At 72.9% G+C, this 55,273-nt stretch carries 51 protein-coding genes and 6 pseudogenes; 33 read left to right on the plus strand and 24 right to left on the minus strand.

Annotated elements, in window-relative coordinates; all coding sequences use genetic code 11:
* Window positions 1-841 precede the first annotated feature (841 nt).
* From AAT21_RS20080 to AAT21_RS20090, 3 genes are read left to right on the plus strand one after another with little or no spacing between them, the layout of a single operon-like run.
* Window positions 842-2,518, plus strand: coding sequence for an NAD(P)/FAD-dependent oxidoreductase (locus AAT21_RS20080; RefSeq protein ID WP_046778161.1), 1,677 nt, complete (start codon window positions 842-844; stop codon window positions 2,516-2,518).
* Window positions 2,515-4,044 carry an ATP-binding protein gene (locus AAT21_RS20085; RefSeq protein ID WP_046778162.1) on the plus strand — a complete coding sequence of 510 codons (1,530 nt, stop codon included), beginning with the start codon at window positions 2,515-2,517 and terminating at the stop codon, window positions 4,042-4,044. Before AAT21_RS20080 ends, AAT21_RS20085 begins: the two co-directional genes overlap by 4 nt.
* On the plus strand, window positions 4,041-4,394 hold the full coding sequence (locus tag AAT21_RS20090; protein WP_046778163.1) for a UBP-type zinc finger domain-containing protein: 354 nt from the start codon (window positions 4,041-4,043) through the stop codon (window positions 4,392-4,394). Before AAT21_RS20085 ends, AAT21_RS20090 begins: the two co-directional genes overlap by 4 nt.
* A 143-nt stretch (window positions 4,395-4,537) precedes the next feature.
* Here the strand turns inward: AAT21_RS20090 and AAT21_RS34575 are convergent, their stop codons facing one another.
* Window positions 4,538-5,653 carry an AraC family transcriptional regulator gene (locus AAT21_RS34575; protein ID WP_052757890.1) on the minus strand — a complete coding sequence of 372 codons (1,116 nt, stop codon included), beginning with the start codon at window positions 5,651-5,653 and terminating at the stop codon, window positions 4,538-4,540.
* A gap of 342 nt (window positions 5,654-5,995) precedes the next feature.
* Window positions 5,996-7,237, minus strand: coding sequence for an acyltransferase family protein (locus AAT21_RS20100; protein WP_157879740.1), 1,242 nt, complete (start codon window positions 7,235-7,237; stop codon window positions 5,996-5,998).
* A gap of 238 nt (window positions 7,238-7,475) precedes the next feature.
* On the opposite strand from AAT21_RS20100, the gene AAT21_RS20105 reads away from it, so the two are divergent.
* From AAT21_RS20105 to AAT21_RS20115, 4 genes and pseudogenes are all read left to right on the plus strand, one after another.
* Complete coding sequence (locus AAT21_RS20105) at window positions 7,476-8,516, plus strand: NUDIX domain-containing protein (RefSeq protein ID WP_235438950.1); 1,041 nt, start codon at window positions 7,476-7,478, stop codon at window positions 8,514-8,516.
* 78 nt (window positions 8,517-8,594) lie between these two features.
* On the plus strand, window positions 8,595-9,080 hold the full coding sequence (locus AAT21_RS20110; protein WP_046778165.1) for an SRPBCC domain-containing protein: 486 nt from the start codon (window positions 8,595-8,597) through the stop codon (window positions 9,078-9,080).
* A gap of 95 nt (window positions 9,081-9,175) precedes the next feature.
* Window positions 9,176-9,265 (plus strand): annotated as a pseudogene (locus AAT21_RS36920) (SDR family NAD(P)-dependent oxidoreductase); the annotation flags it as partial.
* 228 nt (window positions 9,266-9,493) lie between these two features.
* The gene (locus AAT21_RS20115) at window positions 9,494-9,982 is read left to right on the plus strand and encodes a hypothetical protein (protein ID WP_046778166.1); all 489 of its coding nucleotides are present in this window, start codon (window positions 9,494-9,496) and stop codon (window positions 9,980-9,982) included.
* Between the two features lie 104 nt (window positions 9,983-10,086).
* Here AAT21_RS20115 and AAT21_RS20120 read toward each other — a convergent pair whose 3' ends face one another.
* Window positions 10,087-11,574 carry a DEAD/DEAH box helicase gene (locus tag AAT21_RS20120; RefSeq protein ID WP_079025822.1) on the minus strand — a complete coding sequence of 496 codons (1,488 nt, stop codon included), beginning with the start codon at window positions 11,572-11,574 and terminating at the stop codon, window positions 10,087-10,089.
* A 527-nt stretch (window positions 11,575-12,101) separates the two neighbouring features.
* Between AAT21_RS20120 and AAT21_RS20130 the strand changes: the two genes are divergently transcribed.
* The gene (locus tag AAT21_RS20130) at window positions 12,102-12,308 is read left to right on the plus strand and encodes a cold-shock protein (RefSeq protein WP_030848526.1); all 207 of its coding nucleotides are present in this window, start codon (window positions 12,102-12,104) and stop codon (window positions 12,306-12,308) included.
* A gap of 79 nt (window positions 12,309-12,387) precedes the next feature.
* Here AAT21_RS20130 and AAT21_RS20135 read toward each other — a convergent pair whose 3' ends face one another.
* From AAT21_RS20135 to AAT21_RS20145, 3 genes are all read right to left on the minus strand, one after another.
* A complete protein-coding gene (locus AAT21_RS20135; RefSeq protein ID WP_046778168.1) occupies window positions 12,388-12,978 on the minus strand; it encodes a TetR/AcrR family transcriptional regulator in 591 nt (196 codons plus the stop codon).
* Window positions 12,975-13,328, minus strand: coding sequence for a DUF1304 domain-containing protein (locus AAT21_RS20140; protein WP_046778540.1), 354 nt, complete (start codon window positions 13,326-13,328; stop codon window positions 12,975-12,977). The genes AAT21_RS20135 and AAT21_RS20140 overlap by 4 nt, the downstream gene beginning before the upstream one ends.
* A gap of 274 nt (window positions 13,329-13,602) precedes the next feature.
* Window positions 13,603-13,941: a thioredoxin family protein gene (locus AAT21_RS20145; protein WP_046778169.1), complete on the minus strand. Its 339-nt coding sequence runs from the start codon at window positions 13,939-13,941 to the stop codon at window positions 13,603-13,605.
* Window positions 13,942-14,056: 115 nt separating this feature from the next.
* On the opposite strand from AAT21_RS20145, the gene AAT21_RS20150 reads away from it, so the two are divergent.
* Window positions 14,057-14,326 carry a hypothetical protein gene (locus AAT21_RS20150; protein ID WP_046778541.1) on the plus strand — a complete coding sequence of 90 codons (270 nt, stop codon included), beginning with the start codon at window positions 14,057-14,059 and terminating at the stop codon, window positions 14,324-14,326.
* Between the two features lie 25 nt (window positions 14,327-14,351).
* On the opposite strand, the gene AAT21_RS20155 is transcribed toward AAT21_RS20150, so the two are convergent.
* Window positions 14,352-15,014 (minus strand): hypothetical protein, encoded by a 663-nt coding sequence (locus AAT21_RS20155; RefSeq protein WP_046778170.1) that lies wholly within the window; start codon window positions 15,012-15,014, stop codon window positions 14,352-14,354.
* A gap of 196 nt (window positions 15,015-15,210) precedes the next feature.
* Here AAT21_RS20155 and AAT21_RS20160 point away from each other — a divergent pair, with 196 nt between their 5' ends.
* On the plus strand, window positions 15,211-15,567 hold the full coding sequence (locus tag AAT21_RS20160) for a YciI family protein (protein WP_046778171.1): 357 nt from the start codon (window positions 15,211-15,213) through the stop codon (window positions 15,565-15,567).
* Window positions 15,568-15,665: 98 nt separating this feature from the next.
* Window positions 15,666-16,886, plus strand: a complete 1,221-nt coding sequence (locus AAT21_RS20165) for an RNA polymerase sigma factor (RefSeq protein ID WP_046778172.1) — start codon at window positions 15,666-15,668, stop codon at window positions 16,884-16,886.
* A 20-nt stretch (window positions 16,887-16,906) separates the two neighbouring features.
* Here the strand turns inward: AAT21_RS20165 and AAT21_RS20170 are convergent, their stop codons facing one another.
* The 3 genes from AAT21_RS20170 to AAT21_RS20175 form a co-directional block, all read right to left on the minus strand.
* Complete coding sequence (locus AAT21_RS20170; RefSeq protein WP_046778173.1) at window positions 16,907-18,388, minus strand: condensation domain-containing protein; 1,482 nt, start codon at window positions 18,386-18,388, stop codon at window positions 16,907-16,909.
* A gap of 70 nt (window positions 18,389-18,458) precedes the next feature.
* Entirely contained in the window at window positions 18,459-18,593 is a 135-nt protein-coding gene (locus tag AAT21_RS39725) for a hypothetical protein (protein WP_268768182.1), read from the minus strand.
* A gap of 43 nt (window positions 18,594-18,636) precedes the next feature.
* Window positions 18,637-20,724: an FtsX-like permease family protein gene (locus tag AAT21_RS20175; RefSeq protein WP_052757892.1), complete on the minus strand. Its 2,088-nt coding sequence runs from the start codon at window positions 20,722-20,724 to the stop codon at window positions 18,637-18,639.
* Window positions 20,725-20,748: 24 nt separating this feature from the next.
* On the opposite strand from AAT21_RS20175, the gene AAT21_RS20180 reads away from it, so the two are divergent.
* Both AAT21_RS20180 and AAT21_RS20185 read left to right on the plus strand, forming a co-directional pair.
* The gene (locus tag AAT21_RS20180) at window positions 20,749-21,612 is read left to right on the plus strand and encodes a sensor histidine kinase (protein ID WP_046778174.1); all 864 of its coding nucleotides are present in this window, start codon (window positions 20,749-20,751) and stop codon (window positions 21,610-21,612) included.
* Window positions 21,609-22,322 carry a response regulator gene (locus AAT21_RS20185; RefSeq protein ID WP_046778175.1) on the plus strand — a complete coding sequence of 238 codons (714 nt, stop codon included), beginning with the start codon at window positions 21,609-21,611 and terminating at the stop codon, window positions 22,320-22,322. The genes AAT21_RS20180 and AAT21_RS20185 overlap by 4 nt, the downstream gene beginning before the upstream one ends.
* 79 nt (window positions 22,323-22,401) lie before the next feature.
* Here AAT21_RS20185 and AAT21_RS20190 read toward each other — a convergent pair whose 3' ends face one another.
* Window positions 22,402-23,313, minus strand: coding sequence for a LysR family transcriptional regulator (locus AAT21_RS20190; protein WP_046778176.1), 912 nt, complete (start codon window positions 23,311-23,313; stop codon window positions 22,402-22,404).
* A 71-nt stretch (window positions 23,314-23,384) separates the two neighbouring features.
* Here AAT21_RS20190 and AAT21_RS20195 point away from each other — a divergent pair, with 71 nt between their 5' ends.
* Window positions 23,385-24,392 carry a Rossmann-fold NAD(P)-binding domain-containing protein gene (locus tag AAT21_RS20195; protein WP_046778177.1) on the plus strand — a complete coding sequence of 336 codons (1,008 nt, stop codon included), beginning with the start codon at window positions 23,385-23,387 and terminating at the stop codon, window positions 24,390-24,392.
* A gap of 89 nt (window positions 24,393-24,481) precedes the next feature.
* On the opposite strand, the gene AAT21_RS20200 is transcribed toward AAT21_RS20195, so the two are convergent.
* Window positions 24,482-24,973 (minus strand): hypothetical protein, encoded by a 492-nt coding sequence (locus AAT21_RS20200; RefSeq protein WP_157879741.1) that lies wholly within the window; start codon window positions 24,971-24,973, stop codon window positions 24,482-24,484.
* A gap of 85 nt (window positions 24,974-25,058) precedes the next feature.
* Between AAT21_RS20200 and AAT21_RS20205 the strand changes: the two genes are divergently transcribed.
* Both AAT21_RS20205 and AAT21_RS36925 read left to right on the plus strand, forming a co-directional pair.
* A complete protein-coding gene (locus tag AAT21_RS20205) occupies window positions 25,059-26,144 on the plus strand; it encodes a DUF2330 domain-containing protein (RefSeq protein ID WP_046778543.1) in 1,086 nt (361 codons plus the stop codon).
* Between the two features lie 149 nt (window positions 26,145-26,293).
* Window positions 26,294-26,617 (plus strand): hypothetical protein, encoded by a 324-nt coding sequence (locus AAT21_RS36925; RefSeq protein ID WP_046778179.1) that lies wholly within the window; start codon window positions 26,294-26,296, stop codon window positions 26,615-26,617.
* Between the two features lie 107 nt (window positions 26,618-26,724).
* Here AAT21_RS36925 and AAT21_RS36930 read toward each other — a convergent pair.
* Window positions 26,725-26,826, minus strand: a pseudogene (locus tag AAT21_RS36930) (IS481 family transposase); the annotation flags it as partial.
* Between the two features lie 253 nt (window positions 26,827-27,079).
* Between AAT21_RS36930 and AAT21_RS20215 the strand changes: the two are divergent.
* The 4 genes from AAT21_RS20215 (at window position 27,080) to AAT21_RS20230 (ending at window position 32,372) form a co-directional block, all read left to right on the plus strand.
* The gene (locus AAT21_RS20215) at window positions 27,080-28,090 is read left to right on the plus strand and encodes a quinone oxidoreductase family protein (protein ID WP_046778180.1); all 1,011 of its coding nucleotides are present in this window, start codon (window positions 27,080-27,082) and stop codon (window positions 28,088-28,090) included.
* Window positions 28,091-28,279: 189 nt separating this feature from the next.
* Complete coding sequence (locus tag AAT21_RS20220; RefSeq protein ID WP_046778181.1) at window positions 28,280-28,666, plus strand: VOC family protein; 387 nt, start codon at window positions 28,280-28,282, stop codon at window positions 28,664-28,666.
* A 629-nt stretch (window positions 28,667-29,295) separates the two neighbouring features.
* Window positions 29,296-29,835 (plus strand): hypothetical protein, encoded by a 540-nt coding sequence (locus tag AAT21_RS39175; RefSeq protein ID WP_157879742.1) that lies wholly within the window; start codon window positions 29,296-29,298, stop codon window positions 29,833-29,835.
* Window positions 29,836-29,969: 134 nt separating this feature from the next.
* Window positions 29,970-32,372, plus strand: a complete 2,403-nt coding sequence (locus AAT21_RS20230) for a bifunctional polysaccharide deacetylase/glycosyltransferase family 2 protein (protein WP_235438952.1) — start codon at window positions 29,970-29,972, stop codon at window positions 32,370-32,372.
* Here the strand turns inward: AAT21_RS20230 and AAT21_RS20235 are convergent, their stop codons facing one another.
* The 3 genes from AAT21_RS20235 to AAT21_RS20245 all read right to left on the minus strand — a co-directional run bounded on the left by AAT21_RS20235 (window position 32,373) and on the right by AAT21_RS20245 (window position 35,108).
* Window positions 32,373-33,227 carry a DMT family transporter gene (locus AAT21_RS20235; protein ID WP_046778183.1) on the minus strand — a complete coding sequence of 285 codons (855 nt, stop codon included), beginning with the start codon at window positions 33,225-33,227 and terminating at the stop codon, window positions 32,373-32,375.
* A gap of 103 nt (window positions 33,228-33,330) precedes the next feature.
* On the minus strand, window positions 33,331-34,140 hold the full coding sequence (locus tag AAT21_RS20240) for an ATP-grasp domain-containing protein (RefSeq protein ID WP_046778184.1): 810 nt from the start codon (window positions 34,138-34,140) through the stop codon (window positions 33,331-33,333).
* A complete protein-coding gene (locus AAT21_RS20245) occupies window positions 34,137-35,108 on the minus strand; it encodes an ATP-grasp domain-containing protein (RefSeq protein WP_046778185.1) in 972 nt (323 codons plus the stop codon). Before AAT21_RS20245 ends, AAT21_RS20240 begins: the two co-directional genes overlap by 4 nt.
* Window positions 35,109-35,277: 169 nt before the next feature.
* On the opposite strand from AAT21_RS20245, the gene AAT21_RS20250 reads away from it, so the two are divergent.
* Window positions 35,278-36,699: a hypothetical protein gene (locus tag AAT21_RS20250; RefSeq protein WP_046778186.1), complete on the plus strand. Its 1,422-nt coding sequence runs from the start codon at window positions 35,278-35,280 to the stop codon at window positions 36,697-36,699.
* A gap of 12 nt (window positions 36,700-36,711) precedes the next feature.
* On the plus strand, window positions 36,712-37,443 hold the full coding sequence (locus AAT21_RS20255) for a DUF7873 family protein (protein ID WP_030848455.1): 732 nt from the start codon (window positions 36,712-36,714) through the stop codon (window positions 37,441-37,443).
* 427 nt (window positions 37,444-37,870) lie between these two features.
* On the opposite strand, the gene AAT21_RS20260 is transcribed toward AAT21_RS20255, so the two are convergent.
* The 3 genes from AAT21_RS20260 to AAT21_RS20270 all read right to left on the minus strand — a co-directional run bounded on the left by AAT21_RS20260 (window position 37,871) and on the right by AAT21_RS20270 (window position 40,311).
* Window positions 37,871-38,596, minus strand: coding sequence for an anti-sigma factor (locus tag AAT21_RS20260; RefSeq protein WP_046778187.1), 726 nt, complete (start codon window positions 38,594-38,596; stop codon window positions 37,871-37,873).
* Window positions 38,593-39,204 carry a sigma-70 family RNA polymerase sigma factor gene (locus AAT21_RS20265; protein ID WP_046778188.1) on the minus strand — a complete coding sequence of 204 codons (612 nt, stop codon included), beginning with the start codon at window positions 39,202-39,204 and terminating at the stop codon, window positions 38,593-38,595. Before AAT21_RS20265 ends, AAT21_RS20260 begins: the two co-directional genes overlap by 4 nt.
* Before the next feature lie 99 nt (window positions 39,205-39,303).
* The gene (locus AAT21_RS20270; RefSeq protein WP_046778545.1) at window positions 39,304-40,311 is read right to left on the minus strand and encodes a DUF1996 domain-containing protein; all 1,008 of its coding nucleotides are present in this window, start codon (window positions 40,309-40,311) and stop codon (window positions 39,304-39,306) included.
* 202 nt (window positions 40,312-40,513) lie between these two features.
* Between AAT21_RS20270 and AAT21_RS20275 the strand changes: the two genes are divergently transcribed.
* The 4 genes and pseudogenes from AAT21_RS20275 (at window position 40,514) to AAT21_RS20285 (ending at window position 46,548) form a co-directional block, all read left to right on the plus strand.
* Complete coding sequence (locus AAT21_RS20275; protein WP_046778189.1) at window positions 40,514-41,290, plus strand: DUF1838 family protein; 777 nt, start codon at window positions 40,514-40,516, stop codon at window positions 41,288-41,290.
* A gap of 498 nt (window positions 41,291-41,788) precedes the next feature.
* Window positions 41,789-43,305 (plus strand): annotated as a pseudogene (locus tag AAT21_RS20280) (S8 family peptidase); the annotation flags it as partial.
* A 1-nt stretch (window position 43,306) separates the two neighbouring features.
* A pseudogene (locus AAT21_RS39180) lies at window positions 43,307-43,544 on the plus strand (proprotein convertase P-domain-containing protein); the annotation flags it as partial.
* Between the two features lie 235 nt (window positions 43,545-43,779).
* On the plus strand, window positions 43,780-46,548 hold the full coding sequence (locus AAT21_RS20285; protein ID WP_200904425.1) for a helix-turn-helix transcriptional regulator: 2,769 nt from the start codon (window positions 43,780-43,782) through the stop codon (window positions 46,546-46,548).
* A gap of 17 nt (window positions 46,549-46,565) precedes the next feature.
* Here the strand turns inward: AAT21_RS20285 and AAT21_RS20290 are convergent, their stop codons facing one another.
* The 4 genes and pseudogenes from AAT21_RS20290 to ppk2 all read right to left on the minus strand — a co-directional run bounded on the left by AAT21_RS20290 (window position 46,566) and on the right by ppk2 (window position 49,300).
* Window positions 46,566-47,480 (minus strand): glycoside hydrolase family 19 protein, encoded by a 915-nt coding sequence (locus tag AAT21_RS20290; protein ID WP_046778191.1) that lies wholly within the window; start codon window positions 47,478-47,480, stop codon window positions 46,566-46,568.
* A gap of 141 nt (window positions 47,481-47,621) precedes the next feature.
* Complete coding sequence (locus AAT21_RS20295) at window positions 47,622-48,035, minus strand: rodlin (RefSeq protein ID WP_046778192.1); 414 nt, start codon at window positions 48,033-48,035, stop codon at window positions 47,622-47,624.
* Between the two features lie 122 nt (window positions 48,036-48,157).
* Window positions 48,158-48,341 (minus strand): annotated as a pseudogene (locus AAT21_RS39185) (hypothetical protein); the annotation flags it as partial.
* On the minus strand, window positions 48,320-49,300 hold the full coding sequence (gene ppk2 / locus AAT21_RS20300) for a polyphosphate kinase 2 (RefSeq protein WP_046778193.1): 981 nt from the start codon (window positions 49,298-49,300) through the stop codon (window positions 48,320-48,322). The gene ppk2 and the pseudogene AAT21_RS39185, both read right to left, overlap by 22 nt.
* 120 nt (window positions 49,301-49,420) lie before the next feature.
* Between ppk2 and AAT21_RS39190 the strand changes: the two are divergent.
* From AAT21_RS39190 to AAT21_RS20310, 3 genes and pseudogenes are all read left to right on the plus strand, one after another.
* Window positions 49,421-49,622: pseudogene (locus AAT21_RS39190) on the plus strand (hypothetical protein); the annotation flags it as partial.
* 999 nt (window positions 49,623-50,621) lie between these two features.
* Window positions 50,622-50,972: a MerR family transcriptional regulator gene (locus AAT21_RS20305; protein ID WP_046778194.1), complete on the plus strand. Its 351-nt coding sequence runs from the start codon at window positions 50,622-50,624 to the stop codon at window positions 50,970-50,972.
* Between the two features lie 440 nt (window positions 50,973-51,412).
* The gene (locus tag AAT21_RS20310) at window positions 51,413-51,625 is read left to right on the plus strand and encodes a hypothetical protein (protein WP_046778195.1); all 213 of its coding nucleotides are present in this window, start codon (window positions 51,413-51,415) and stop codon (window positions 51,623-51,625) included.
* 153 nt (window positions 51,626-51,778) lie between these two features.
* On the opposite strand, the gene AAT21_RS20315 is transcribed toward AAT21_RS20310, so the two are convergent.
* Entirely contained in the window at window positions 51,779-52,444 is a 666-nt protein-coding gene (locus AAT21_RS20315) for a hypothetical protein (protein ID WP_046778196.1), read from the minus strand.
* Between the two features lie 129 nt (window positions 52,445-52,573).
* Between AAT21_RS20315 and AAT21_RS20320 the strand changes: the two genes are divergently transcribed.
* The 4 genes from AAT21_RS20320 to AAT21_RS20335 all read left to right on the plus strand — a co-directional run bounded on the left by AAT21_RS20320 (window position 52,574) and on the right by AAT21_RS20335 (window position 55,009).
* On the plus strand, window positions 52,574-53,002 hold the full coding sequence (locus tag AAT21_RS20320) for an Hsp20/alpha crystallin family protein (RefSeq protein ID WP_046778197.1): 429 nt from the start codon (window positions 52,574-52,576) through the stop codon (window positions 53,000-53,002).
* Window positions 53,003-53,044: 42 nt separating this feature from the next.
* Complete coding sequence (locus AAT21_RS20325; RefSeq protein WP_046778198.1) at window positions 53,045-53,407, plus strand: DUF2267 domain-containing protein; 363 nt, start codon at window positions 53,045-53,047, stop codon at window positions 53,405-53,407.
* Window positions 53,408-53,474: 67 nt separating this feature from the next.
* A complete protein-coding gene (locus AAT21_RS20330) occupies window positions 53,475-53,927 on the plus strand; it encodes a DUF2267 domain-containing protein (protein ID WP_046778199.1) in 453 nt (150 codons plus the stop codon).
* Window positions 53,928-54,106: 179 nt separating this feature from the next.
* Window positions 54,107-55,009, plus strand: coding sequence for a SigB/SigF/SigG family RNA polymerase sigma factor (locus AAT21_RS20335; protein WP_052757893.1), 903 nt, complete (start codon window positions 54,107-54,109; stop codon window positions 55,007-55,009).
* The last annotated feature ends 264 nt before the right edge of the window (window positions 55,010-55,273 follow it).

The raw sequence follows: 55,273 nt of genomic DNA on the forward strand, positions 1-55,273 counted from the left end.
TCGACGACAGGGTCCGCCGTCACTGTAGGTATCCGGCGGCGGGCGGATCCAGCCAATTCAGCGGCAGAGGGCCACGACGGCCGGTGACACCGTGCCCTCGGCCGCCCTGCACAGGGGAGCCATGTCGTACGAACGCCCGGGAGCGGGAAGGGACTTCACCGGGGCCGCCGACTGCCGGCGGGCCTTCGTCCGGGGCGCGGGCCGCGCCGGTTCCACCGGCTTCCAGGCCCTGGGGGGCTTGGCCCTGCGGGGCGGGCGCTGCGGCTCCCGGGCGGCGGCCCGGAGCCGGCGCGGCGCCGGCGCCGGGCCGGACGCGGGCACGGACGCCGGCCCGGACGCGGGCACGGACGCCGGTACGGGCACCCGCGCGTCCGGCACGGCGGCGGGTTCCGTGGCCTTTGGCGGAGGCAACGGGACCAACGGCCGGGCGGCATCCGCGGGTTCCGGCGGCAGTCCGCGGTTCCCGGCCGCCGCCGCCGCAGCCGCAGCCGCAGCCGGCGCCGCACCCGGTGCGTCCGGTACGGGGGAGGGGTACACCGTCACGCATCCGGAGGTCATGACGAGCGCGGCAAGTGTCAGGGGCAGAGCCCGGCGCAGCTGCATCCGGCCACCCTGCCGCACCGGCGGGGCCCGGACCGGCACCCGTCACACGGTCGGGTGACTGCTCCCCTCCGGCCCGAAACCATCCGGCGGCCGCACCGGCGGGCGGATGCTCGCCGTGCACCGGGGACGCACGCTCCGTGGCCGCCCGGAGCGGATCCGGACGATCGAACATACGATGGGCGGGAACCGGCGCGGGCGGCTCGCCGCGCCGCCGGACCGGGCCGCTCGTGGGAGACCTATGACGCAGGCTGCCGAACCAGCGCGGACCGTCATCCTGACCGTGGACGACGATCCCGGGGTCTCCCGTGCCGTCGCCCGCGACCTGCGGCGCCACTACGGGGCCGGCTACCGGATCGTGCGCGCCGAGTCCGGCGAGTCCGCGCTGGAGGCACTGCGCGAGCTGAAACTGCGCGGCGACCTGGTGGCGGTGATCCTCGCCGACTACCGCATGCCGCAGATGAACGGCATCGAGTTCCTCGAACAGGCTCTGAACGTGTACCCGGGCGCGCGGCGCGTCCTGCTGACCGCCTACGCCGACACCGACGCGGCGATCGACGCGATCAACGTCGTCGACCTCGACCACTACCTCCTCAAGCCCTGGGACCCGCCGGAGGAGAAGCTCTACCCGGTCGTCGACGACCTGCTCACCGCCTGGCGGTCCAGCGACTACCGCCCCGTCCCCGCCACCAAGGTCGTCGGACACCGCTGGTCGGCGCGCTCCTCGCAGGTGCGGGAGTTCCTGGCCCGCAACCAGGTGCCGTACCGCTGGTACTCCTCCGACGAGCCCGAGGGCCGCAGGCTGCTGGAGGCGGCCGGCGCAGACGGGCAGCGGCTGCCCCTGGTCGTCACCCCCGAGTGCACCGTGCTGATCGAGCCCGAGGCGGCCGACCTCGCCGCCCACGTGGGCCTCGCGACGACACCGGCCGCCGACTTCTACGACCTCGTCGTCATCGGCGGCGGCCCGGCCGGACTCGGCGCGGCCGTGTACGGGGCCTCCGAGGGCCTGCGTACCGTGCTGGTCGAGCGGTCGGCGACCGGCGGTCAGGCCGGGCAGAGCTCCCGCATCGAGAACTACCTCGGCTTCCCCGACGGCGTGTCGGGCGCCCAGCTCACCGAACGTGCCCGCCGCCAGGCCGGCCGGTTCGGCGCCGAGATCCTCACCGCGCGGGAGGTCACCGGCCTGGAGGTCAACGGCCCCGCACGCGTCGTCCGTTTCTCCGACGGCTCGTCCGTCGCCGCGCACAGCGTCATCCTGGCGACCGGCGTCTCCTACCGGCAGCTCATGGCGCCGGGCTGCGACGACCTGACCGGCCGCGGCGTGTACTACGGCTCCTCGCTCACGGAGGCCGCCTCCTGCCAGGGGCACGACGTGTACATCGTCGGCGGCGCCAACTCCGCCGGCCAGGCGGCGATGTACCTGGCACGGGGCGCGAAGTCGGTGACCCTGCTGGTACGCGGCGAGTCCCTGACGGCGTCGATGTCGTACTACCTGATCCAGCAGATCGAGGAGGCGCCGAACATCTCCGTGCGGACCCGGACCATCGTGGAGTCCGCGCAGGGTGAGGAGCACCTGGAGCGGCTGGCCCTGCGCGACGTCGACACCGGCGCGACGGAACTCGTCGACGCGCAATGGATGTTCGTTTTCATCGGCGCGGCCCCGCTGACCGACTGGCTGGGCGGCACGGTGCTGCGCGACGACCGCGGCTTCATCCTGGCCGGCCCCGACCTCACCCCCGACGGGCGGCCGCCCGCCGAGTGGCCGCTGGACCGGCCGCCCTACCACCTGGAGACCAACATTCCCGGCGTGTTCGTCGCGGGCGACGCGCGGGCCCAGTCCGCCAAGCGCGTCGCGTCCGCCGTCGGAGAGGGAGCCATGGCCGTGATGCTCGTCCACCGCTACCTGGAGCAGTCATGAGCGGGGAGTACGTGCACTGCGACCCGCAGGAGATCGCCTCGCTGTTCCTGTTCGAGAAGCTCACCCCGCAGCAACTCGGCCAGCTGTGTGCCGAGGGGCGGGTGGAACGCTTCGAGGCGGGGCCCGTGTACACCGAGGGCGACCCCGCCTCCTGTTTCTACGTGATGATCGAGGGCACCGTCGTACTGTCCCGCCGGGTCGGCGGCGACGACATCGAGGTCAGCCGCACCTCGCAGCGCGGCGTGTATGCGGGGGCCATGCAGGCCTACCTGGGCGACCGGGTGCCCCAGACGTACACCAACTCGATGCGGGTGACCGAGCCGACCCGGTTCTTCGTGCTCCCGGCCCTGGCGTTCTCCGACTTCATGCAGGAGTGGTTCCCGATGGCCGCACACTTGCTGGAAGGGCTGTTCTTCGGCGCGAAGAACACCCAGCGGGCCATCGGCCAGCGGGAACGGCTGCTCGCCCTCGGGTCGTTGTCCGCCGGTCTCACCCACGAGCTCAACAACCCGGCCGCGGCCGCCGTCCGGGCCACCGCCACTTTGCGCGAACGCGTCGGGAAGATGCGGCACAAGCTGGCCGTCATCGCCCAGGGCCACTACTCGCGCGAGGCTATCGCCGACCTCATCGAGGTCCAGGAACGCACGGTGGAACGCGTCGCGAAGGCGAAGGCGACGGCGCTCAGCCCGCTGGAGGCCTCCGACCGGGAGGACGAACTCGCCGACTGGCTCGACGACCACGGCTTCACGGAGGGCTGGCGGATCGCGCCGACCTTCGTGCAGGCCGGACTGGACGTGGACTGGCTGGAGCAGGTCGCGGCGGCAGTGGACGCCGACATCCTCCCCGGGGCCATCGGCTGGCTCAACTACTCGGTCGAGACCGAACTGCTGATGGACGAGATCGACGACTCCACCACCCGTATCTCCCACCTCGTCGACGCCGCCAAGCAGTACTCGCAGCTCGACCGGGCCCCGACCCGCGTCGTCGACGTCCACGAACTCCTCGACAGCACCCTGCTGATGCTGTCCGGCAAGATCGGCCCCCGGGTGCGGGTGGTCAAGGACTACGACCACTCCCTGCCAAAGGTGCCCGCCTACCCGGCGGAGCTCAACCAGGTGTGGACCAACCTCGTCGACAACGCCGTCTTCGCCATCGGGAGCACCGGCGGCGACGGCACCCTGACGGTCCGCACGGCACGGGAGGGCGACCGGCTGCTGGTGGAGTTCCGCGACACCGGTCCCGGCATCCCGGCCGATATCCGCGGCCGCATCTTCGATCCCTTCTTCACCACCAAGCCGGTCGGCGAGGGCACCGGGCTCGGCCTGGACATCTCCTGGCGGATCGTGGTCAACAAGCACCACGGCAGTCTCCAGGTCGAGTCCGTCCCCGGCGACACCCGCTTCCAGGTGCTGCTGCCCCTGACCGCGCCGGAACCCGGAACCGGGACCGAACCCGGAACCGGGACCGAACCCGGGACCGGAACCGGGAACGCGCCCGGAACCGAGACCGCCGAGGAGCCCGCATGACCGACATCAAGGGGATCGACCCGAGCGTCCCGCCGACCGGCACCGGCTGCGCCGACTGCGACGCGGTGGGCGGCTGGTGGTTCCACCTGCGGCGCTGCGCCCAGTGCGGCCACGTCGGCTGCTGCGACTCCTCACCCGCCCAGCACGCCACCGCCCACTGGAAGTCCACCGGACACCCGCTGGTGCAGAGCTTCGAACCGGGCGAGGAGTGGTTCTGGGACTACGACGGCAGCGAGATGTACGAGTCCGGGCCCGCGCTGGCCCCGCCGGGTGACCACCCCGCTGACCAGCCGGCCCCCGGGCCCGCCGGCCGGGTGCCGCAGGACTGGACCCGCCGGCTCCACCGCTGACCCGCACGTCTCGATGGGTAACGCGCCCGACCCCACGGCGATGACGGCGACGGCCGTCGACCGGAGGGTCAGCGGTCAGCGCGATGTTGTTGCGGCTTCGCCGACCAGAGCCACCTGACCCGCACCATGCGCCTGCACCGGCCTCACCCCGGCAGGGCTCCGCGCGGGCCCGTAGCCCCCGCCGGCAGGACGGCTCCCGGCGGCCCTACGGGCGGAAGGCCGCCGTGCGGGGTGCCGGTGCGGCGCAGGGCGGCGGGCGTGGTCCCGTACCAGCGCTGGACGGCCCGGCGCAGGGCGCGGGCGTCGGCGTAGCCGCTGCGGGCGGCGATCGCGTCGATGCTCAGCCCGGTGGTGTGGAGCAGCCGCGCGACACGGTCCCGGCGTACGGCCTCGACCTCGCCGCTCCATGTGGTGCCGTGCTCGTCGAGGCGCCGCTGGAGGGTCCGCGGGCTGACGGCCATGCGGTGTGCGACGGTGGCCAGGGACGGCATGCCTTCGTCGTGGACGGAGGCCAGGGCGCTGCGGAAGAGGTCCAGCCAGTCACGCAGCGGGGTCGCCGTGGCCAGGGTCTGGTCGGCGTGTCTGCGGAGCACGGCCGACAGTCCGGGCTGGGCGTGCGGTGCCGGCTCCGTCAGGTCGGCGGTACGCAGGGTGATCGAGCTGACCGGCGCCCCGAACGTGATGTCGCGCGTGCCGTAGAGCTCGGTCAGAGCCTCGTACCGGCGGGGCGCCTCGGCGGCCAGGGCCACGCGGAGCGGGACGAGGGGCCGCCGGGCGGCCTCGCTCAGCCGGCGCAGGTAGACGCCGAGCGCGCAGGCGCGGACGGCGCAGGCCGCCTCGTGGTCCAGATCGCCCCGGTTGACGTGGCTGAGGGTGACGCGGTCCCCGTCCTCGGTGATCCGGAGCTGGTCCGTGCCGGTGTCGACGACGGCGCCGAGATAGGCCGCGGCGTCCCGGATCCCTTCGAGGGGGGTGGGGGCGGAGGTGATCAGGTAGTCCCAGACCCCGAGGCTCCCGACGCCGGACCGCTGCGTCATCAGCAAGGCCACCTCGGTCCAGGGAGCGTGGACGGTGGCCAGCTCCGCGATGCGGATGCTCGTGATGGCGGGGGGCCGGCACAGGTCGTCGTTGAGGTGCTCGGGAGCCATGCCCAGCAGGTGCACGTACCCGGTCGGGGGGATCCCGAGCAGACGCGCGGCATCGACGTTCAGGCGGGCGAGGGCGGAGGACGTTGTCCCCAGGTGCGCATGCGAAACCACAGGGGGTGAGCATAGTCCAGCGTGAAATGCCAGCTCATTGCCGCGGTTTGGGGTCTGATGTCCCCAATACGGCGTGCCGGGTCCCCTCGTGGCGCGTTCGGTCCCCTTGCTGACGCCCGCTGCCATGGGGCAAGGCGGCTGCCCGGCCCTAGCGTTGTGATCGTTCTCGCGGGGCGCTCCGGCACCCGGCGACGTACGGGAGGTTCCTTCCGGATCGGAGTCCCCCCACGGGGGTGGGGGGCTCGGAACCCGAAGGCGCGGGGCCACCCCCCGCTTCCCACCTCCCGCTTCCCGCCCCCTGTCCGCCCGGCGGACCGGCGCGGGAGGACGGCCGGGCGGGGACTACGCCCGGGCCCCCATCCGGGTGGCCAGGCGCAGGGCGTGTTCCACCGGGCCGCGGCGCAGCGGGCTGCCGGCCCAGATCCGTTGCCAGGCCCAGGTCAGGGCCAGCGCCGCGCCGCTGAAGGCGATCCACGCGGACCAGGACGCGGCGCCGTGGGCCGGGCCGGCCAGGACCAGCGCGTGGACGACGTACGCGCTCAGAGCCATCGCCCCCAGCACCGTGAGCGGCCGCAGCAGGCGGGCACCGACCCCGTGCCGCGCGGCCAGCGCGCACAGGCCGATGAGGGCGCAGCCGACGCCCGCGTTGCCCAGCGTCTCCAGCGGGGTCTGGCTGTACGGATCGGCCAGCAGCAGCCAGTCCCAGGAGGTGCTCGGCACGGCGCCGAACTGGCTGCTCAGCACCTCACGGACGGGGTCGGCCGCGGCCATGGCCTCCGGGTGGTGGACCGCTATCGCCTCCAGCAGCCGCTGCCGGGTGCCGAACGCATGGGTGGCCAGCCACGCGGAGCCGTACCCGGCGACCGCGGCCGCCGTGCCCCACAGCGCCATCCGCCGGGCCATGACCCGCTCCCGCACGTCGCACAGCCGGGCCAGAGCCATTCCGGCCAGGACGTACGGGAAGTACGTGGCCAGCGGATAGGCCCCGGTCAGCAGCAGCTCGCACACCGCCGCGCCCAGCCCCGGCCAGCTGGTCAGGTCCGCGGCCTCGGGGACCAGGCCGCGCCCGGAGGAGCCGTACCCGAACAGCGGGCCCAGCAGGAACGACAGCAGCGGCCCCACCACGACCGACGCGCCCGCCACGGCGGTGAGTACCGGGGTGGAGAGCCGGGTGAACGGCTCGGCGGCCAGGAAGTACACGGCGAAGAAGGCGAGGATGACCAGGATCCCCGGCCACAGCGAGGCCAGATACAGGCCGAGCACGGCCAGGACCGCGCAGCGGATCAGCAGCGGACGCCACCGGGAGGCCCAGCCCTCGGGACGCCGCGCCGGATCCGTGCCGCGCTGCGCGAGGACCAGGGAGAAGCCCGCGAGGAGCGTGAAGAGGGCGGGGGCGCGCCCGTCCGCCGCGACGAGCAGGTAGCCGGCGCCCTCGGGCTGCGGGCTGGGGCCCACGTGCACGGCGAACATGCCGAGGACGGCTATCCCGCGCACGGCGTCGACCCCGGCCAGCCGGCCGGCTCCGCCGCCCCGCCCGCCCGCCGCTCCCGCTCCGGTCCCCGTTCCCACCGCTGTCCCCGCCACTGCTGTTCCTGCTCCCGCCCCGGCCGGACCTGTCCCGCCCTCTGAAGTTGGTCGGACCGGCGGTGTTCATGCCGCCAGTCCGCTCCCGCACCGTACCAACGGCGACATAACCCGGTAATAAGGAGGTATGGGAGCGGCACAGCGCATTGCCGGGTTCCGCCTCCGCTGCCCGCCGTAACCCCCGGGCCGTGCCCGCTGTTGCACAGGCGGCGGGTCCACCCAGGTGAACGGAGTCCCGATGCCGCAGCTGACCGACCACAGCGCGACCGACCGCGGTGCGAGCGACGATCGTGAGCGCGACCCGGGGACCTGGATGACCCCGGAGGAGTACGGTGCCTCGCGCGCCGTGGTCTGGACCGCGGCCGTGGTCCTCGTGACCGACACCGACGGCCGGATCCTCGTCCAGAGCGTCGACTACCGCGCCGACCGGATGCTCCCCGGCGGGGCGATCGACGCCGGCGAGGCGCCGTCCGCGGCGGCCGCCCGGGAGCTGCGCGAGGAGCTCGGCGTGGACGGCCGCTACCCGCGCGGCCTGGCCGTGGACTGGATCCCCGCCGACACGCCCGGCTTCCCGCCCGAGATGCGCTTCCCCGGCGAGATCCTGCACGTCTACGACGGCGGGACCTGGACGCCGGACCGGATCGACGCCGTCCGCCTCCCGGCACAGGAGATCACCGGCATCCACTTCGCCGAGCCGGCCGACCTGCCCGCCCTGATGGACCCCGGCGACGCCCGCCGGGCCCTGGCCGCCCTGCGCGCCCGCATCAACGGCTCTGGCGCCGCCCTGCTGGAGGACGGCCGCCCCACCGCGCCGACCGCCCTCGACCGGCTCGGGGTGCTCCGCGCCCGCCGGGTCCCGCAGCGCGGTGCCTGGCACTGCGGCCCGGTCCCCGCCCAGCTGCCCGTACGGGACCGTTCCGCCTGGCTGTTCGCCCCCGACGGCCGGGTCCTGCTCCGGATCGCCCGGGCCACCGGCGCCGCCCAGCTCCCGCCCCCGACCGCCGCGCCCGCCACGGGGTCCGCCCCGCTCGGCTACCGCTGCGGCGAGGAGGGCCTCCACGCCCGCGTCGCCGCCCGCCTCGCCGGCCTCCCGCCGGCGGCGGACCCGGCGTACGCCCGGCTGCTGGCCACCCCCGAACAGGTCCGGGAACTGAGCGACTGGGGCCCGGCCGGCGAGGACGAGCTCGCCGCGGTCCACGCGGCCCGCGCCCGCCTGGGCCTCCCTGCCCCCGCCCGGACGCCGCTGACGGAGGTCCCCGAGGAGGGCGTGCGCTGGTGACCCGCGGCCGGGGGCTCCCGCCACCGCCGGGACCGTGAAATCCGCCGTCCACGGTCCGCGGTCCCGCAGCATGGGGCCATGAGCGACAGCGCGATCACCTACACCCTCTACATCCAGGCAGATCCGTCGCGGGTCTGGCAGGCCCTCACCGACCCCGCCCTCACCCGCCGGTACTGGGGGCTGAGCTTCGAGACCGACTGGGCGGTGGGTTCGGCGATGGACTGGGTCGAACGGGGGAGCCGCACCAGCGACCCCGGCCAGCTGGTCCTCGGCTGTGTCCCGGACCGCCTGCTGTCCTACACCTGGCACACCTTCAGCCCGCAGTGGGCGGCCGCGGCCGGGATCGACGAGGAGCTGCGGGCCGAGCTGGCCGAGGCGCCCCGCACGAAGGTGACGTACGAGATCGAGCCGGTCGGCGACACCCTCGCCCGGCTGACGATCCGCCACGAGGGGTTCGAGCCGGGCGGCCGCCTGATCGGCATGTGCCGGCAGGCCTGGCCGATGCTCGCATCGAGCCTCAAGACGCTGCTGGAGACCGGGGCGCCGCTGCCCGGCCAGATCTGACCCGTCCCCGGACCGCACCCGAACCGCCCCGCCCCGCACCTGAGATCATGTGTATCGACCACGAATCAGGAGCGCAGGCATGGCACTTGAACACCACCGCATCGTCATCTGTCGACTGTGTCTTCTTCGCGATCGGCCAGCCCCGCGACTGCTTCATCAAGTCGGTCCACTTCGAGCAGGTCTGACCGCCCGGGCCGGGTGGACGAGCGCCCCGGCAACCGTCCTGATGGCACCCTGGCAGCCGCCCGTTCGCGCCCGTCGTGTGGAATGGGTGCCATGCGGACAGGCAAGAAGCAGCGAGAACCGGCCATAGTCATACCGGCGGGGGCGCCCTTGACCCTGGTGGCCGCCGTCCGGGTGACGCCGGCCACCGGCGGCGGCCAGGCCGGCCAGGCGTGCGGGGGTGCCGCCCGATGACCCTCCCCGACGCCGGCACACCCCCTGAGCACTGGCGCTACTTCCGCCACCTGGACTCCCTGGCCGCGGTACCGGGCGAGGACACCGCGGCCGAGGCCGAGGCGGTGACCGCCGTACTGCGCGATCCCGACCGGGTGATGGCCGAGAGCGCGGTGGTCACCCATCTCGACCGGCGGGCGGCGGGTCTGCTCGCCGACGACGCGTTCACCGCCTGGGCGCGGGTCATGTCCGGCGTACTCACCGGCCGGGCCTTCCCCGAGCTCCGGCTGCGGGAATGGAGCCTGCTTATGGCCGTCACCCGCGGGGAGCCCTGGTCCCCGGCCGAGCTGACCGGATCCTCCGACTGGTGCCAGCGCACCGCGGTCCGGCTGCTCACCTCTCACGAGGCCCTGGAACTCCTCGCCGCCGACGCCCGCACCCGCCGCGTCCGCAACGCCGCCGCCGACCGCCTGCGCAGGCGCCCCGTCGCCTCGGACACCCCGTGACGCGTCGGACCCCGTCATCCGAGTGACCGCCCGCCGCCCCTCGGCCCAGGCTGCCCGGGTGACCAGCGCCTGACCAGGGCCGACGCGGCGGGGTCCGTGTGCGGTCAGATGCCCCGGCGGACCCTGGCGGCGCGCCGCGCCTCGGCCTGCTGGCGGGCCTCCAGCGTCTTGCGGGACTCCTTGCCCTTCCCGGGCCGGCCCGGCCGCGTACCGATGCCGCGGAAACCGAGCTCCGTCCCCGACGGCCTGCCCTTGGCGTCCGTCGGCGAGGCGCCGGACAGCGGCACGCCGGAAGGGGCCTTCGCGCCGGTGATCCGGCTGAGTGCTGCCTCACCGGACCGCACCTGCGTGATCGTCGGCCGGATCCGGGCGTCGGACAGCAGCCGGACCATGTCCCGGCGCTGGTTCGGGGTGACGAGGGTGACGACCCGGCCGGACTCGCCGGCCCGGGCGGTGCGGCCGCCGCGGTGCAGGTAGTCCTTGTGGTCGGCCGGCGGGTCGACGTTGACGACGAGGTCGAGGTCGTCGATGTGGATGCCGCGCGCGGCGACGTTCGTCGCGACCAGCACGGTGACGGCCCCGGACTTGAACTGGGCCAGGGTGCGGGTCCGCTGCGGCTGCGACTTGCCGCTGTGCAGCCCCTCGGCCCGTACGCCCATCGCGCGCAGGTGCTTCACGAACTGGTCGACGCCGTGCTTGGTGTCGAGGAACATCAGCACGCGCTTGTCGCGGGCCGCGATCTCGGTCGCCGCCGAGATCTTGTCGGCCGCGTGGATGTGCAGGACGTGGTGGTCCATCGTCGTCACGGCGCCCGCCTGCGGGTCGACGGACGACGAGACCGGGTCCTTGAGGTACCGGCGCACCAGCTGGTCGACATTGCGGTCCAGGGTCGCCGAGAACAGCATCCGCTGACCCGCGTGGTGCACCTGGTCCAGGATCTCCGTGACCTGCGGCATGAACCCCATGTCGCACATCTGGTCGGCCTCGTCGAGCACCGTGATCGCCACCCGCTCCAGGTGCACGTCGCGCCGCCCGACCAGGTCGCTGAGCCGCCCCGGGGTGGCCACGACGACCTCCGCGCCGGTTCGCAGGGCGCTCACCTGACGGCCGATGGACAGCCCGCCGACCACCGTGGCCATCCGCAGCCGCAGGGCCTTCGCGTACGGCTCCAGCGCCTCGGTCACCTGCTGGGCCAGCTCGCGCGTCGGTACGAGGACCAGTGCGAGCGGCCGCTTCGGATCGGCCTGCCGTCCCGCCGTGCGTGCCAGGAGGGCGAGACCGAAGGCGAGGGTCTTGCCGGAGCCGGTCCGGCCGCGCCCGAGGACGTCACGCCCGGCGAGGGCGTTCGGGAGGGTGGCCGCCTGGATCGGGAACGGCTGCGTCACCGACAGGGAGGCCATGGTCTCCACCAGCTCAACGGGCAGGTCGAGCTCGGAGAACGACTCCACCGGCGCCAGCGCCGGCGACTTCGGCTCGGGCATCGCGAACTCACCCTGCGGCCCGATGCTGCGGGGGGCCTTGGCGGCGGACTTGGCGCCGCCCTTCGCACCGCCCTTCACACCGAAGCGGCCATGAGCTGACGGGTTCCTCATGCAGGACCTTTCGAAGCGGGGGGAGAAGAAGAAAAGAAGATGGTCAACCGCCCATGGTACCAGCGGGGGGCAGGCCCTCCGGGGCGTCGAGCTCCTGGCCGCCCGGGATCCTGATCGGCCTCGGTGTCGTGGTCCTGGCCAGGGCCGTCACCTGGCTGCTGCACCTCGCGGGCTGGGGCAAGCCGAGCGGCTCCCGCCCGGAGGCGGAATGGGACTGGCGCGTGCGGGACGCGGTGGCCCGCACCGGGCACGCCCGGCTGTCTGGGCTGCCGGATTGCCGGCCCCCGCATGGCCGTCGCGGCGGACGCCGGACCCCGGACCGCGGTACCGCTTCCGGCGGCCGACGAGGGTGTCTGAGCCCGTACGGACGGCCTGGGTCCCTCGTATCACCGACAGGGCGACCGTAAGTTCGAATGTGCGACGCGCCCCGGTTGGCCGCGTCCGGCGTGTGCTCTGGGGGACCGTTGGGCAGGATCGAGACGGCCGCGTGTGCGGCCCGCAGTGGACCGTTGTGAAGGATCAGCAAGATGGCAACAGGTGTCGTGAAGTGGTTCAACTCGGAGAAGGGGTTCGGCTTCATCCAGCAGGACGACGGCGGTCCTGATGTGTTCGTGCACTTCTCCGCGATCCAGACCCAGGGGTTCAAGTCGCTGGAGGAGAACGCACGGGTCGACTACACCGTCACCCAGGGACCCAAGGGCCCCCAGGCCGAGAACGTGGTCCCCATCGGGTAGCCACGCACGAGCCGTGCCGTGAACGGAACCCCGCCGGTCCTCCGGCGGGGTTTTCTGCGCCCTGGCCGCGGCGCGCCCCCTACGGGATGGCCCGGTGCAGGGCCAGGAGCAGGCGCCAGAGGTGATCCGCCAGGTCGTCCGGATCCGCCGGGATCTCCCCGTGCAGCCAGTCCGCGAGGATCCCGGTGAAGGTCGCGGCGACCGCCGAGGCGACGAGTTCGGGCCGGGGTGCGCCGACCGCCGCGCGTTCGGCACGGGCCCGGGCGCGCAGCTCCCGGTGCAGCCGGTCGCCGAGGGGGCCGCCGCCGCCCCGGAGAAGCAGGGTGCGGTAGAGCGGTGCCCGGCCGGCCGTCCCCGTCAGGAACTCGGCGAGCGCGGCAGGGGGACGTACCGGAGGGAGCGGCGAGGGGCCGGCCTGCCAGGCGTGCAGGGCGTCGACCGCCGCGTGCACGACGTCGGCGCACGCGTCGACGGCGAGCGCGGTGAGGTCCTCGTAGTGCAGGTAGAAGGTGGCCCGCCCGACGCCGGCCCGGCGGACCACAGCCGAGACGCTGACCTCCGCGAGCGGCCGGCCGGCGCACTCGGCCAGCAGGCCCTCGCGCAGTCGTGCCTTCGTCCGGGCCGTGCGGGGGTCCTCCGCCCGGTCCTGCGGACGGCCGTGCGGGCTCATGCGGCCAGCAGCGCGGCACCGAGCGCGAGAGCGCCCGGTACAGCCTGCACGAAGAGGATCCGACGGTTGGCGGTGGCCGCCCCGAACGCGCCGGCCACGATCACGCAGACGAGGAAGAAGACCTGCGTGGCGAGCGAGCCGATGACCAGCCCCCAGACCAGGCCGGCGGCGAGGAAGCCGTTGTACAGCCCCTGGTTGGCGGCGAGCGGCGCGGTCAGGCGGGCGGTGTCCGCGTCGAAGCCGTGCAGCGCCCGGCCCGGCGGCCGCTGCCACAGGAACATCTCCAGGACCAGGAAGTACGTGTGCAGCGTGGCCACGAGGCCGATCAGGATCCAAGCGACCGTCTGCATGGCCGCCTCCATTTCTTGGACGGTGACGAGGGAAGAGCAATTTCCTGGACAACTGTACAGGAAGTCCGTTGTCCGACCCCGTGGCTACGCTGATCGCATGCTGCTGCAGGCCGGCTTCGGCACCGGGAGCCACCGCGAGAACTCCCTCGTCCGGCACGCCCTCGGCAGCAGGCACGACGAGGCACACACGTCGCCGGTCGGGCGGGCGGCATCGGCTTCCTGTACTTCGTCTTCGGGTCACCGGATCCCCGCGGAGGTGTTGGCGGGCGTGAAGTCAGAGGTGGGCGTCCAGGAACGCCCGGAACTCCTCGTGGCTCATCGGGCCCGCCTGGCTCGCGACCGCCTCGCCCTCCTCGATGAGCACGACGGTCGGCGCCCCGGCCACGCCGTACCGCTTCGTCGGCCCGGGGCAGCGGGTCATATCGGTGCGGACGGCGGTGAACCGCGTCCCGTACTCGCGCACCAGCTCACCGACGACCGTGTCCATCGCGCGGCAGGCCTCCACCGCCCTGGGCCAGGTGCCACAGAAATAGGCGAGGACGGGACCCTTCGCCATCGACAGGACGAAGTCGAACTCCGCGTCCTCCTGTGGCCGGTGCACCCCGTGTGCCATGCGTCTCGCTCCTCGCTCATGCGCCCCTCCACAGGGTGCGCGGCCCCCATCATCGCCGCCGCCCGCACCGGCGGTCGCCGGGCCGTTGTCAGTGGCGCCTGTGAAGCTGATCAGCATGGACGACAGGATGCTCCGGCGCCGGGTCTACGGCGCCGACCACGAGGACCCCGACCCCGGCCCGCGCCCCGGCCACGACTACGGCGAACTGGTCGGCGGCCCGCTCGACGGCCTCCTCCTGGACATCACGGGCTGGAGCACGCCCCAGCTCGACGAGGAGGCCCGCCTCCCCACCGAGATAGGACGCTACGGGGCGGGCGGGCGCGCCCACTACCGCCGCCGCGCGGGCGACCCGGGCCACTGGGACTGGACCGGCGACAGCCGCTGACCACGCGGGGAGCCGCCGCGGCGCGTCAGAAGGTGTAACAGGCGCCCGGCGTGCCCGGGACGTCGTCGCGCAGTTCGAAGAACGTGCGCTCGGGGGCCGCGGTGAAGGTCCGCACGGCCGCGGCGGACACCGTGAGGCAGAACGGCTTCTCGATCGGGCTCCCGGTACTGGCACGGTGCAGGACGAGCGTCCCCTCGTACCTGCCCGGACCGACCGTCCACGTGTGGGCGTTGAACAGGAGCGTCGGTTGCTGGGGGCTGTCCTGGGCGACCACGAGCGGGGTGGGGTCGGCGGTGCGCTGGTAGCTCAGCCGGTTGGACGCGTGGTCGTAGCTGTAGGTGCCCGATTCGTCCCAGTAGAACGCCGGGCGCGCGACCTTCGGATCGCCCGGCAGCAGCCGCAGCTCCGCGTCGGTGATGATCTCGACGTCCTCGGTGCGGACCCGGCTGGAAATCGTGGGCTGGAGGAACAGGTGCACGTTCCCACCCGGCCCCCTCGGTTCGAGACGCACCACGTGCGGCAACGCCACGTCCACATCGGGTTGCCGGTGCAGGACCACGAGGTTGTAGAGGGAGACAGCCAGCGCGATCAGACTCGCCCCCGTGGTGATCCACAGGTGCACCGCGTCGAAACGCCGCCGCCGCTCCGGCGGGCGGGCCCGCGCCGGATCCGGGCCTTCAGGGCTCATGCTCCCGATTCTGATCGCGCCGGGAGGCCGGTACCGGACGGGACACGCGGGCGGTTCCCGCCTGCGGCCCGGTCGCGCCCGGCCCCGTGAAAATTCCCCGAAGAATTTTCCGCAGGGCTGTCGATCCGGGCGCCGCCCGTTCGACGCATGGGTGAGAGGCGGGGAACGACCCCGCCCGCACGACCGAGGAGCCACCATGCCGCGCTTCCTGACGATGATCCGCATCAACGAGAAGGACCTGCCCCCCAACGAGTTCCCGCCCGAGTTCGAGCAGCGCATGGGCGCCCTGCTGGAGGAGATCACCAAGGCCGGCGTCATGCTCGACACCGCCGGGCTGCTCCCCTCCTCCGAGGGGACCCGCCTCAGCTGGTCCGGCGGGAAGATCAGCTACACCGACGGACCCTTCACCGAGACCAAGGAGGTCGTCGGCGGCTACTCCCTCTGCCAGTGCAAGGACAAGGCCGAGGCCATCGAGTGGACGCGACGGTTCCTGGAGATCCACCCGGCGGAGTGGAACGTCAGCGCCGAGGTCCGCGAGATCCAGGAGATGTAGCTCCGGCCGGTGAGGACCACACCGCGAGGTGATCCCGCCCGCTCGTGCCGCGTTGCCCTGCCGCGTCACGGCTGCTCTGATGGGTGGCCGTGACGGCAGTGGATGCGGCCCAGGCGGTCGAAGCGGTGTTCAGGATCGAGTCGGCAAGGATCATCGCCGGCGTCACCCGCATCGTGCGGGACGTCGGCATCGCCGAGGAGATCGCCCAGGACGCCCTCGTCACCGCACTGGAGCAATGGCCCGAGTCGGGCGTCCCGGACCGTCCGGGCGCCTGGCTCATGGCGACCGCCAAGCACCGCGCGATCGACCTGGTCCGCCGCAAGGAGACGTACGCGCGCAAGCTCGCCGAGGTCGGCCGGATCCTGGAGGACGAGCCGCCGCCCGCCGAACCGGCCGAACCCGATGACATCGACGACGACCTGCTGCGCCTGATCTTCACCGCCTGCCACCCCGTCCTTGCCACCGAGGCCCGTATCGCCCTCACGCTGCGTCTCGTCGGCGGACTGACGACCCAGGAGATCGCGCGCGCCTTCCTCGCCTCCGAGAGCACCGTCGCCCAGCGCATCGTGCGCGCGAAGCGGACCCTGGCCAAGGCCGGGGTGCCCTTCGAGGTCCCGTACGGGGCCGACCGCGACGCACGGCTCTCCTCGGTCCTGGAGGTCATCTACCTGGTCTTCAACGAGGGCTACTCGGCCACCTCCGGTGACGACCTCGTCCGGCCCGCGCTCTGCGAGGACGCCCTGCGGCTGGCCCGTGTCCTGGCGGCCCTCATGCCCGAGGAGGGCGAGGTGCACGGTCTCGCCGCCCTGCTGGAGTTCCAGGCGTCCCGGACGGCCGCCCGCACCGGCCCCGACGGCGAACCGGTGCTGCTCGCCGACCAGAACCGGGCCCGATGGAACCGCCTCCTCATCACCAGGGGCGTCCGGGCGATGAGCCGCGCCGGCAGCGGCCCGTACTCCCTCCAGGCCGCGATCGCCGGCTGCCACGCGGCCGCCGTCCGCTACGAGGACACCGACTGGGCCACGATCGCCACCCTCTACGGCCGGCTGGCCCAGCTGGCCCCCTCACCGGTCGTGGAACTCAACCGGGCCGTGGCGGTCTCGATGGCCCACGGACCGGCTGCCGCCCTGCCGCTCGTCGACGCCCTGGCGGAGGAACCGGCCCTGAGCGCCTACCACTTGCTGCCGAGCGTACGGGGCGACCTGCTGGAGCGCCTCGGCCGGCCGCGCGAGGCCCGCGCCGAGTTCGAACGCGCGGCCTCACTCACCCGCAACGGGCAGGAACGCACCCTGCTCCTGCGGCGTGCGGCCCGCCTCTGATCCGCGTTCCCGGGCCCGGCTCAGCCGCGGCGCGCGAACGCGGCCACGTCCAGCGGGGTCCTCCGTACCGGCCGGCGCTGCGGGGTCAGGGCGACGGGCCGGCGGAACCCCCCGGACCGGGCGACGTCCTGGACCGTGCGGCGCAGCGCCTCCTGGAAGTCGCCCATGGTCCGGCGGGCCGCCGGGGTGTCGACGTAGATGGAGTTCATGTGCAGGCCCTCCGTGTCGCGCTGGAACCACGAGCAGGCCCCGTTGGCCCGCGCCGACCACACATGGGTGGTGGGCCGCCAGTCGTCGTGGCGCTCGGCACCCGGGCACTTGCGCATGTCGATGTAGGAGAAGAAGTTCACCGGGTACGGCCAGGAGCGGGCGGCGAACTCCTCGGGCGCCAGCAGCTCCCACGCCCGCACGAACGGAACGTCGAGGTGGGTCATCATCTCGCTGAACCCGGCCCGGACGGAGGCCATCACCTGCGCGAAGTCCCGCCCGGGCGAGGCGTCGAACTCGATCGGCAGGGTGTTGACGAACCAGCCCACCGAGTTCGTCCAGGTGCTCCGGCCGCGCTCGCTGACCGGCATGAACCCCCGGTAGACACCCGGCCCGCCGGCCTCCCGCAGACACACGGCCACCGAGCCCAGCACCCCCATGAACGGCTTCCCGCCGACCGCCAGGCAGGTCTTCTCGAAGACCTCCGCCTCACCGGCGTCCAGCAGCATCGACGCCTCGTTGACGATGGGGTACATCCGCCCCGGCTCCACGCCGAGGTCGAGGGGAAAACGCGGGAAGAACTCGCCGGACGGCCCCATGAAGGCCTTCCAGTAGTCCAGCCGTCCGTCGCTGGCGTCGATCGACAGGTAGCGGCGGCGCTGCTCCTCGGCGAAGTCGAGATAGCTGGGCGCGGGCGGCAGTTCGGCCTCCTCGCCGCGGCACAGGCCCTCGTAGGCGGTCAGCACCTCGCGGGCGACGATGGGCATCGACATGCCGTCGCAGACGATGTGGTCGAAGGCGAGGTAGACGGTCGCCGAATCCTCGCGGACCACGGCACCCATGATGAACAGGGGCCAGGACAGCGTGTCGATGCTCCGCTTGAAGCGTTCGACGAGGAAGTCGCTCAGCACTCCGGCGTCCTCGAACGTGCCCACGTGCTCGGGGTCGAGGGTGAGCGAGTCCGGGGCGAAGGGCTCGCAGGCCACCTCCCCGGCCAGCCGCCGGAACGCGCAGCGCAGCACCTCGTGCCGCTGGACGAAGGACAGCAGCGACTGGGCCAGGGCCCGTTCGTCCAGCGGGCCGGTCACCTCGAAGGTGACCGCGACCCAGGACGCGACCGGGTCGTCGGCGGCCCGGCTCTCCTCGGCGACGGTGAAGTGCTTGTCCTGGTTGAAGGACGCTTTCCGGCTCGCCGGGTCGTCCGGCCCGTGAGCCTCCGCCGCCGTGGACCTGAGCCGCCACTCGACCACCCTGCCGGGTGCCACGTGGTGCATCTCCAGAGGAAACTGCCGCATACCGCCATCCCTTCGCCCCCCGAGTCAACCCCCAGGCCCTAACGACCCCCGGCCCGGGGAGGTGACGCCATCACGCCTGCGGGGCGGGCGGCGCGCCGGCGGAGGGGGTCCGCCTGCGCAGGGCGGCCTCGAAGAGCGTCCAGCCGTCGATCTCCATGCCCGACGGGCCGTCGGGACGCCACCCGCGGGCCCGGGCCTCCTCCATCAGCGCCCGGACGGTGCCGCAATTCCCGGGCCGCTGCGGTGGCTCATTCGGTGTGCAGGGCCGCGGCGATCGTCATCCGGGCCGCGGACCGGGCCGGAACCAGTGCTCCCACGACGGCGATCGCGACCCCGGCGAGCAGCAGGCCCGACAGCTGGGGTACGTCCCACACGGCCTTCATCGACTCCGGGAAGGAGACCACTTGGACGTTGTCCACGACGAGCCGGTGCGCGAGGACCCCGAGCGGGATGCCCAGCAGCCCGCCGACCACCCCCACACCCGCCACCGAGGTCACGGTCATCATCACGACCTGCCGCGGAGTCATCCCGATCGACTTGAGCATGCCGAGGTCCCGCCGGCGCTCCCGGGTGCCCAGGAGGACGGTGTTGAAGACACCGAGGGACGCGACGACGCTCAACAGGACCGTGAACACGGTGGAGAAGGCGACGACGGTGGTGGTGGCGGTGTTCCCCGCGTCCGAGACCGAGGCGCGCAGCCCCGGGTCGGCGGCCTCGGCCGCCGCGGCGTACGTCCGGGCATCGGCCCCGGGAGTCAGCCGCACCTCGTACTCGACCGCCCGGGCATCCGGTGACAGCGGCAGGAGGGTGTCCCAGGAGGCCTCCAGGGCGCGGGCGTTGCCGTCGATGAGCTCGCCCACGACGGTCGCGGAGGTCTGCCTGCCGCCCAGCGCCAGGGTGACCCGGTCGCCGAGCCGCAGGCCGTTCTGCGTCAGGAAGGCCGGCCCGGCCACGAGTTCGCCGGCCGCCCCGGGCATCCGACCCCGGGCGATCCGGCCGGCCGACGAGGCATCGTCCCCGCGGTAGAAGTCGGCGAAGGCGGGCCGGCTCTGCCCGGCCAGGGTCACCTGGGCCAGTGCCCGGGCCCGTACCCCCGCCGCGCCGGGCAGGGACCGCAGCCGTGCCTCGATCCCGGCGTCGTCCTGAAGAGGAGCGGCCCGGCCGTTGTCCGGCCCCCCGGCTTCCACCCTGACCAGGGCGCCGCCGCCGCGTCCGGCCTCGCCGTAGGCGAGCATCGTGCTGGTCAGTCCGGTCGCGAGGGTCACCGTGGTGACGCCGAGGACGATGGCGGCCAGGGTCAGCAGCGTGCGGCCGGGACGGGCGAAGGGCTGGCCCAGGCCCATGCTGACCGCGCGCGGCAGCCGGCTGCCGCCCAGGACGCGCAGCCCGCGGCCGGTCAGCGGGGCGCTGCCCGCGCTGATGGCCCGGGCCGCCGGCAGCCGGTGCGCCCGCAGTGCGGGGACCAGCGCGGTGAGCAGGACGAGGGTGGGCATCCCCAGCAGGCAGACGGCCGACACCCACGAGGAGACGCCGCCGACGGCGGCCCGGCCGGTCTCGATGCCGGAGAACGCGATCCTCAGGATGGGCTCGGCCAGCGCGTTGCCGAGCAGGGTTCCGGCCGCGGAGCCGACGAGGGCCGGCACGGCCATCATCGCCAGGTAGACGGCGACCACCTGGTTCGGGGTGAAGCCCAGGGCCTTCAGTACGCCGATGTGCCGGTACCCGGAGACGACCGCCCCGCTGACGACGTTCCCGACGATCAGGGCGGACACCAGCAGGCCGAGGACGCCGAAGAGCGTCATGAAGGGGAGGTAGGCGTCGGCCAGCGACGAGAACGCCTTCCTCAGGTCGAGGTGGGTGTGCGCACTGGTCAGTGCCCCCTCGGGCAGTCCGGTGGTGGCCCGGGCCAGTGCGCCGTCCAGCCGCGCCGGCGTCGAGGAGTCGGTGAAGCGGTACAGCATCTGGGCGGTGGCCGGACGCAGCACGGTCATCTGCTCGGGCGACACCCAGGCGTCCGCCGACTTGCCCATGCCCGCCGCGAATCCGACGACCGTCAGGGGCGCCGTTCCGGGCACCTCCAGCGTGGTTCCGAGCAGTTCCGTGCCGGGCGTACCCGCGGACGGCCAGGCGACGACGATCTCCCCGGGCGCGGTCGCCCAACGGCCCTCCAGGACCTCGACCCGGTCGACCGGGCCTCCCGGGTCGGCCCGTCCCACCACCCGCAGGGAGCCGCCGGGCATCCAGAGCCAGCCCTTGGGCACGTCCAGAACGCCCTGCCCGAACGGCCCCGCCGCAGCGGTCACGCCGGGCCGGCCGGCGGTCTGCGCCAGCTGCATCCGGGCCTGCGGGGTGGGGAGTTGATGGTGGGACAGATCATCGCCACGGTGGTCGCCTGCGTCGCGGCGGCCGCGGCCGCCGCACTGGGCATGGCCCTGCTGCGCGCCCGGCGCGGCCACCGGGCGGCGATCGAGGAGCGCGGCTGGCTGCCGGAACGGGAACGGGAGAGCGCGGCCCGCGGCGCGGTCGACGCCGAACGCGCCAGGATCGCAGCCGAACTCCACGACATCGTCAGCCACAACGTCAGCCTGATGGTGGTCCAGGCCGGAGCCGCCCGCGAGGTGTTCGCCACCATGCCGGAGGAGGCCGCGACGGCCATGGGCGCCGTGGAGCAGGCCGGGCGCACCACGATGACCGAACTGCGGCACCTGCTGGGGCTGCTCGCGCCCGCGCAGGACGGCGCGGACGCCCCGTACGAGGCGCAGGTGACCGCGGCCACCCGGCTGGCGCCGCAGCCCAGCCTGACCCGGCTCAGCGCGCTCGTCGGCCGGTTCGCCTTCGCGGGCCTGCCGGTGGAGGTCCGCGTGTCCGGCGACCCGCGGCCCCTCCCGGCCGGGATCGACGTCACCGCGTACCGGATCATCCAGGAGGCGCTCACGAACGCGCTCAAACACGGAGAGGGAGGCCGGACCCAGGTGACGGTACGGTACGCCGAACACGCGCTGCGCGTGGAGGTGCTGAGCAGCGGGCCGAGCGTGCTCGCGGGCGGTGCGCCCGGATCCCGGCCGCGGTCCGCGGGCCGGGTCGCGGCGAAGGCCGAAGGGACCGGGCGGGGCCTGCTGGGCCTGCGTGAACGGGTCGCCGTCTACGGCGGAGACCTCGACGCCCGCCGCCGCCTCGGCGGTGGCTACCGGGTGCGCGCCCGTCTCCCCCTGGACCGGCCGTGACCGCGCCCGGGACCCCCACCGCCGTCGGCGGGCCGGCGCCCCGCGTGGTGATCGCCGACGACCAGGACCTGGTCCGCACCGGCTTCCGGCTGATCCTGACGGCCCGCGGGATCGACGTGGTCGGCGTCGCCGGCGACGGTGCCGAGGCTGTCGCCCAGGTGCGCCGGCTGCGCCCCGATGTCGTCCTGCTCGACATCCGCATGCCCGTCATGGACGGCCTGGAGGCCGCCCGGCGCATCCTCGCCGAGACCCCCGGCTGCCGGGTGATCATGCTGACCACCTTCGACCTCGACCAGTACGTGTATGCCGCGCTCGCCGCCGGGGCCAGCGGCTTCCTGCTGAAGGACGTCACCCCCGCGCACCTCGCCGCAGCCGTGCGCCTGGTCGGTACCGGTGACGCGCTGCTCGCCCCGTCGATCACCCGCCGTCTGGTGGAGTGCTGCGCCCCCGGCGCGGCCGCCCGCGACCGGGTCACGACGGCCGGCACCCACCGGGAGCTGGCCGCGCTGACCCCGCGCGAACGCGAGGTGCTGACCCTGATGGGCCACGGCCGCTCCAACTCCGAACTGGCGGCGGAGCTGACGCTCAGCGAAGCCACCGTGAAGACCCATGTGGCCCGCATCTTCGCGAAGCTGTCGCTGCGCGACCGGGCCCAGGCCGTGGTCCTCGCCTACGAGACCGGCCTGGTGACACCCGGTTCGGGGGCCTGAGCGCCACCTCGGAGGCCACCTGGGGGCAGGAGGCGAGCCGCCGGTGCGGGGCCGGACCGGGGGACGGGCTCCGGACTGCTCAGCGGTCGGTGGCGGTGACGGTGGCGGTGGCCGCGAGGGCCTCGGCCAGGGCTTCGGCGGAGGGGTTGGTACGGCGCCCTTGCGGCAGGACCAGGCCGATGTGCCGGGCGGGACGCGGGGGTTCGACACGTACCACGACCGTCCCGGCGGCGCCGGCCAGTGCGACCTGCGGGACGAGGGAGACGCCGACGCCCGCCGCGACCAGTGTCTGCGCGAAGAAGTAGTCGGTGGTCGAGGCCCCCACGCGCAGGTCGAAGCCGGCGAGCTCCGCGTACCGGCGCAGGAAGGCCTCCGTCTTGAGGCAGCCCAGGACCCACCGGTCGCCGGACAGCTCGCCGAGGTCCACCGAGGTCCGGCCGGCCAGGCGGTGCCCGTCCGGCAGCACCAGCCTCAGCGGATCCTCCAGCAGTGGCCGCCAGACCAGGCCCGGACGCCCACCCGGACGTACCGGCGGGGGCCCGTCGAAGTGGTAGGCGAGCGCAAGGTCCGCCGCGCCGCCGCGCACCATTGGCACGGCGTCCTCCGGTTCGCTCTCCAGCACCGTCAGCTCCACCTCCGGGTGCGTCTGCACGAACCGGGCGAGGGCCGCGGGCAGCAGGTGCCGGCCCCCGCTGGTGAACGTGGCCACGGTCAGCCGCGGCCGTTCCTGTGTCAGCCGGTCGATCGCGCGGCGCACCTGGTCCAGTTCGGCGGAGATCGTCTCCGCCGCCTCCACGAGGAGCCGTCCCGGTTCGGTGAGCGTGACACCGCGTGTGCTGCGCACCGCCACCGGGTGGCCCAGCGTGCGCTCCAGCGCCGCGATGTGCTGGGAGACGGCCGAGGGGGTCAGCAGCAGAGCACCGGCCGCCTTGTTGAAGCTGCCGTGCTCGGCCACCGCCCGCAGGACACGCAACCGCTGCACATCGATCATCAGTTTTCCTTACGACCCGTTCAGCGGGTGGTCGGTTCCGCTGGGGACGATACCGCGCGAGAGTCGGACCCATGAAGCGGATTCTTGTCATCGGCGGCAGCCGGTACTTCGGGAAGTCCCTGGTCACGCGGTTGCGCGACACGGGGGACGACGTCATGGTCCTCAACCGGGGCTCCAGCGCCCCGCCCCCCGGCGTCGGCCGGCTCCTCGCCGACCGTGACGACGAGGCGGGGCTGCGGGCGGCCCTGGGGCGGCGGGACTTCGACGTGGTCGTCGACCAGGTCTGCTACACGCCGCTCCAGGCGGATATCGCCCGGCGGGTGTTCGCCGGAAGGACCGGGCGCTATGTGATGACCTCGACGATGGAGGTGTACGACCCGGCCACGATGCCTGCCGGCTCCGGGCCGCGCACCGCGCCCGGCCTGCCCGCCGTCCCCGTCGTCGAGGGGGACCTGGACCTCACGCGGCCGCCGTTCCGGTACCGGCAGGAGCCCACCCCCGCACCCGGCGGCACCCGGGCCCAGGGCCAGGCCCAGGCCTACGCGGAGGGGAAGCGAGGGGCCGAGGCCGTCTTCCTGCACGGGCCGCACGGGCAGCACGAGCCGCTCGAACCGACCGGGCCGCTCGAACCGCCGTTCCCGTTCGTCAGCGTCCGGACCGCGCACGTCCTCGGGGGCGGCCGGGCGGAGTTCACCGGGCGTCTCGCGCACTACGTGCGGCGGATCGCCGCCGGGATCCCGGTCGACGTCCACGCAGCCCCGTACGGCACCTCGTTCATCCACCACCTGGAGATGGCCGACTTCCTCGACTGGACGGCGCGGCAGACCTTCACCGGGCCCGTCAACGCCGCCTCGCACGGCGCCCCGGACGTCCTCGACCTCTGCGCCACGGTCGCGGAACGGCTCGGTCGGCGGCCCCACCACCGGGTCGTCGAGGCGGGCGGCGACGCGTCGCCCTTCTCCTTCGACCGGGCCTACGCCATGGACAACGGCCGGGCCACGGAGCTGGGCTTCGCCTTCGGCCGGGTCGCCGACTGGCTGCCCGGCGCGGTCACCGAGACGGCGCGCGCCGCCGCGTGAGCAAGCCGGCCGCAGCCCGGCCGCAAGCTGTCACCGAGCCGCAAGCTGCCACCCAGCCGCACCCCGTGCCGTCACACGAGCCTGCGCCGTCAGGACGACGGCAGGCCGAGGATCTCCAGGATGCCCTCCGCGTACGCCGCCGTCCCCGATCCCGGCACGGCGGCCAGCTCCCGGCGGAATCCGTCCACACCGGTGCGGATGAAGGCGGCGCACTGCCCGTGCAGGCCGGCCTCGTGGGTCCCGCCGTCGTCCACCGTGCACAGCATGGCCAGCAGCGTCCACAGCAGCGCCTCGCGCGTCGCGCGCCGGGGCGGCTGCGCCGACCACACCGCCATCAGCACGGCGCACACCGCCGGAGCCGGCGGCTTCAGGTGCTGCGCGAAGAAGGCATGGCCCTCCAGCGCGTGGAACGCCGCGGGATGCCCCTCGGCGGCGTCGCGTACGGCGTCCACGAGATGGCCCGCGGAACGGCCGCAGCCGCACTCGATGCGCTCCCAGTCGTGACGAGCGATCTCCGCCACCACGGAGTCCGGAACCATCGGGCTGCGCAGAACCTGCGCCTGCTTCTCACTCCCCCTCATGCGCCACAGTATGGGCCAGGGCGGATCGTGTAGCGACAGGGGGCGGAACCGGAACACACGGTCGGCCGTCTGAAGCCCCGTGTGGATGAAACGAAGGATCATATTTCTACTGTTTGCCCTGTTCGCGACCCAGGTGGGCTCCCTCATCAGCCCCGCCTACGCCTGCGGCTGCGGGGCGATGATCCCCGACGGCCAGTCCCGTATCGGCGTCGACCGCGAGACCTCCGTCGTGCGCTGGGACGGCCGCACGGAACAGATCGTCATGCGCTTCACCGTCGGCGGGAACGCGCAGCGGGCGGCCTGGATCATGCCGGTGCCGGGGCGCGCCACGGTGGAGCTGGGCGACGGCGACATGTTCGACGAACTGCGCGAGCTGACCCGGCCCGAGCGGAAGACCCGCAGCCACTTCTGGCCGCGCAGCGGCGACTGGCCCTTCTCGTCCGGTATGGGCGACGGAGCTGGCGCCCCGATCGCCGGCGCCGCGCCGCCCGTCGGTGTGGTCGGCCGGGAGCAGCTCGGCGATTTCGACGTCGCCCGGCTGACCGCCACCGACCCGGACGCGCTGAAGAACTGGCTGGAGAGCAACGGCTTCCAGCTCCCCGACCGCCTCGCGACCGAGGTCAAGCCGTACGTCGACCAGCAGTGGGAGTACGTGGCGGTACGCCTCGCCCCGCGCGGCGGACAGGGCAAGGTGCTCCGCGGCGACCTCGACCCGCTGAAGATCCGCTTCGACAGTGACCGGCTGGTCTACCCGATGCGGCTCTCCCGCATGGCCAGGACACCGCAGTCGCTCGGCCTTTACGTCCTCGCGGACCACCGGATGGAGCCCGCCACCCGGATCGGCGGCTCCGCACCGAAGGTGACCTTCGCGGGCACCATCGAGCCGAAGGCCGGCCCGCTCGCCGACCTCGCCGACGGCAAGCCGGTGTTCCTCACGGCGATCGACCAGGAGTTCCCCGAGCCGGGCCGCATCGACGCCGACCACGAACTGCGCGCGACGCCGAAGGACACCCCGTACCGCCGGACCGTCTACCGCAACGAGCTGCTCACGGTGGGCGACGGCATCCCGGTCTGGCTCCTCACGGTCGGGGCGGCCGTCGCCGTGATCGCGGCGACCGCCTACGCACTGACCCTCCGCCGTCTGCGCCGGGCCGCCGGGCCCACCACCTAGTAGGGCTTGGTCAGGTGGTCCGGGAGGCTGCGCCGTACGGATGGACTCGGGCCGTACGGCGGCGGGTACGGACTCCTGCCGCGCGAAGCACCCTACGTTCGCACTGCTTTCTGCATCCTTTCCTGCATCTTCCACGAAAGGCAGTACTCGTGCGATCGATCCGTTGCGCCCTGACCGCTCTCGCCGTCGGCGGCATCCTCCTGGCGGGCGCGTCCGCCGCCTCCGCCGACGACACCTTCGCCGTCTACGCACCGATCAGCAACACGTACTCGCTCGTCTTCGGCGACCAGATCCAGGTCGCGGGCGACGACATCTTCAACGTCGGCCGCGACAACACGGTCGGCTCCTACAACGGCGCCGCGCCGACCGGTGACATCGGCATGGCCGCCCTCCCGGGCACCCAGATCATGAGCAACGAGGCCCTGATGCAGGGTGCGGCCGGCCAGGCGACGGGCGGCATCCTCGGCAAGTAGCCCCGTGCCGGGCGGCGTGCCGCCGCTCGGCCGCACCTGACCGCGGTCTGTGCCCGTCCCGGGGCGTCGGTGTCCGGGACGGGCCGCGCGTTTCTCAGGTCCGCGCCGAGGTGGGTCAGGCGGGCCAGCGGGTAGCGGGTCAGGACGCGGTGGACGGTCGAGGGGACCAGGCCGAGGAGGTGGGCGATACGGGCCGGTCCCCCGCGGCGCAGGGTGGTCGATTTCGTGCGCCGCGCGGTGGAGTTGCCGGAGGCTACGCCGGTTATGGTGGGTGGCCGTATGGCGGTGCGGAAGCGGCGGGTGGTGCGTTCGTCGACCCTTGACGGCCTCTGTCTCCTGTCCCAGCCCCGGGTGCGGAGCAGGCGTCTGAGCTCTCGGCGGGGGCGGCGGGCTGGTCTGCTTGCCGGGAATCGGATCGCCATCAACGGGGTTGGTGGGGGATGAGCCGTTAATGGAGGGGTAATGCGAGCGATTCAGGTGTACGAAGTGGGCGGTCCCGAGGTGCTGCAGGAGGCCAAGGTGGACCAGCCGCGGCCGGGTCCGGGCGAGGCGCTCGTGGAGGTCGCCGCATCCGGGGTCAACTTCCTCGACGTCTACCACCGCGAAGGCCGGTACAGCCTCCCGCTGCCCTTCACCCCGGGCACCGAGGGCGCCGGCACGGTCGTCGAAGTCGGACCCGGCGTCGCCGACGTCGCAGTGGGGGACCGGGTCGGTTGGGTGGAGATTCCCGGCTCGTATGCCGAGCGGGCCGTCGTGGACTCCTCCCGGCTGGTGCCGCTGCCCGACGACATCGACTTCGAGACGGCCGCCGCCGTGCTCCTCCAGGGCATGACCGCGCACTATCTCGTCAAGGACGCCTACCCGGTTCAGGGGGGCGACACGGTGCTCGTGCATGCGGCTGCCGGTGGCATGGGGCTGCTTTTGACCCAGCTCGTCACCCATCTCGGCGGCAGGGTGATCGGCACGACGTCGACCACGGCGAAGGCCGAGCTGGCGAAGCGTGCCGGGGCCGCTGAGGTGATCCTTTCCTCCGCAGTCGACGATCTCGCAGCCGAGGTGAGGCGGCTCAACGGCGGTCAGGGACTGCCGGTTGTCTTCGACGGCGTCGGCGCGCACACCTTCGATGCGAGCCTCGCCAGCCTGCGAGCCCGCGGCCATCTCGTGCTCTTCGGCGCAGCAAGTGGTGCCGTGCCGCCGTTTGATCCGATGCGGCTCGCCCAGGGCGGTTCGCTGACCCTGATCCGGCCCAGCCTCGGGGACTTCATCGCCGATCGGTCCGAACTGCTCCGACGGGCCGCCGATGTGTTCGAGTGGGTGCGCTCCCAGGTGCTCGAGGTCACCGTGACGGGCCGCTACGCATTGTCCGAGGCCGCCCAGGCCCACAGCGACCTGGAGGCTCGGCGTACCACCGGCAAGCTGCTCCTCGTACCCGATGCGGCCGCTGTCGGACGCCGCGAGGAGACGCAGAGCTGATCGCGGGTACCCGTACGACCCGTACCACCGTACGCCCCGTACACCTTCATGAAGCGGACGTGGCCGAGGGGTGCCGGCGGTCCGGTGGCCCGTTCGCTCGCGGGGTGCGCGGGTGATCACTACGGTGACGGTGACGCATGCGCGTCCGGGTCCGGAGCGTGGTGGACGGTACGGAGGACAGGGAGCGGCATGACCCCTCGGCTGAGGCTCACGGCGATCACACTCGACTGCGCCGACCCCGAGGCGCTCGCCGCGTTCTACCGGCGGGCCACCGGCTTCGACCCGCATCCCGCGTCCGACGGCGAGTTCGCCGGACTCGTCGGCGAGGGCGGGCTCTTCATCGGCTTCCAGCGCGTCGACGAACACAGGGCGCCGTCGTGGCCCGGCGCAGCCGTGCCGCAGCAGGCGCATTTCGACTTCGAGGTCGACGACCTCGACGAGGCCGAGGCGCTGCTCCTGGAACTGGGCGCGGGCAAGCCGGAGCAGCAGCCGGGCGGCGACCGGTGGCGGGTCTTCACCGACCCGGCCGGCCACCCCTTCTGCCTGACCCGCGTGGCAGGGGACGTGCGGGGATGACGGGATGAAAGGGATCACCTTCCGTGCCTGACAGGGCCGGCGCTATGTGACGCTCGCGGAACTGCTGGTCAACCCCCGGGGCGCGGTGTCGGACCGCCGCGCCCGTGCCCGCTCCTGCGTCCGCCCCCGGCGGTCGTGGTAGCGGACGTCCTCCCGGGAGAGCGGCAGGAGGGCTCCGACCGGGCCGCCGAACCAGTTCAGAAGGGCGGCTGCGGCCATGTACGGCCCGTCGTGGGGGCCCCGCCCCTCAGTTCCGGCCAGCGGTCGTCCAGCCCCTGGAAGGGCGGATCCGGCGATGTCGGCCCGGCCGACGAGGGCCGTCGCCGCGGCCGCCACCAGCGGCAGGAGGCCGGGCGACGAGGAGGCCGGGGTGACGGCTGCCGGTGCGGCATCCGTGCGGGTACCGGGATCGCCGAGGCCGCCCGCCGACCAGAGGGGCGCACCGGATCCGGCCGCGCGCCCCCTGCCGTACCGCAACGTGGGGAAAGGACCCGATTCGCACTGCCGGGAGTGACACCAGCGGCGGCTCCAGCGCTGACAGACACGGGTCGCCTCCTCCCGACGACCGCCATCCCGTTCGATTGTTCGACCGCCGACACCCGTCGCCCGATCCCCAGAGGCCACGACCCATGCACCCATCACCCGGCGCCGCGGACGAAGACACGATGGAGCTCTTCCTCGGTGACATCGGAGCCGCCCAGGCGCCGCAGGTCGCGTCCACGGCCGCGGCCCCCGTGTTCGTGGACGGCTCGGGGCGCAGGCAGCGGCGCGTGCGCCGATGGGGCTACCTGCTGGTGATACCGGCCGCCGCCTACGTCATCCTGCTCCTGAGCACGCTGATGGGCGGCCCCACCTTCCGATCGCCCTTCCTCCCCGCGGCCCAGGCCCCGCAGACCCCGGCGCCGGGGGAGCCGGCCAAGGGCGCGACGGCCGGCCCGTCCCCCCGCGGCACTGCTGGCGCGGGCCCCCGGGCCACTCCGGCTGCCGCGCGCCCCAGCGCTCCCGCACCGGCCGCCACATCCGGGACCGCCGCACCCGTCACGGGACCGGGTCCGACGAAGGCCGCCACCGGACCGGCGGATCCGGGCCAGCCGTCCCCCGGAGGCGGCCGCGGCCGCTTCACGGCGCCGCCCGGCCAGGGTGGCGGAAAGCCCACCGGCCGCCCCTGAGCCCGGCGGTCCGGCCGAAGCCGTCCGCACCTCACGCCCGCACCCCACGTACGTCACGCCCCCACCGCACATCACGCCCGCACCTCACGCCCACACTGCTCCACCCGACGCAGCAGGCAGGAAACCCCACCCCCGTGTCGAAGAACCGCCGTCGCCGCTCGCAGGGCAGGCACACCTCCGTACGCAACGTCCCCCTGCGTACCCACTGGCTGCTGCTCACCACCCTGGTGCTCACGCTCTCGGCGGCCCTGCTCCTCGAGGGCTACACCCAGCACCTGTTCGACGAGCGCCCCGACGGGGCTCCCCGCGGGCAGGCCGCCGGGGCGTCCGTACCGGCCGCAGTCAGCTCCGGCGGTCCGGTGATCGAGGGGGCGGCCGGCCGCACCGCCACCCCGGCGCCCCGCACGATCGCCCTGACCTTCGACGACGGCCCCGACCCCGTCTGGACCCCGAAGATCCTCGATGTGCTGCGCCGCAACGACGTGCACGCGACCTTCTTCACGGTCGGCACCCGCGTCGCCGAGAACCCGGACCTGGCCCGTCGTATCGTCGACGAGGGCCACCAGATCGGCCTGCACAGCTTCACCCACACCGACCTCGGCGCCGCGTCCGCCTGGCGCCGTTCCCTGGAGCTGCGCGAGACCCAGCTCGTCATCGCCGGGGCTACCGGGGTCACCACGCCCCTGCTGCGCCCGCCGTACTCCTCCACCAACAAGGCGCTCGGCGACGCCGACTGGAACGCGGTCGTCCAGGCCGGGCAGGAGGGATACCTGACCGTCCTGACGACCCTGGACAGCCAGGACTGGCGGCGCCCCGGCGTCGAAGCGATCGTCGCCGCCGCCACCCCCTCGGACTCCGCCGGGCACATCGTGCTGCTGCACGACGCGGGCGGGGACCGCACGCAGACGGTCGAAGCGCTCGAACAGCTCGTGCCACGGCTGAAGGCGTCCGGCTGGAAGTTCGCCACCGTGGGCGACGCGGTGTCCCTCCCCGCCCCCGTGCAGAACGCCGGCACAGCGGACCGGTGGCAGGGCCTGGCGCTGATCACCGCGATCGGCACCAGCAGCGGGCTCCTCGACCTGCTGTCGTGGCTGCTGTGGGCGGCGGGCGCGATCAGCCTGTTCCGTGCGATCGCCGTGTTCGTCGCTGCCAGGCGGCACGTGCGGATGCGGCGCAGGCCCTGGGGTGCTCCGGTCACCGAGCCGGTGAGCGTGATCGTCCCCGCGTACAACGAGAGCGCCGGGATCGAGGCGGCGGTCCGCTCCCTGCTCGCGTCCGACCACCCGGTCGAGGTCATCGTGGTCGACGACGGCTCCACGGACGGCACGGCCGACATCGTCGAGGCGCTCCGACTGCCCGGCGTAAGGGTCATCCGGCAGCAGAACGCCGGCAAGCCCGCCGCCCTCAACACGGGGATCGCCGCGGCCTCCTGCAACCTCCTCGTCATGGTCGACGGTGACACCGTCTTCGAACCCGACGCGGTCCGCATGATCGTCCAGCCCTTCGCCCACCGCCGCGTGGGTGCGGTCTCCGGCAACGCCAAAGTGGTCAACCGGGGTGGACTGCTCGGCCGCTGGCAGCACATCGAATACGTCGTCGGGTTCAATCTCGACCGCCGGCTGTTCGACCTCGCCGAGTGCATGCCCACCGTCCCCGGCGCGGTCGGCGCGTTCCGCCGCGAGGCCCTGCTGCGGGTCGGCGGCGTCAGCGACACCACCCTGGCCGAGGACACCGACCTCACCATGGCCCTGTGCAGGGACGGCTGGCGCGTGGTCTACGAGGAGCGGGCCAAGGCCTGGACCGAAGCCCCCGCCTCGCTCGGCGCGCTGTGGAAGCAGCGCTACCGGTGGTGCTACGGCACCCTCCAGGCGATGTGGAAGCACCGCGGCGCCCTCGCCCAGCGGGGACAGGCCGGCAAGCTCGGCCGTCGGGGCCTGGTCTATCTCCTGATGTTCCAGGTCCTGCTGCCGCTGCTCGCACCCGTCGTGGACGTCTTCGCCGTCTACGGCCTGGTCTTCCTCGACCCCTTGCGCATCGTCGGCCTGTGGACGGCCTTCCTGCTGCTCCAGGTCCTGATGGGGTTGTACGCCTTCCGCCTGGACGGTGAGCGCCCCGGGCCGCTGTGGAGTCTGCCGCTCCAGCAGTTCGTCTACCGCCAGCTGATGTACCTGGTCGTGATCCAGTCCGTTTTCACCGCCGTCGCCGGCTCCCGGCTGCGCTGGCAGCGGATGGAGCGTTACGGCAGTCTCCAGGTGCCGGTCGCTCCTTCCGAACCCCTCGCCGAGGCTCCCGCCGGACCCTTCGCCGAGGCTCCCGCCGCGCCCCGCGCCGAGCCGCTGTACGGGTACGCGGTCCCGCCGGCCCCGGCCCCGGTCCCGGCCCCGTCGGCCGCCGAGCCGTGGGCCCCGGAGCCGTGGGCCGATCCCGCCGCCCCGTACGGGGGCTACGACCGGGACCCCTCCTGGGGTCCCCACCCTGCGGCGCCGGGCCCGCAGAACCACATCTGGCCCTCGCAGCAGGGGCATCCGGGCCCGTAGTCACGGCGCGTCCTCGCCCGCCCGGGCCAGGGCGAGCACGCCGGCGCACACGAGGACCACGCCCAGGAGCTGGGGGAGCAACCACCAGCCCGACCGCAGGTGTTCCTCGTACAGGACCACCCCCAGTGCGATGCTGATGCCGGCGTCCCCGAGGGTCAGAGCGGGCTGCGAGGCCACCAGCGGCCCGCCCTGCATGGCGTGTTCGAGCAGCAGCAGGGCACAGATGCCGGTCGCGCCGAAGGCGTACGTCTCCCACGCGGTGAAGAACGCGCCGATGCCGTGGTCGTCGAGGGCGTGTACGGATGTCTTCATCAGGGCGGCGGTGAGCGCGTAGCAGACGGCGGTGGCGGCGCCGAGGCAGCCGGCCCGGGAGCGGCCGGGCGGCCGTCGCATGCCGGCGACGGCGAGCAGCGCGACGATCACCGCACAGGCCGGGAGGGCCACCACCCACCGTTCGGCCGGTACATCGGTACGGTTGCCCGCCGGCGAGGCGGCCACCAGCGCGACCCCGAGCCCGGCCACCACCCCCGCCACGGCCAGCCACAGGGCCCCCGGCAGCCGCTGCCGGGTCAGCAGCGAGGCGATCAGCAGGGCGAGCGGCAGCTCCAGTACGAACAGCGGCTGTACGAGGGCCAGCGCGCCCGTGGCCAGCGCCGCGGCCTGCCCGGCCCCGGCGGCGATCACGGCCAGGATGCCCGCGACCCATACGGGCCGGCGCAGCAGGTCCAGGATCAGACCGGGGCGGAAGCCCTCGCTCTGCGGCACGGTGAGCGCGGCCCGCCGCTGGAGCACGGTGGCCAGCGCGTTGCTGAACGCCGCGAACAGCGCGAAGAGGACCGGCAGGACGAAGCCCATGCCCCGATCCTCACCGCGCCCGCCGCCCGGCCGCGCCGCGACACCGGGCCGCGGACGCCGCGGCGCCCGCATTCCCCCGTCCGGACCTGCCGGGGGAGCCGTGTCAGGTGTGGCCGCCCGCCGCCCGCCGCAGGGCCAGCGCGGTGAGGGCCTCCGGGGCGCCGGACTGGCCGCGGATGCCGGGGAAGGCGTTGACGTCCACGATCAGGGGCGTCCCGCCCCCGGTGTCGATGATGTCCACGCCGTAGACGTCCAGCGCGAACACCGCTCCGACCCGCCGCACCAGATCGGCCCAGCCGTCGGGGAGTTCGCCGGGGGCGAGGGGGTGCGTGGGGCCGCGTCCGCCGGGGGAGAGCTCGGAGCGGCGCAGGGCCGAGAAGACCCGGTCGCCGATGGCCCACAGCTTGTGGTCCCACCCGTTGTTGGGCGCGTACGGCTGCACCACGACCGGCTCCTGCGGCCATTCCCGTGCCAACTCCCGCAGCCCCGCGGTGTCGTCGGCGCGGGCGACGAGGTCACCGCGCCGGCTGAGCCGGCTCTTGACCACCACGGGGGCGGACGGCCGTGCTCTGCTCGCCCACGCCCCCAGGGCGCCGACGGTACGGGTCGCCGCGAAGGGCAGACCGGCCCGCAGGGCGAGCCCGGCCATCTCCGTACGGTCCTGGCACAGCGCGGTGGCCGCCGCGGTGTTGACCACCGGCGCCCCCCTCCGCTCCAGGCGCCGCGCGAGTTCCAGAGCGTGCGGCGTGCGCGACTTCAGCAGGTACACGTCGGCCAGGGGCAGGGGTGCCAGGGGTGCGTCGCCGACGGTGGCCGGGTCGACTGCCTCGACCTCGTGCTCCGGGGCGAGCAGTGCGGTCGTGTCCGCCAGAAGCGGGTGCCCGGGCTCCGGGGTGATCAGGCCGATCCTCATACGGTGTCACCCGCTGCGGCGGAGATCTGCGCCGGAGACGACTGGACCGGGATCGACAGGGGGAGCGACACGGGCCCCGCCGCCATCGTCGTCGCGGCTGCCGGTGCCGGTGCCGCAGGCGCGGCCGCAGGCACGGGTGCTGCCGTCGTGGGGCCGCCGCCGACCCGCGCCAGCCCCAGTACGGCGCGGGCCACCCGCGCCGCCGCGTCCGGCACCTGCCGGAAGCTCGGGAAGTCGTTGACGTCGACGACCACCGGCCCGTCGGGACCCAGCAGCACGTCCACCCCGTACAGGTCGAGCCCGTAGACCGCCCCCACCTGGGCGGCGATCGCGGCGACCTCGGACGACAACCGTACGCGGCGCTCACGGACCGAGGGGTCGGGGTGCAGCGGGGAGCACCGCTCGGTCGCGAACAGCTCCCCGCCGACCGCGTACACCTTGATGTCCGTGCCCGAGTTGGGTACGTACGGCTGGGCGATGAGCATGCCCTCGCCCGCGAGCACGGGCAGCAGTGTCTCCAGCCGCCCGGGCGAGGACACCAGGTGCACCGCCCGCCCGGAGCTGCCGTCGGCGGGCTTGACCACGAGCGGGTACTCGGCCGCCGGTATCTCCCTGAGCAACTCGGGGCGGGCGACGGCGTAGGTGGGCGGCAGCGGGAGGCCGCGGCCGCGCCCGATGGCGGCGGCCAGCGCCTTGTCCCGTACGCCGCGGATCGAGCGGGCGTCGTTGACGGTGGTCAGCCCGGTCGCGGCGGCGGCTTCGAGGAGGGTCAGCCCCGGGCCGCCCGACACCGTCTTGAGCACCCAGGCGTCGTGCGCACCCTTGTCCACCACCTCGGTCATGCGCAGCAGCGAGCCGCCGGGCCGCACGACGTCCACACGGTGCCCCCACGCGGTCAGCTGTCCGATCACCTCGTTCGGCATACCGTCGTGGCGGTAGTGCTCCTCCACCAGGAAGCAGAGCCTCATCGACCTTCCCCAAATTCCCGGACGTCCGCCGAATCCGCCCGGCGAGTTGTGACGTCACAGGATGTCATGGACCGCAATGTGACGATCGGTCCGCCTGTGGGCTTCGGTGTGACCCTCCGGCCTCCTTGTCAGGCTTCCCGTTTCCGTTCGACGGGGGGAAGTACGGAACATGTGCGACCAGTGGACGCGTCAGTTGTACGCGCTGGCGGTCAACAGAGCGGCACCGGCGGATGTGCTGCTGCGGCTGCTCGGCCAGGAGGACGAGTGCGCGCGACGCCCGGTTCCGAAGCGCGCCGTTCTGCCGCAGGAAGTGATCGAGGCCATTCTGGTCCACCCGGACCGCCAGGTCCGGAAGGCCTTCGCGGAGAACGCCGACGCCGACCCCGAGCAGCGGGCCCGGCTGGTCGACGATCCGTCCAAGTCGGTCCACCTCAGCCTCGCGGTCGGTCCCATGCCCTACCGGGAGCCGGTGCCCCCGTTGCCCGACTGGGCGTACGAGCGGCTGCTGACGCACCCCGAGGCCCTGGTGCGCCAGGAACTGTTCAGCTGGGGCGGGCGGCCGCCCGCCCACATGCTGGTGGGCCTCGCGGACCACGAGGACCCGCTGTTCCGCCTGGCCGCCTGCCGGGATGCCTGGCACGAGCTCCCGGACGCAGCGCGGCAGCGACTTCTGCACGACGACGACCGCGAGGTACGGCTGGCGGCCGCCGAACAGGTCTGCCCCGAGGACGAGGAACGCACTGCCTGGCTCATCGGGGAACTGGACGGCTCGTGGCCGGCGGCCGAGGTCCTGCGGACCGGCCGGCTCTCCCGGGAACTCACCGAACGCCTGGTCGCCGAGGGCGATCGGCTCGGGGCGCTCGCGGGCAACCCCTCACTCCCGCCCGACCTGGTGGCACGCCTCGCCGTCGACCCCGACCCGGCGGTCCGGCTGGTGGTCTCCGCCCGCCCCGAGCTGAGCGAGGCCGACCGGGCCGCCATCGACTACACCGTGGACCCCGAGGCCCGGCTGGGCACGCTCGGCTGGGTGTGGGAGCGGCGTGAGGACGCCGAGTTCCTGCGGCAGTGCGCCCGGTCCGCCCACACCTGGCTGCGCCGCAGCGCCGCCGTCTGCCCGGACCTGCCGGCCGACGCCGTCGAACTGCTCGCGGAGGACGAGGACTTCGCCGTACGGCTGCTGCTCGCGGAGTTCCACCCGGCACCGCCGCCGGAGCTGCTCCTCGACCTCTACCTGGGCGGCACCCACCGCGCCGCCGGCATGCCGACCGCCCGGCCGGGCCTTCCCTTCGCCGGGCTCGCCGCCCGCTTCGGCGACTCGCCGGATCCCGAACGCCGGATGCTGGCCCTGCGCGATCCCGGCCTGGATCCGGAACTCCTCGACCGCCTCAGCCGGGACCCCGGGACGCGGAACGCCGCCGCCCGGCACCCCCGGCTCCCCGTGGCGCGGATCCGCGAACTGCTCGCCGATCCGGACGAGCACACCGCGGTCGCCGCGGCCACCAACCCGGCTCTCCCGCCCGAGGACATGCGCCGGATCCTGGACCGGGCGGGCGTGCCGGAAATCCGGGTGAATGATCGGACAAGCGGCTGATAGGTTGATCACGTGCCGAAGCTGAATCAGATCATCGCAGTCGAAAAGGGCGTCAAGTCCAAGTCCCTCCAGGAGCTGACCCAGGCTCACCACGACGTGCAGAAGCCCGCCCTGCTGGCCGGCATCTCGCGGACGTACCAGCCCAAGGACGAGGAAGGCGAGCAGCTGCCGCCCGAGTCCACCCGGGTGCAGGTCAAGGCGGAGGACGTGCTGCGCGCGACGGCCGGGACCCTCACGCGGCTCTTCGACGTGACCGCGACCAAGGACTGGGCGAACCGCAGCGCGGCCGCGGACGTGGTCGTCGACGGCAACGTCCTGCTGGCGCAGGTGCCCGTGCCGTACCTGCTCTTCCTGGAGAAGCAGCTCACGGACCTGCACACCTTCGTGCGCAAGCTGCCGGTGCTGGACGCCTCCGAGTCCTGGAACCTGGACCCGTCCACGGACTCCTGGAAGACGGACCCGGTGCGCACGATCCGTACCAAGAAGGTGCCGCGCAACCACGTCAAGGCCGAGGCCACCGAGAAGCACCCGGCCCAGGTCGAGGTGTACTACGAGGACGTGCCGGTCGGGTACTGGACGACCGTGAAGTTCTCCGGCGCGCTGCCCGCCCGGCGGGTCAACGAGCTGCTCGACCGCGTCGAGAAGCTCCAGCAGGCCGTGAAGTACGCCCGTGAGGAGGCCAACAGCGCCGAGGTCACCGACCAGCGGGTCGGGGACGCGGTGTTCGGCTACCTGTTCAGGTAGCCCTCAAGAACCCCTCCCGTATGTCTGCGGGAGGTGCGCGAGAGCGCAAGCTGAAACTGATGTTGAAGCTGAAACAGGGGTGTCAGTTGGGGGTTCGAATCCCTCCCCCGGCATTGCGTGCCGGGGTGGCCCAAGTCGGTAGAGGCGGCCCCTTGAATCTCAGATTCTCGCTCCAGTCTCAGTATTCGCCGCCGAACACCGGATCGACCGAGCGTGGACGACCATCGACGGATGGGGGTTCAAGTCCCTCCTGCGCCTCTTGCGTGGCGCGGTAGTTCAAAGGCAGAACACGTCGATCTCAGAATGATCCGCGACTCTTAAACGTGCCGGTGTGCGCAATTGGGTGGCACTCAGGAGCCCGGGAGCTGGATATGCTCCCGGGCTCCGTCACGTCCGCCCCGAGGTCACACGGTCACACGTCGGGCGGTCACACGGGGACGGACACGAAGGTCCTGCCGGACTCGTTCTCGACCAGGACGGCCTTGACGTCGGCCCGGTCCACGGCCGCCGAACCGTCCAGCCCGGCCCCCTTGGCCTCGCCGTTCTCCTGGCTGCCCACGACCCAGCTGCCCGCGGTCGTGCGCTTGCCGTCCTTGGAGACCACGATCAGCCGGCAGCGCTCGCCCTGCGGCACTCCCGTGACCGCCGCCCGAAGCCGCACCCACTTGGTGGCCGGCGTCATCTGTACGGTCATCCGCGCGCCGGTGCCCGCGTCGGTCGCGGAGTGCAGCGTGGTCCCCTTGGGCGGGGGAGAGGGGTCCGCCGAAGCGGTCGGCGACGGGGGTACGGGCAGTGCGACGGGTTCCGGATCGCCCGCACCCAGCTGCGTACCGGCCCAGAACACGGCGGCAAGCGAAGCGGCCACCGCCAGACCCGTGAACCCCGCACGACGGCGTGCGGCACCCGCACGCTCGCCCCGCATCTGCCGCAGGGTGCGCTGGAGCAGCAGGTCACCGCCCTGCGGCGGTCCGTCGAGGAACGCCTCCTCGGGCACCTCGCCCAGTGCCGCCTCCATCTCGCGCAACGCGGCCACCTCCTCCCGGCACTGCACGCATCCGCTCATGTGTCCCTCGATCCGGCGGATCTCCTCGTCGTCCAGGACGCCGAGCACGTACGGGCCGAGCAGTTCCTCCTCGTGCCGCTGCCGGTTCATGCCACCACCTCACGCAGTCCGGCCGGCTGCTGGGGCGGCCTGCCCGATCGTTTTCCGTCTCTTGTGCCGCCCTCCCGGAAGCCGTCGTCCCTGAAGACGTCGCGCAGGGCCTTGAGCGCGTAGTGCGAGCGCGACTTGACGGTACCCGCCGGGATACCGAGGGCGTCGGCGGCCTCCGCCACGCTGAGCTGCCGGTAGTACAACTCCTTCAGCACGTCCCGGTGTTCCGGGGACAGCCGGTCGAGGGCCCCCAGCACCGTCATGCTGTCCACCACGGAGTCGGCGTGGTCCGCCTCCACCGGGGGAGTGGCCGCCGAACCGGACACCTCGGGCGGCCGGGCGGCCCTGGCCCGGTACCGGTCGGTGATGATGTTACGGGCCACGGTGAGCAGCCAGCCGCGCACCGAGCCCTTTCCGTTCACGAGTACCTCGGAGTGCCGCCAGGCACGTATCAGGGTCTCCTGCACGACGTCCTCGGCCGCGGCCCGGTCCCCCGTCAGCCGGGTGGCGTACGCGAGCAGGGCGTGGCCGTGCTCCTCGTACACGGACTTGATCAGAGCCTCGTCGGTCGAGCCCCGCCGCGTGCGGGGCCACAGTGGTCCGGCCATCTCACCCTCTCCGTCTTCCTCGCTTGCGTGGTGCGGTCGGAACACGCCGGTGGAGCCGATACGGTTCATGTGACCTGCGTCACGTGCGGGGCGGGGGGTTCAAGTCCGGCAGGAGCGGCCCTCGTTGAGGCAGTCGACGAGCGCGGTCATCTGAGGCCCGGTCATCGCGTTGACGAACATCGCGTGGTCCGTCCTGGGACTGTGCCGCTGCTCGGGGAAGGAGTCGATCGCCACGGGCACGCCCGCGGGGACCACGTAGGCGAGGGAGACGCGCAACTCGGGCACCGGGAAGGTGTCGCTGGGGCAGACCCCGTTGCCCCCGGGGAACAGCAGGTGCGAGCGGTGCCCGGCGCTCGCGGTGTCGAGGCCGTTCCAGCAGCTCGGGAAGGTCAGGGTGCGGGTGACGCGGTCGCCCTCGGGGCAGCGCGGATAGCGGGTGGTGGAGCGGTCGGGGGAGCCGGAGCACCCCCAGCGGGCGCGGACGTGGGCGTCGCTGCGCGCGGTGCGGGCGACCGCGTCGCCCGTCATCGCGCGCAGGAAGGGCGGCATCGCCACGACCTTGCTCACCGGGTTGCCCCGGAACTCGACCCGGACCGTGGTCTCGGGCACGATCTCGCCGGTGTTGCCGTGCCCCGCGGACCTCTCGTGCGGGCGGGTGCCCGGCCGGTCCAGGCGGCGCAGGACGGGCCAGTAGTACGTCGACCGGTCGCCGCCCGCGCAGCTCGTGGCGGCGGCGGCCAGTGAGGCGTCGGTCGACATGGCGTCGGTGGACAGGTTGCCGACGTAGGCGTGCGTGTGGTGGGCGCCGGACCGCAGGCCGGGCGAGACCACCAGGTTGTCCTCGTTGTAGTGCATGCGCTCGTTGCGGCCGCAGTCCACGACCATCGACCCCGGCGATCCGCCGCCCGGGTCGGCGGGTGTGGCGGGGGCGACGGGTGGGGCAGGAGGAACGTCGCGTATGTCCACGTAGTCGGAGGCCGCCGGGCCGCCGGCCGTCGCCCCCGCGTGCGGACCGGCGGAGCGCGAGGCACCCACCACCGCGGCGGTCAGCCCACCGGCCAGGACCAGGCAGATGACGAGAGCGAGCAGTCGGCGTTCTTTCCACATGGCGGTCACGGTTACCGGTGCCGCCCCCGTCGTCAACCTGCCATCCGCATGACGGTCGCCACGCCCCTTCGTACGCTCCTCCGAGCGCCGGCGCGTACGCTCCAGGGCGGCGCCGCGTGGCAGGGTCAACCGGCGCGGAAGTGGCCGGGGTTGTCCGTGGGGCCGCTTGTCCGGCCGGGTGGTGACCGGACACAGTGGGCGCATGACAGCAGCCGCGACACCAGCCGCGACCCCCGCCGAGCTCCTGCACGCGTTCGCCCGCACCCGCGCCCGGCTCGACGGCGGCGAGGTCACGTACTGGTGGACGGGCGACGTCCACTCCTGGGCGCCGGGCGAGCCCTACCGGCGGCTCTTCGGCTTCGAAGGGCTGAACGTCGCGCGCCTCGTGGCGGACGAGGAGGAGGAGGGCGGCTACCGGCTGCTGTCCCGGGAAGCCGCGTTCTATCTGGACCCGGTGACCCGCGAGATCATCGAGACCTGGCGGGACAAGCCCGTCGTCCACGTCTGGAACGACCCCGCCAACCAGAAGTGGCGGCCCTTCCCGGTCCCCGTGACCGATCTGGGCGACCAGATCTGCTTCAGCCTGGAGATCCCGCTCGCCTACCCCTCGCCGCTGCCGGTCGAGGAGTACCCGGACAACTCGGCCGACGACACCTACCGGGCCCTGGAGCTCTTCCAGTTCTTCGCACCCGCGACGGCCCTCACCACCGACGAGGTGAGCGTCCCGGCGACGATGTCCTGGACCCGCATGTCCCCGTGGCTGCCCTGGATGGAACAGGGTGCGCGCCCCGGCGGTCTCACCTTCCACTGCCGAGGCCGCAAGCTCGACGCCTACACCCAGGTCCCCGAACGCACCCGCGCGTACATCGCCGCCCACCACCCCGAGTTCGCGCACGCACCGGAGAAGTGGAGCGAACCGAACGAGACGAGCTGGACGTACTTCCGCAGGCTGTACCCGGCGGCCCACGACGAGTCCTGACCCCGGCCGTGCCCCACCTCCTGGGCGCACGATTTCCACCGGCGAACCCCCAGTGGTGCCGCCGAACGCCGTTCCCGCCCCGCCCTTGCCGTGGGACGGGAAAGACCTGGTCACACCGCCTGCTGAGGGCCCCCGGGGGGAGTCGCGGGGGGCGGACAAGGGTTTTCCCCGTATCCAGTTCATCCCCGCGTTGCCTACTGTCTGCCCACCGGCGATCTTCCCCAGGCCGGGTGGTACACACTCCAACCCCACATGGCGTGTAGGCCTCCCACCGGGGGAAGCGACCCGGGACCGCCGTTGCCCCTGCCTCGCCGTTGCGGCCGGGACAACGTGGCGTGCGGCGGCAGCCGGGGCGAGACCGACCAACTCGCTCCCGGCCCCGCAGCCGCCGGAACCACCCCCACACTGCACCGACCGGCCGCTCCGGCCTGCCCGGAAACGGCCCTCGAAAGGGATCACGTGCACGCAACGAGACGCAGGCTCATATCCGTGGTGGCCATGTCCGTCACCCTGCTCGCCGGCTCCGCGACCGCCTCCGTGGCCGTGGCCGTCGAGAACCCCGCCACGGCCTCCGCGGCCACGGTCGCCGCCACGGCGCCTGTCGAGAACCTGATCGTCGGATACAAGTCCTCCGCCACGGAGGCCAGCTCCAACGCCGCCGCCGCCGACGACGCCGCCGCCAAGGGGAAGAAGGCCGGCAAGAAGGCGAAGTTCGACCGCCGCCTGGGCACCGGTGCCGCGCTGGTCAACCTCGGCGGGACCGTCGCTCCGGCCGAGGCCGCCGACGTGATGGCGCAGTTCCGCGCCGACCCGGACGTTGCCTACGTCGAGCCCGACACCCGTGCCTACGCCACGGCCGTGACCCCGAACGACACCGAGTACGCCAAGCAGTGGGACCTCTTCGAGCCCACCGCCGGCATGAACGTTCCCGCGGCCTGGGACAAGACCACCGGCTCCGGCGTCACCGTCGCCGTGATCGACACCGGCTACGTCGCCCACTCGGACCTCGCGGCGAACACCGTCGCCGGCTACGACTTCATCAGCAGCGCCACCTACGCCCGTGACGGCGGCGGCCGCGACAGCAACCCCGCCGACGAGGGCGACTGGAACGCCACCGACGGCGAGTGCGGCGTCAACTCCAAGGCCAGCAACTCGTCCTGGCACGGCACCCACGTCGCCGGCACCATCGCCGCGGCCACGAACAACTCCAAGGGCGTCGCCGGCATCGCCTACGGCGCGAAGGTCCAGCACGTCCGCGTGCTCGGCAAGTGCGGCGGTTCCACCTCGGACATCGTCGACGCCATCACCTGGGCGTCCGGCGGCTCCGTGGCCGGCGTCCCGGCCAACGCCACCCCGGCCAAGGTCATCAACATGAGCCTCGGCGGCCCCGGCGCCTGCGGCACCAGCTACCAGAACGCGATCAACGCGGCCGTCGCCCGCGGTACGACCGTGGTCGTCGCCGCCGGCAACAGCAACTCCGACGCGGCCGGCTTCTCGCCCGCCAGCTGCAACAACGTGATCAACGTGGCCGCCAGCAACCGCGCCGGCGACCGCTCGTACTACTCCAACTACGGCGCGATCATCGACATCGCCGCCCCGGGCGGTGAGACCCGCCGCGCCACCGACACGCCCGGCACCGTCACCACCCCCGAGAACGCGATCCTCTCCACCCTGAACGCGGGCACCACCACCCCGGGCGCCGAGATCTACAAGCCCTACCAGGGCACCAGCATGGCCGCCCCGCACGTCGCGGGCCTCGCCGCGCTGATGAAGTCCGCGAACTCCGCGCTGACCCCGGCCCAGATCGAGGCGGCGATCAAGAACAACGCCCGCCCGCTCGCCGGCACCTGCACCGGCGGCTGCGGCGCCGGTCTCGCCGACGCGGCCGCGGCCGTCGCCGCCGTGACCTCGACCCAGCCGGCCGGCAAGTACTTCGAGAACACCGCGGACGTCGCCATCGGTGACAACACCACCGTGGAGAGCCCCCTCGCCGTCAGCGGCGTGACCGGCAACGCNCAAGGTCGGCGTGAACATCGTCCACACCTACATCGGTGACCTCAAGGTCGACCTGATCGCCCCGGACGGCTCCGTCTACACGGTCCACAACCGCTCCGGCGGCAGCACCGACAACATCAACCAGGTCTACACCGTCAACGCCTCCTCCGAGGTCGCGAGCGGCACCTGGAAGCTCCGGGTCAACGACAACGCCGGCGGCGACACCGGCAAGATCGACTCCTGGAATCTCACCTTCTGAGACGGTTCCCACCGCCTCGGGGTCCGGTACCGAATCCGTCTGACGGAGCGATAGTACGGACCAAGCGAATCCCCGGGCCTGCCGATACTTCGGGTATCGGCAGGTCCGCCGGGTTTTCTGCGTCGAGTGACTGAATTCTGCGTCACAATCCGGGTCCACCTGCCGTCCGACCTCGTATTCTCGCCTCTCACAGGAAGGGCACAGGAGCTGGGGACCGGAAGGCTGGTGGCTGTGCGTGGCGGCGACGGGGCACGCTGACACACGTGTCGGACACGGAGAACTGATCAAGGCGGTCGACCGCGCGCTGACCACGCACGGCCGGGCGCTCCTGACCGGACCCGCCGGCGCGGGCAAGACCGAAGTGGTCCGCGCCGTCGCGGCCGCGGCCGCGGCACGCCACGAGAGCGTTCTCCGCCTCACTCCCGAAGCCGCGGACCAATGGATACCCGAGGCCTCGGCCGCGGCCCTCCTGGCCTCCGTGCCCGCGGCCGCCCTGGAACAGCTCTCCGGCCCCCAGCGCACCGCCATCGCGCTCCTGCGCCGGGAGGCCGACGCCCCCGGTGCCGGCCGCGACCACGTCGCCCTGCGCCTGGCCGTCGTCGAGGTGCTCCGTGCCCTCGCCGCACGCCGGCCCGTCCTCCTCGTCATCGACAACGCCCAGTGGCTCGACGCCGAGAGCACCGACCTGCTCCGCTTCGCCCTGCGCCTCACTCCGCCCCTCGTGCGCGTCCTGGCCGCCGAACGCGTCCAGGGCGGAACCCCGGTCGGCGAACTCCTCTGCGGCCCCGGTGTCCCCGCCGTACGGGTGCCCCCGCTCGGCGCCGACGAGGTCGCCGAACTCCTCCTGCGCCACGGCCTCCCCGCCCGCCTCGCCGGCCGCATCCACCAGGCCAGCGGCGGCAACCCGCGCCTCGCCCTCGCCCTCGGCCACTCCCTCGCCGAAGCCGCCGAGGCCCGTGATTCCAGCGCCCACCACGCCGACCCCCTGCCCGTCTCCGGACAGGCGCGGGAGGTCGCCCGCCGCCTCCTCGCCGGAGCCCCCGCCCAGGCCCGGCGCACCCTGCTGCTCGCCGCCCTCGCCTCCCGCCCCACCATCTCCCTGCTGCGGCGGGCCGGCCGCCCCGACGCCGAGGCCGAGCTGGCCGAAGCGGAACGGGCCGCGCTGGTCAGGGTCGGCGAGGACGGCACCGTCGAGTTCACCGCAGGCGCCCTGCCCACCGCCCTCGCCGCCGACGCGGGCTGGCCCGAACGCGCCGCCGGGCACGCGGCGCTGGCCGCCGCCGTCGACGACCCGGTCCAGGCCGTACGCCACCGCGCGCTCGCCGTCGACACCCCCGACCAGTGGCTCGCCGCGGAGATCACCGAGGCCGCCGCGGTCTGCCGCAGCCGCGGCCAGCGCGCCCTCGCCGCCGAACTGGGACTGCTCGCTGCCGAACGCACCCCGTCCGCGCTGGCCGGCGAGGAACTGGCCCGTCTGGTCACCGCCGCCGAGGACGCCGGCTGGGCCGGCCGCGCCGACCTCGCACGCCGCGCCACCCGGGCCGTCCTGGCCCGCGACTCCTCGCCCGCCGACCGGGTGCGCGCCCGGCTCGCCGTGATCGACGCCGCGGGCCAGGCCCTCGGCACGCTCGACGAGACCTTCGCGTACGCCATGGACGAGGCCGCCGGGGACCCCGCCCTGCAGGCCGCCGTCCAGCTGCGGATCGCCTGGAAGCACAACCTCAGCGACGGCGACCCCGTCCGCTCCCGTGACGCCGCCGCCGAGGCCGGCGCCCTCGCCGCGCGGGGCGGCGACCAGACCGCCCAGGCCATGGCCCTGACCGTACGGGCCCGCATGGGCCGGATCCTCGGCGACGCGGGAGCCGAGGAGATCCTCGCCGAGGCGCTGGACCTTCCCGCGCCCGCGGTCCCGCTCGGCATGCGCAACGCCCCGCAGTACCTCGCCGTCCGGCACGCCCTGTTCGACGACCGGCTCGACGACGCCCGCCGCCAGCTGATGGTGCTGCTGCCGGCCGTCCGGCGCACCGGTTCCGCAGAGGACGTCTTCGAGGTCCTGCGCAGCCTCACCGAGGTGGAACTGCGCAGCGGCCGCTGCGAAGCCGCCTCGGCGCACGCCCGGCGGGCCCTGGAACTGACCATCGAGGCGGGCCTCTCGCCCGGCCCCGCCTGGTACGTGGCGGCCATGGCCGAGACCATGGGCGGCAGCTTCGCGCGGGCCGAGAGCTACGCGCGCCGCGGCATCCAGGCCTCCCAGGAGGAGCAGGACCAGGTCTTCCTCTCCCGCAGCCTGCACGCACTCGGGCTGATCGAACTGGCCACGGGCGAGGCCGCGAAAGCGGTCGCGACCCTGCGCCAGGTCGCCGAACTGGAGGCCGCGCAGCAGGTGGTGGACCCGTCGATCCTGCGCTGGCACGGGGAGCTCGCAGAGGCCCTGATCGCCGCCGACGCGCCCGGCGAGGCGGCCGAACTGATCGACCCCGTCCGTGACGTCGCCCTCGGGCTCGGCCGTACCGGCGTCGTCGCCGCCCTCGACCGGGCCGCCGCCCTGTGCCTGTCCGCGCAAGGCGACGCGGACGCCGCCGTCCGCCTGCTGGAGGACACGGCGCAGCGTTTCGAAGCCCTCCGGCTGCCACTGGAGCGGGGCCGTACGCTGCTGGCCCTCGCCCGGGTGGAGCGCCGCCGCCGGCGCCGGGCACCGGCCCGCGCGGCGCTCCGGGCCGCGGCCGAGGTCTTCGAGCGGGCCGGGGCCGGCCCGTGGACCGGGCTCGCCCGGGAACCGGCCGCCGGTGACGGGGCCGACGGCGCCCTGGCCTCCCCGGCCGCGGCCCTCACCGAGGCCGAGACCCGCCTCGCGCTGCTCGTCAGCCAGGGCGCCAGCAACCAGGAGGCCGCGGCGAAGCTGTTCCTCAGTGTCAAGACCGTCGAGGCCCGGCTGACCCGTATCTACCAGAAGCTCGACGTACGTTCACGGGCCCAGCTGGCCACCGCGCTGCGCACGCGGTGACCGCCGCAGACCCCGGGTCAGCAGCTCAGGTTGTTGCCCGGGGTGACGCCCAGCAGCTGCGTGAAGCTCTGGTACTTCGAGATCCGGCTCTGGACCTGGGCCGGGTTGCCGCCGTTGCACTCCAGGGCGCCGTTGATGGAGCGGATGGTCTCGCCGAAACCGGCGCCGCCCACCATGGCGGCGTGGGCGGTCATGGTGCCCGGGCCGTTCTGGGTGTTCCAGTACCAGAGCGCGGTCTTCATCGCGACGGCCGGATCCCGCTCCACCAGGTAGGGGTTGGCGAGGAGGTTGATGCCGAGGGCGTCACCGGCCGCCTTGTAGTTGAAGTTCCAGCTGAGCTGGATGGGCCCGCGGCCGTAGTAGGCGGCCTGCCCGGCCGGACAGCCGTAGGGCTGGGTCGCGTCGCAGTAGTGGGGGTAGTTGGCGGTGTTCTGCTCCACGATGTGGACGAGTCCGCCGGTCTCGTGGGAGACGTTGGCGAGGAAGGCGGCGGCCTCGCGCCGCTTCACCGTGTCGTCGCCGGTCTTCGCGAAGCCGGGGTACGCGGACAGCGCCGCGACCAGGCCGTTGTAGGTGTAGAAGGGGTTCCGGTTCGGGAACATCTGGTTGAACTGGGCCTCGGAGACCACGAATCCGGACGGGTCGGGATCCGGGTCCTGACCGCCACCGCTGCCGCAGACGCCCTGGTCCGCCCAGACGCCCCACTGGCCGGTGGTGCCGGGGGTCTCGCCCTGGGTCCACCACTTGGCCTGCCAGTTGCGGCCGCCGTGGGAGGCGCTCATGCCGTTCGTGTAGACGGCGGAGGAGGCCCAGGGGGAGGCGCAGGGGGCCGCGGCGGAGGCGGGGGAGGAGGGGAGGGCGATGGCGAGACCGGCCGTGACGGCCGCGGCGGCGACCAGGCCGAGGGCGCGGCGGCGAAGCGCACGTATCACGTAACTGCTCCTTCAGTGGGGGGAATTGCCGTGGGGACAACAGCGCCCACTGAAACGGAATGGTCTGAACCTGTCAAGGTCTAGACCAAAGGAAAGCGCCGGTGCCACGCGTGACGCGGGACACCGGCGCGGAAGAACCGGTCAGCTGCCGGCGGAGAGGTTGCCGGAGAGAACCGGGATGTTGCTGGCGATGTGCGACAGGGACTCGTCACCCTTGGCCTGGGTGGAGTTCTCGGCGCACTGCTGGTTCTGCGGGTTGGACAGGACGTTGACGTCCTGGACGCCGATGTTGGCGAGAACCGCGACCAGGGACTGGGCGTTGACCTTGGCCGGCAGGCCGACGCAGAGCTTGTTGAGGGAGCCCTGGATGGCGCCGAGCTGCGGGCTCTGGTCGCCGCGGGTCTCCTGGTTGCCGTAGATCTGCGCCGCGTCGTTGCCGTTCACGGTGTTGACGCCGTTGTCGTTGCCGATCGCCATCGCGGGCGCGGCGGCGGCGGCACCGGCGCCGAGTACGGCGGCGGTGGCGGCGGCGGTGGCCATGAACTTCTTGAGCATCTGGGGGATCCTTAGGTCGCACTGTCGCATGAGATAGCTGCCCACGGCGGGACGCGCTGATCAACTGCCGACGGTGCCCGGGGTTATGCCCCCTCACCCGACTGGCCCAATGGGCCGCCGCAGGCGGGACTCGGGGTGACATCGGCGAGGGGCTCGGTGGCAGCGGGCACCGGCAGGCCCAGCCCGGTCGCGACCTGGGCGCACGGCTCGCCGTCGATGTGGGCGAGCACGGCGTAGGCGGCCGTAGGCGGCGGTGATGTGCTCGCGCTCGACCGGGCTCATGCTCAGCCGGAACAGGCGCGGCTGGGGTGCTGGCCGGGGCCCACGGGCGGCCCGGCCAGAGGAGTGGGAGAGAGGTTGGAAGGCTCCTCACCGGCCTCAAGGAGCGTGTCGGCCGCGCCGACGATGAGGCTGTCGGGCTTGCCCACCGCGGCCTCGTCCCTGCGGTCGTATTCGATCCGCCACAACAGGCTCCGCATGGCTTCCAGGCGACCGCGCCGCTTGTCGTTGCTCTTGACCACCGTCCACGGCGCGCGAGCGGTATCGGTCGCACGGAACATCTCGACTTTCGCCGTGGTGTAGGCGTCCCACAGGTCCAGGGAGGCGAGGTCCGTGGGCGACAGCTTCCACTGCCGCACCGGATCGACTTGCCGGATCGCGAAACGGGTGCGTTGCTCGGCGCGGGAGACCGAGAACCAGAACTTCACCAGGAGGATCCCGTCCTCCACGAGCATCGCCTCGAAACGGGGACACTGCCGCAGGAACAGCTCGTGCTGCTCCGGCGTGCAGAAGCCCATCACCTTCTCGACGCCGGCCCGGTTGTACCAGGACCGGTCGAAGAAGACGATCTCACCTGCGGACGGCAGGTGAGGGACGTACCGCTGGAAGTACCACTGCCCCTCCTCCCGCGCGGTCGGCTTGTCCAGGGCGACGATCCGTGCCCCGCGGGGGTTGAGTCTCTCGGTGAACCGCTGGATCGTTCCGCCCTTGCCCGCCGCGTCACGGCCCTCGCAGATCACCACCAGCCGGGCACCGGTCTCCTTGACCCAGCGCTGCAGCTTCAGAAGCTCGATCTGAAGGATCCGCTTGGTCCGCTCGTACTCGTCCCGCCGGATCTTGCGGTCGTACGGGTAGTTCTCCTTCCACGTTCTGATCGGCGCGCCGGAGGCATCGAGCAGAACAGGCTGCTCCGGGCGACTGACGTCCACGCTCAGGCCGGCGAGCAGGTCCTCGGAATCCTGCCGCTGAAGTTCGAGATCACTCACGTGCCGCGCCTACCCCGAGCCGCACCGAGTATGACGAGACGCCCTGATGGCTGCCCCCGCAGCCGTCAGGCCACCCGAACACGCTGCTCGCGCCAGAACCCGGTCTTGCCGCACCCGGTCTTGCCGCAGTACCCGCCCGATCGGTGGCCACTCGGCTCGCCCTTCTCCGCGGCCACCCGAACCCAGGACATCGTGGCCGGCCGCGACCTCTCCCGTACGCCCGCCGTGATGACCGGCGGCCATCCCGGGGTCGGCCGGCCTGGAAAGCACCCGGGCGTTGGCGTCCGCAGGGGCGCGGGTCGTAGTACCGGCCCGCCGGCCGCACCTGCGGAGCAGGCAGCCGCCGGCATTGCCTGCGCCCCGACCCCGCCTCGGGGGAGCCTGCTGTGCTCCGTGCGGGTGCCGACGTGCTCCGGTGGCTTGAGATCCGGGGCCGCCGCTGACACCCGCCAGGCACAGGCCTCGTACGATGCCGGGAATCCTGCGTGACGGGACACCGTACGGGCCCTCGCCTCACCGGGCGACGGCCCGCACTGCTGCGCGCGCAGCGCACGGTCGGGACCCTGACCCCCTGACGGGTCGGGACCCAGCCGCGTCCGTGCCGTCGTGGAGGCGGCGCGTGCTGCCGGGCTGTCGGCCCCGTCTCGGCGCCTCCTTCCGGCCCGGACCTGTGTCCGCGGACCTTCGATTACCTTCAGCGCCTCCGTTCCAAAATCTGTGACGGCCGGAGTAGACATTGGGCGGTGGCGTGGGTATGGTTTCTCTCGTAGCCCAGAGAGAACGAAGGGCCCGGCAGAGACGAACTGCCGGGCAGCAGTACCCGCAGTTGCAGGACGGTGCGGTGGCGGAGTGTCGAAGCCGGAGCTGTTTCAAGGTGACGGGACTGGCGACCGGACCGGGCGGCCCGCAGTCATCAGGGGCCGCCGCAAGCAGTTCACGCAGTGGTTGCAGTATTCAGCAGTGAAGTCAGTGAGCAGTACCCCGGTGAAGGCGTCGGCTGCGGACGCGCGCACCGGAAGTTCGCAGTACAGCAGTACCGGTAAGTGATTGATCCCAGAGGAAAGAACGGAGGAGCCGAGCGCCATCAGGATCGCCCGGGCAGAACGCAGAGCCCGGGTACCGCAGGACATCGATAGTGAGGTGGTCTCCGGTCAAGCAACCGCGATCCCCGCAGTCCCGACTCCGTTCAGGTCGGGCGAGCGGAAACAGAAGGCCGACGCTTTTCCAGGGTCGGCAGATGGTGTAGCTGTTCCTTCGGGGCCCTGGTGCCATAGGCGCCAGGGCCCCTCCACGCGTTCACCCGTTTCGTGAGAGAGGTTCCATGACAGCTGAGAATCCGACCGGCCCGCTCGGTGGCCACCTGGACGACGACGACTACCCCGCCTACACCATGGGCCGGGCTGCCGAGATGCTCGGTACCACCCAGGGCTTCCTCCGCGCGATCGGCGAGGCCCGCCTCATCACGCCGCTCCGCTCCGCCGGCGGCCACCGCCGCTACTCCCGCTATCAGCTGCGGCTTGCCGCCCGGGCCAGGGAACTCGTCGACCAGGGAACTCCCATCGAGGCGGCCTGCCGCATCATCATCCTCGAGGACCAGCTCGACGAGGCCCAGCGTCTCAACGCCGAGTACCGCCGCGCCGCCGATGCCGCCGGCCCGGATCCCGCGGCCTGACCGGCCCCGCGCCCCTCCGGGACGGCTGCGGCCACCGGCCCCGCTTCGCGAGGGTGCAGCCTGCTCGCTTGTCCTGGTGACAGGCCGTCGCCGGCGCTGTCGTCTGCGTCAGCTGCCGTGGTCGGAAGCTTCCTCGCCCACGCCTCGGCGTGGGTGTTTTGCTGCGCTGTGCTGCAGGAACCAGGGCGAACACCTCGGCCTCCCGCATGGTGTGGGAGGCGCACGACGCAGTCAGGCAGGGACGGCAGGCGGGCAGGGCACGCCTACGGTGGAACGGGGGTGAATCCGCCCGTGAGGAGGTGACGGGAGCAGTGCCGGATCGTTTTATCCAGCATGAAAGCGTCATCACGCTGTGGGTCCGCCGCCACTGCTGTCCCGTGCCGGACAGATTGCCTCGCCGGTCGCGGTAACCACCGCTCGGCGTCCTCCCTGGAGCGGGTGTGAGCGAGCGGGTCTTCTTCTGGTGCTGTTCCTGCCGTCAACCGCTCTACGCCACCAGCTCGTCGACCACCGGGACCGACAGGGACTGGGAGATCGACCATCAACAGCCCGGCGTCTGCCGCAACGGGCATCTGATGCCCTTGACCGGCACGGCGCCCACTCCGGAAGCCCTCCCCGACGCTCCTCGAATCCTGCGCCTCTTCGGCGGTTGACTGTCTGGTGATGAAGGACGACCACGACCCGCCACGGCGCCTGTGGCGGCTCGTGGCGGTGGTGCCGCGCGCGGCTGCCATCCGTGGCACTGATCCCGCTCGGTGACTGTGCCACTCGCAGTAGGCGGACCCACCTGCGGGGTGGTCGTTGCTTCAGAGGCTGGGGGTGCGCCGGCCGCGGGCGGTCCGGCGGAGTTGCTGGATGTGCCGGGTGAGGGCGTCGACGTGTGCGGCGAGCTCGGCGTCCTCGGCCCGCAGATGGACCCTGGCGTCGGTCAGGGGATGCACGAGGCGGGCGGCATCGTCCTGACCGAGGGCCTGATTCAGAGCGCCGACCGCATCGGTGGGCAGGCCGGTAAGAGCGGCGATCTGTGCGGCGAGGCGTCGGAGGTCGGCGGCGTTGTCGCGGGCCCAGGCGGTGACGGTGCGGTCGGCGGCGCGGGTTTCGCGGGTGGCCTGGACACGTTCCTCACCCGTTGAGCCGGCGGGACCTGGACGCAGGCGGAGGTAGCGGCGTTCGGCGGCCTGGCGGCTGGCGACCCCGAGGGGGCCGGCGAGTTCGGCCCAGCTGGCACCCTCGCTGCGGGCGGTCTCGATCAGGCCGCTCTCCCAGCCGGCGAGCTGTTCGCGGACTTCGCGCAGCGTCAGCAGCGCAGCCAGGGCCGGGTGAGGGCCGGAGGCGGAGGCGGGTGGCGCCGGGTTCGCAGGATCCTGTGCGGAGGCCTGCTGCGCGTCCCTTACGGACTGGTCGATGGCTTCCAGTGCTGCCGCGGCGGCCAGGAAAGGGACGGGTGTGGCCGGCGGGGCGGGTTCGGTCATGGGATTCTCCGTCGTCTCGTCATCCTCCAGATGACACCGCGCTTGTCATCGTTTCGATGACATGTTACAACGGTGGCACGTTGAAGCGCATTGGCAGTTCCTGCCTGAACCGACTGGAGGTGTTTCGCGATGTTGATGCGCACCGACCCCTTCCGCGAGATGGACCGGATCGTCCAGCAGCTCTCGGGTGCGTCCGGGACCTGGTCGAAGCCGTCCGTCATGCCGATGGACGCCTACCGCGAGGGCGACGTGTACGTGATCGCTTTCGACCTGCCCGGGGTGAGCCCCGAAGCGGTCGACATCGACGTCGAGCGGAACATGCTGACCGTCAAGGCGGAGCGCCGCCCGGCCAAGGGCGACACCGTGCAGATGGAGCTCTCCGAGCGGCCCCTGGGCGTCTTCTCCCGCCAGGTCATGCTGGCCGACACCCTCGACACCGAGCGCATCGAAGCGGACTACGACGCGGGTGTGCTGACCCTGCGGATCCCGATCGCCGAGCGCGCCAAGCCCCGCAAGATCAGCATCGGCGAGTCCGGCCGCAAGCAGATCTCCGGCTGAACCCTTCACCACCAGCCGGCAGAGGAGGGCGAGAAAGAGCCGTTGCAGGAACGCGGCGAGTACGAAACTCCGGAAGACGCAGACCGCGTTGCCCGCGTCGTCCTGGCCCTGCTGGGCGCCCACCTGGTCGGCACCGTGCGCGCCGAACTCGCCGCCCGGCTCCCCGAGACCTACGCCCTGATCCTCCTCAACCCGCTGCAAGCCGCCGAGCCGCTCTCCCCGGAACGGTTCGTCAGCGCGACCGCGGCCTGGATCGAGGGAGCCACCGAGACGACAGCCCTGTGGGACATCGGCGCGGTCCCCTCCACCGCGGCGGGGACCGCAGACGGCGTCCTCACCCGCGAGGTCCTGCTCCAGCTCCCGCCCGGCTACGACGTCCTCTTCGGCCACCCCCAGCCCGCCTGACCACCCGGACTCCCGACCTCCACCGGCCGGAGGCCGGAGTCCTTCGCAGAGAAAGGCAACCGCAGTCATGTACGACCAGCCTCGACCGAACCGGGCCACCCCCGCCATGACGTTCGACCAGATGCTGGAACACGTGCGCTACGAAGGCGCCCACCCCACCCGCGAACGCGCCGCAGAAGCCGTCCACCACGTCCTGGCCGCCCTCGGACGGCAACTCACCGGAGACGAACGCGTCGACCTCGCCCAGGCTCTCCCCGTCGAAGCAGCCCTCACCCTGACCGCCCAGATCCCCGACACCGAACAGCTCACCGGCTGGGGGTTCGTCAAAGACCTCGCCGAACGCACCGGCACCACCCCCGCGGTCGCCCGCTGGGACATCGGAGCCGTCCTCGCCGTCGTCACCCGCCTCGCCGGAACCGACCTCCTCGCCCGGATCCTGCACCGGCTCCCCGACGGCTATGCCCTCCTCTTCGGCCAGGCAGAACTGCGCCAGCCACAGGTGCGGGCCGTAGCCGCCTGAGAAGCGGCACAGCCTCCGGCCGCTCCGCGGAGCCGCGCCGGCCCGCGGGGCGGCTCGGCTGGAAGCCCTTCGACTCGCGATGCGTTGACAGGCCCACGACTTCAGACCTGTCCGCTTGGGATTCCGCTTGCGTGGGCACACGCCCGCGCAAGCCATTCGTTCAGGGGAGGAACGGTTACATGCCACGCATCGCCACAGCCACCATTTCCGCCCGGGGGACCGCCCTGGACGCTTCGGCCGTCGCAGGACAGTTCGCGGAGCCTCTGCCGCAGATCGACCGTGCCCGCGAGGTGGCGCCCAGGGACGCGCGGGAGCTGTCGCGTCTGTTCCTGGTGCGGCTGAGGGAGCTGGAAGAGGGGACGCGGGAGTACCAGTACGCGCGCAACACCCTCATCGAAATGAACATCTCCCTCGTCCACTTCGCGGCCCGACGGTTCACCGCCCGCATCAACGCCGGCATCGAACTCGACGACGTCATCCAGGTCGGCACCATCGGACTGATCAAGGCCATCGACCGCTTCGACCCCGAGCGGGAGGTCGAGTTCTCCACCCTTGCGCTTCCCTGCATCACCGGTGAGATCAAGCGGTACTTCCGGGACACCACCTGGGCCGTGCACGTCCCACGCCGCCTGCAGGAACTCCGCATCGAGCTCGCCAAGACCCAGGAGACGCTCACCGAGATACTCGGACGTGAACCGAACGTCAAGGAGATTGCCGAGCACCTCGAACTCCCCGAAGAAGACGTCATCGAAGGACTGGTGGCCGCCAACGGCCACCACAGCGCCTCCCTCGACTCGGCCACCGGCGCTACAGAGCGCAAGGCCGCCCGCCGCGAGGGCCGCCCGCTGAGCGACACAGTCGGGGACGACGACCCGGCCATGACCCTCTTCGAGGACCTGCACACCCTCGCCCCCCTCCTGCGCGAACTCGGCGAACGCGACCGCAGGATCCTCCGGATGCGCTTCGCCCAGGAGATGACCCAGGCCGAGATCGGCGCCGAACTCGGCATCTCGCAGATGCAGGTGTCCCGCCTGCTCACCCGCATCCTGACCCACCTGCGCAGTGGCATGCTCACCGCCTAGCCAGGCCGTGGACCGCGCACCGTCCGGCATGTACGCCGATCCCCACTGGGACAGGGCTCGTACCGCCCCAGGCAGCACGTCGGCTCGGCGACAACGTCTACCGCAGGTGGTCCCCAGCACGACGGCGTCGAGGACCGACCCGAGGGCGGTGAGCTGCTCCTCCTGGGCCTCCCGGTATGCCTGGCGGACCGCGGCTCCGTTTCACAAAAAGCCGACGAGGCCCCAACCCGCCCATGGCTGACCAGCCAGGGACAGGTGCCGGCG

The sequence above is a fragment of the Streptomyces yangpuensis genome (genome assembly GCF_001005295.1).
Lineage (GTDB): Bacteria > Actinomycetota > Actinomycetes > Streptomycetales > Streptomycetaceae > Streptomyces > Streptomyces yangpuensis.

Excerpts from the sequence above, each read along its gene's own strand:
- AAT21_RS20080 (WP_046778161.1), top strand. The coding sequence starts at position 842 with ATGACGCAGGCTGCCGAACCAGCGCGGACCGTCATCCTGACCGTGGAC.
- AAT21_RS20085 (WP_046778162.1), top strand. The coding sequence starts at position 2,515 with ATGAGCGGGGAGTACGTGCACTGCGACCCGCAGGAGATCGCCTCGCTG.
- AAT21_RS20090 (WP_046778163.1), top strand. The coding sequence starts at position 4,041 with ATGACCGACATCAAGGGGATCGACCCGAGCGTCCCGCCGACCGGCACC.
- AAT21_RS20105 (WP_235438950.1), top strand. The coding sequence starts at position 7,476 with ATGCCGCAGCTGACCGACCACAGCGCGACCGACCGCGGTGCGAGCGAC.
- AAT21_RS20110 (WP_046778165.1), top strand. The coding sequence starts at position 8,595 with ATGAGCGACAGCGCGATCACCTACACCCTCTACATCCAGGCAGATCCG.
- AAT21_RS20115 (WP_046778166.1), top strand. The coding sequence starts at position 9,494 with ATGACCCTCCCCGACGCCGGCACACCCCCTGAGCACTGGCGCTACTTC.
- AAT21_RS20120 (WP_079025822.1), bottom strand. The coding sequence starts at position 11,574 with ATGAGGAACCCGTCAGCTCATGGCCGCTTCGGTGTGAAGGGCGGTGCG.
- AAT21_RS20130 (WP_030848526.1), top strand. The coding sequence starts at position 12,102 with ATGGCAACAGGTGTCGTGAAGTGGTTCAACTCGGAGAAGGGGTTCGGC.
- AAT21_RS20135 (WP_046778168.1), bottom strand. The coding sequence starts at position 12,978 with ATGAGCCCGCACGGCCGTCCGCAGGACCGGGCGGAGGACCCCCGCACG.
- AAT21_RS20140 (WP_046778540.1), bottom strand. The coding sequence starts at position 13,328 with ATGCAGACGGTCGCTTGGATCCTGATCGGCCTCGTGGCCACGCTGCAC.
- AAT21_RS20145 (WP_046778169.1), bottom strand. The coding sequence starts at position 13,941 with ATGGCACACGGGGTGCACCGGCCACAGGAGGACGCGGAGTTCGACTTC.
- AAT21_RS20150 (WP_046778541.1), top strand. The coding sequence starts at position 14,057 with ATGGACGACAGGATGCTCCGGCGCCGGGTCTACGGCGCCGACCACGAG.
- AAT21_RS20155 (WP_046778170.1), bottom strand. The coding sequence starts at position 15,014 with ATGAGCCCTGAAGGCCCGGATCCGGCGCGGGCCCGCCCGCCGGAGCGG.
- AAT21_RS20160 (WP_046778171.1), top strand. The coding sequence starts at position 15,211 with ATGCCGCGCTTCCTGACGATGATCCGCATCAACGAGAAGGACCTGCCC.
- AAT21_RS20170 (WP_046778173.1), bottom strand. The coding sequence starts at position 18,388 with ATGCGGCAGTTTCCTCTGGAGATGCACCACGTGGCACCCGGCAGGGTG.
- AAT21_RS39725 (WP_268768182.1), bottom strand. The coding sequence starts at position 18,593 with ATGGAGGAGGCCCGGGCCCGCGGGTGGCGTCCCGACGGCCCGTCGGGC.
- AAT21_RS20175 (WP_052757892.1), bottom strand. The coding sequence starts at position 20,724 with ATGCAGCTGGCGCAGACCGCCGGCCGGCCCGGCGTGACCGCTGCGGCG.
- AAT21_RS20180 (WP_046778174.1), top strand. The coding sequence starts at position 20,749 with ATGGTGGGACAGATCATCGCCACGGTGGTCGCCTGCGTCGCGGCGGCC.
- AAT21_RS20190 (WP_046778176.1), bottom strand. The coding sequence starts at position 23,313 with ATGATCGATGTGCAGCGGTTGCGTGTCCTGCGGGCGGTGGCCGAGCAC.
- AAT21_RS20195 (WP_046778177.1), top strand. The coding sequence starts at position 23,385 with ATGAAGCGGATTCTTGTCATCGGCGGCAGCCGGTACTTCGGGAAGTCC.
- AAT21_RS20200 (WP_157879741.1), bottom strand. The coding sequence starts at position 24,973 with ATGAGGGGGAGTGAGAAGCAGGCGCAGGTTCTGCGCAGCCCGATGGTT.
- AAT21_RS20205 (WP_046778543.1), top strand. The coding sequence starts at position 25,059 with ATGAAACGAAGGATCATATTTCTACTGTTTGCCCTGTTCGCGACCCAG.
- AAT21_RS20215 (WP_046778180.1), top strand. The coding sequence starts at position 27,080 with ATGCGAGCGATTCAGGTGTACGAAGTGGGCGGTCCCGAGGTGCTGCAG.
- AAT21_RS20220 (WP_046778181.1), top strand. The coding sequence starts at position 28,280 with ATGACCCCTCGGCTGAGGCTCACGGCGATCACACTCGACTGCGCCGAC.
- AAT21_RS39175 (WP_157879742.1), top strand. The coding sequence starts at position 29,296 with ATGCACCCATCACCCGGCGCCGCGGACGAAGACACGATGGAGCTCTTC.
- AAT21_RS20235 (WP_046778183.1), bottom strand. The coding sequence starts at position 33,227 with ATGGGCTTCGTCCTGCCGGTCCTCTTCGCGCTGTTCGCGGCGTTCAGC.
- AAT21_RS20240 (WP_046778184.1), bottom strand. The coding sequence starts at position 34,140 with ATGAGGATCGGCCTGATCACCCCGGAGCCCGGGCACCCGCTTCTGGCG.
- AAT21_RS20245 (WP_046778185.1), bottom strand. The coding sequence starts at position 35,108 with ATGAGGCTCTGCTTCCTGGTGGAGGAGCACTACCGCCACGACGGTATG.
- AAT21_RS20250 (WP_046778186.1), top strand. The coding sequence starts at position 35,278 with ATGTGCGACCAGTGGACGCGTCAGTTGTACGCGCTGGCGGTCAACAGA.
- AAT21_RS20260 (WP_046778187.1), bottom strand. The coding sequence starts at position 38,596 with ATGAACCGGCAGCGGCACGAGGAGGAACTGCTCGGCCCGTACGTGCTC.
- AAT21_RS20265 (WP_046778188.1), bottom strand. The coding sequence starts at position 39,204 with ATGGCCGGACCACTGTGGCCCCGCACGCGGCGGGGCTCGACCGACGAG.
- AAT21_RS20270 (WP_046778545.1), bottom strand. The coding sequence starts at position 40,311 with ATGTGGAAAGAACGCCGACTGCTCGCTCTCGTCATCTGCCTGGTCCTG.
- AAT21_RS20275 (WP_046778189.1), top strand. The coding sequence starts at position 40,514 with ATGACAGCAGCCGCGACACCAGCCGCGACCCCCGCCGAGCTCCTGCAC.
- AAT21_RS20295 (WP_046778192.1), bottom strand. The coding sequence starts at position 48,035 with ATGCTCAAGAAGTTCATGGCCACCGCCGCCGCCACCGCCGCCGTACTC.
- AAT21_RS20305 (WP_046778194.1), top strand. The coding sequence starts at position 50,622 with ATGACAGCTGAGAATCCGACCGGCCCGCTCGGTGGCCACCTGGACGAC.
- AAT21_RS20315 (WP_046778196.1), bottom strand. The coding sequence starts at position 52,444 with ATGACCGAACCCGCCCCGCCGGCCACACCCGTCCCTTTCCTGGCCGCC.
- AAT21_RS20320 (WP_046778197.1), top strand. The coding sequence starts at position 52,574 with ATGTTGATGCGCACCGACCCCTTCCGCGAGATGGACCGGATCGTCCAG.
- AAT21_RS20330 (WP_046778199.1), top strand. The coding sequence starts at position 53,475 with ATGTACGACCAGCCTCGACCGAACCGGGCCACCCCCGCCATGACGTTC.
- AAT21_RS20335 (WP_052757893.1), top strand. The coding sequence starts at position 54,107 with ATGCCACGCATCGCCACAGCCACCATTTCCGCCCGGGGGACCGCCCTG.